Origin of the sequence: Streptomyces sp. 3N207 (genome assembly GCF_052246355.1) — a bacterium.
GTDB lineage: Bacteria > Actinomycetota > Actinomycetes > Streptomycetales > Streptomycetaceae > Streptomyces.
Window position 1 is genome coordinate 112,834 of sequence record NZ_JBQQBV010000001.1, and the last position, 57,428, is coordinate 170,261.

At 69.8% G+C, this 57,428-nt stretch carries 48 protein-coding genes and 1 pseudogene (1 of these 49 running past the window's edge); 19 read left to right on the plus strand and 30 right to left on the minus strand.

The annotated features are described in order from the left end of the window. The 4 genes from ACTWP9_RS00515 to ACTWP9_RS00530 form a co-directional block, all read right to left on the minus strand. Window positions 1-516, minus strand: the 5' end (the start) of a protein-coding gene (locus ACTWP9_RS00515) for an ABC transporter ATP-binding protein (protein ID WP_443243897.1). It extends 555 nt beyond the left edge of the window; the window shows 516 of its 1,071 coding nt (coding positions 1-516); it begins with the start codon at window positions 514-516; its stop codon lies beyond the left edge, outside the window. Window positions 517-527: 11 nt separating this feature from the next. Next, window positions 528-1,505 carry an ABC transporter permease gene (locus ACTWP9_RS00520; RefSeq protein ID WP_443243898.1) on the minus strand — a complete coding sequence of 326 codons (978 nt, stop codon included), beginning with the start codon at window positions 1,503-1,505 and terminating at the stop codon, window positions 528-530. 120 nt (window positions 1,506-1,625) lie between these two features. After that, on the minus strand, window positions 1,626-3,419 hold the full coding sequence (locus tag ACTWP9_RS00525) for an ABC transporter substrate-binding protein (protein ID WP_443243899.1): 1,794 nt from the start codon (window positions 3,417-3,419) through the stop codon (window positions 1,626-1,628). Between the two features lie 95 nt (window positions 3,420-3,514). Further along, entirely contained in the window at window positions 3,515-4,549 is a 1,035-nt protein-coding gene (locus tag ACTWP9_RS00530; protein ID WP_443243900.1) for an ABC transporter permease, read from the minus strand. Between the two features lie 488 nt (window positions 4,550-5,037). Between ACTWP9_RS00530 and ACTWP9_RS00535 the strand changes: the two genes are divergently transcribed. Further along, complete coding sequence (locus ACTWP9_RS00535) at window positions 5,038-6,066, plus strand: hypothetical protein (RefSeq protein ID WP_443243901.1); 1,029 nt, start codon at window positions 5,038-5,040, stop codon at window positions 6,064-6,066. An 18-nt stretch (window positions 6,067-6,084) separates the two neighbouring features. On the opposite strand, the gene ACTWP9_RS00540 is transcribed toward ACTWP9_RS00535, so the two are convergent. The 7 genes from ACTWP9_RS00540 to ACTWP9_RS00570 all read right to left on the minus strand — a co-directional run bounded on the left by ACTWP9_RS00540 (window position 6,085) and on the right by ACTWP9_RS00570 (window position 16,536). Further along, a complete protein-coding gene (locus tag ACTWP9_RS00540; RefSeq protein WP_443243902.1) occupies window positions 6,085-7,224 on the minus strand; it encodes an ABC transporter ATP-binding protein in 1,140 nt (379 codons plus the stop codon). Next, window positions 7,214-8,194, minus strand: coding sequence for an ABC transporter ATP-binding protein (locus ACTWP9_RS00545; RefSeq protein WP_443243903.1), 981 nt, complete (start codon window positions 8,192-8,194; stop codon window positions 7,214-7,216). Before ACTWP9_RS00545 ends, ACTWP9_RS00540 begins: the two co-directional genes overlap by 11 nt. Window positions 8,195-8,199: 5 nt before the next feature. After that, the gene (locus ACTWP9_RS00550; RefSeq protein WP_443243904.1) at window positions 8,200-9,159 is read right to left on the minus strand and encodes an ABC transporter permease; all 960 of its coding nucleotides are present in this window, start codon (window positions 9,157-9,159) and stop codon (window positions 8,200-8,202) included. Between the two features lie 153 nt (window positions 9,160-9,312). Next, on the minus strand, window positions 9,313-10,236 hold the full coding sequence (locus ACTWP9_RS00555; protein ID WP_443243905.1) for an ABC transporter permease: 924 nt from the start codon (window positions 10,234-10,236) through the stop codon (window positions 9,313-9,315). 6 nt (window positions 10,237-10,242) lie between these two features. Next, on the minus strand, window positions 10,243-11,892 hold the full coding sequence (locus ACTWP9_RS00560; protein WP_443243906.1) for a peptide ABC transporter substrate-binding protein: 1,650 nt from the start codon (window positions 11,890-11,892) through the stop codon (window positions 10,243-10,245). A 225-nt stretch (window positions 11,893-12,117) separates the two neighbouring features. Further along, the gene (typA, locus tag ACTWP9_RS00565; RefSeq protein ID WP_443243907.1) at window positions 12,118-13,989 is read right to left on the minus strand and encodes a translational GTPase TypA; all 1,872 of its coding nucleotides are present in this window, start codon (window positions 13,987-13,989) and stop codon (window positions 12,118-12,120) included. Between the two features lie 183 nt (window positions 13,990-14,172). Continuing rightward, window positions 14,173-16,536 carry an ABC transporter family substrate-binding protein gene (locus ACTWP9_RS00570; protein ID WP_443243908.1) on the minus strand — a complete coding sequence of 788 codons (2,364 nt, stop codon included), beginning with the start codon at window positions 16,534-16,536 and terminating at the stop codon, window positions 14,173-14,175. Between the two features lie 319 nt (window positions 16,537-16,855). Between ACTWP9_RS00570 and ACTWP9_RS00575 the strand changes: the two genes are divergently transcribed. From ACTWP9_RS00575 to ACTWP9_RS00605, 7 genes are all read left to right on the plus strand, one after another. Continuing rightward, a complete protein-coding gene (locus tag ACTWP9_RS00575; protein WP_443243909.1) occupies window positions 16,856-17,476 on the plus strand; it encodes a Uma2 family endonuclease in 621 nt (206 codons plus the stop codon). Window positions 17,477-17,602: 126 nt separating this feature from the next. Beyond that, window positions 17,603-17,890, plus strand: coding sequence for a hypothetical protein (locus ACTWP9_RS00580; RefSeq protein WP_443243910.1), 288 nt, complete (start codon window positions 17,603-17,605; stop codon window positions 17,888-17,890). 82 nt (window positions 17,891-17,972) lie between these two features. Then, window positions 17,973-18,824 (plus strand): hypothetical protein, encoded by an 852-nt coding sequence (locus tag ACTWP9_RS00585; RefSeq protein ID WP_443243911.1) that lies wholly within the window; start codon window positions 17,973-17,975, stop codon window positions 18,822-18,824. Between the two features lie 16 nt (window positions 18,825-18,840). Further along, window positions 18,841-20,844: a fumarate reductase/succinate dehydrogenase flavoprotein subunit gene (locus tag ACTWP9_RS00590; protein ID WP_443243912.1), complete on the plus strand. Its 2,004-nt coding sequence runs from the start codon at window positions 18,841-18,843 to the stop codon at window positions 20,842-20,844. A 53-nt stretch (window positions 20,845-20,897) separates the two neighbouring features. Next, window positions 20,898-21,701 (plus strand): succinate dehydrogenase/fumarate reductase iron-sulfur subunit, encoded by an 804-nt coding sequence (locus ACTWP9_RS00595; RefSeq protein ID WP_443244366.1) that lies wholly within the window; start codon window positions 20,898-20,900, stop codon window positions 21,699-21,701. A 145-nt stretch (window positions 21,702-21,846) separates the two neighbouring features. Beyond that, window positions 21,847-23,286, plus strand: a complete 1,440-nt coding sequence (locus ACTWP9_RS00600; RefSeq protein WP_443243913.1) for a sensor histidine kinase — start codon at window positions 21,847-21,849, stop codon at window positions 23,284-23,286. A gap of 13 nt (window positions 23,287-23,299) precedes the next feature. Continuing rightward, window positions 23,300-23,986, plus strand: coding sequence for a response regulator (locus tag ACTWP9_RS00605; RefSeq protein ID WP_443243914.1), 687 nt, complete (start codon window positions 23,300-23,302; stop codon window positions 23,984-23,986). Window positions 23,987-24,080: 94 nt separating this feature from the next. Here ACTWP9_RS00605 and ACTWP9_RS00610 read toward each other — a convergent pair whose 3' ends face one another. The 9 genes and pseudogenes from ACTWP9_RS00610 to ACTWP9_RS00650 form a co-directional block, all read right to left on the minus strand. Continuing rightward, the gene (locus ACTWP9_RS00610) at window positions 24,081-24,812 is read right to left on the minus strand and encodes a phosphatase PAP2 family protein (protein WP_443243915.1); all 732 of its coding nucleotides are present in this window, start codon (window positions 24,810-24,812) and stop codon (window positions 24,081-24,083) included. Window positions 24,813-24,910: 98 nt separating this feature from the next. Next, window positions 24,911-25,798 (minus strand): ABC transporter permease, encoded by an 888-nt coding sequence (locus tag ACTWP9_RS00615; RefSeq protein ID WP_443243916.1) that lies wholly within the window; start codon window positions 25,796-25,798, stop codon window positions 24,911-24,913. Beyond that, a complete protein-coding gene (locus ACTWP9_RS00620) occupies window positions 25,795-26,772 on the minus strand; it encodes an ATP-binding cassette domain-containing protein (protein ID WP_443243917.1) in 978 nt (325 codons plus the stop codon). Before ACTWP9_RS00620 ends, ACTWP9_RS00615 begins: the two co-directional genes overlap by 4 nt. Next, on the minus strand, window positions 26,759-27,229 hold the full coding sequence (locus ACTWP9_RS00625) for a lasso peptide biosynthesis B2 protein (RefSeq protein WP_443243918.1): 471 nt from the start codon (window positions 27,227-27,229) through the stop codon (window positions 26,759-26,761). Before ACTWP9_RS00625 ends, ACTWP9_RS00620 begins: the two co-directional genes overlap by 14 nt. Beyond that, window positions 27,226-27,486, minus strand: a complete 261-nt coding sequence (locus ACTWP9_RS00630; RefSeq protein WP_443243919.1) for a lasso peptide biosynthesis PqqD family chaperone — start codon at window positions 27,484-27,486, stop codon at window positions 27,226-27,228. Before ACTWP9_RS00630 ends, ACTWP9_RS00625 begins: the two co-directional genes overlap by 4 nt. Continuing rightward, window positions 27,483-29,423: an asparagine synthase-related protein gene (locus ACTWP9_RS00635; protein ID WP_443243920.1), complete on the minus strand. Its 1,941-nt coding sequence runs from the start codon at window positions 29,421-29,423 to the stop codon at window positions 27,483-27,485. The genes ACTWP9_RS00630 and ACTWP9_RS00635 overlap by 4 nt, the downstream gene beginning before the upstream one ends. 388 nt (window positions 29,424-29,811) lie before the next feature. Beyond that, entirely contained in the window at window positions 29,812-29,937 is a 126-nt protein-coding gene (locus tag ACTWP9_RS00640; RefSeq protein WP_209238150.1) for a lasso RiPP family leader peptide-containing protein, read from the minus strand. A gap of 200 nt (window positions 29,938-30,137) precedes the next feature. After that, complete coding sequence (locus ACTWP9_RS00645; protein ID WP_443243921.1) at window positions 30,138-31,034, minus strand: ABC transporter permease; 897 nt, start codon at window positions 31,032-31,034, stop codon at window positions 30,138-30,140. After that, window positions 31,021-31,920, minus strand: a pseudogene (locus ACTWP9_RS00650) (ATP-binding cassette domain-containing protein); the annotation flags it as partial. The gene ACTWP9_RS00645 and the pseudogene ACTWP9_RS00650, both read right to left, overlap by 14 nt. A gap of 212 nt (window positions 31,921-32,132) precedes the next feature. Between ACTWP9_RS00650 and ACTWP9_RS00655 the strand changes: the two are divergent. Together ACTWP9_RS00655 and ACTWP9_RS00660 are read left to right on the plus strand one after the other, a co-directional pair. Next, a complete protein-coding gene (locus ACTWP9_RS00655; protein WP_443243922.1) occupies window positions 32,133-33,494 on the plus strand; it encodes a sensor histidine kinase in 1,362 nt (453 codons plus the stop codon). Then, the gene (locus ACTWP9_RS00660) at window positions 33,491-34,177 is read left to right on the plus strand and encodes a response regulator (RefSeq protein ID WP_443243923.1); all 687 of its coding nucleotides are present in this window, start codon (window positions 33,491-33,493) and stop codon (window positions 34,175-34,177) included. The genes ACTWP9_RS00655 and ACTWP9_RS00660 overlap by 4 nt, the downstream gene beginning before the upstream one ends. Window positions 34,178-34,346: 169 nt before the next feature. On the opposite strand, the gene ACTWP9_RS00665 is transcribed toward ACTWP9_RS00660, so the two are convergent. The 5 genes from ACTWP9_RS00665 to ACTWP9_RS00685 form a co-directional block, all read right to left on the minus strand. Then, window positions 34,347-35,027, minus strand: a complete 681-nt coding sequence (locus tag ACTWP9_RS00665) for a response regulator transcription factor (protein ID WP_443243924.1) — start codon at window positions 35,025-35,027, stop codon at window positions 34,347-34,349. 204 nt (window positions 35,028-35,231) lie between these two features. After that, complete coding sequence (locus ACTWP9_RS00670) at window positions 35,232-37,298, minus strand: ATP-binding SpoIIE family protein phosphatase (RefSeq protein ID WP_443243925.1); 2,067 nt, start codon at window positions 37,296-37,298, stop codon at window positions 35,232-35,234. 304 nt (window positions 37,299-37,602) lie between these two features. Then, complete coding sequence (locus ACTWP9_RS00675; protein ID WP_443243926.1) at window positions 37,603-40,188, minus strand: SpoIIE family protein phosphatase; 2,586 nt, start codon at window positions 40,186-40,188, stop codon at window positions 37,603-37,605. A gap of 244 nt (window positions 40,189-40,432) precedes the next feature. Next, a complete protein-coding gene (locus tag ACTWP9_RS00680; protein ID WP_443243927.1) occupies window positions 40,433-40,648 on the minus strand; it encodes an SPOR domain-containing protein in 216 nt (71 codons plus the stop codon). A gap of 206 nt (window positions 40,649-40,854) precedes the next feature. Beyond that, the gene (locus tag ACTWP9_RS00685; protein WP_443243928.1) at window positions 40,855-41,607 is read right to left on the minus strand and encodes a GntR family transcriptional regulator; all 753 of its coding nucleotides are present in this window, start codon (window positions 41,605-41,607) and stop codon (window positions 40,855-40,857) included. A 356-nt stretch (window positions 41,608-41,963) separates the two neighbouring features. On the opposite strand from ACTWP9_RS00685, the gene ACTWP9_RS00690 reads away from it, so the two are divergent. Further along, window positions 41,964-42,557, plus strand: coding sequence for a hypothetical protein (locus ACTWP9_RS00690; RefSeq protein WP_443243929.1), 594 nt, complete (start codon window positions 41,964-41,966; stop codon window positions 42,555-42,557). Between the two features lie 61 nt (window positions 42,558-42,618). On the opposite strand, the gene ACTWP9_RS00695 is transcribed toward ACTWP9_RS00690, so the two are convergent. From ACTWP9_RS00695 to ACTWP9_RS00705, 3 genes are all read right to left on the minus strand, one after another. Then, window positions 42,619-43,263: a dihydrofolate reductase family protein gene (locus tag ACTWP9_RS00695; protein ID WP_443243930.1), complete on the minus strand. Its 645-nt coding sequence runs from the start codon at window positions 43,261-43,263 to the stop codon at window positions 42,619-42,621. A gap of 215 nt (window positions 43,264-43,478) precedes the next feature. Beyond that, entirely contained in the window at window positions 43,479-44,150 is a 672-nt protein-coding gene (locus ACTWP9_RS00700; protein ID WP_443243931.1) for a helix-turn-helix domain-containing protein, read from the minus strand. A gap of 14 nt (window positions 44,151-44,164) precedes the next feature. Further along, complete coding sequence (locus ACTWP9_RS00705; RefSeq protein WP_443243932.1) at window positions 44,165-45,538, minus strand: MFS transporter; 1,374 nt, start codon at window positions 45,536-45,538, stop codon at window positions 44,165-44,167. Between the two features lie 156 nt (window positions 45,539-45,694). On the opposite strand from ACTWP9_RS00705, the gene ACTWP9_RS00710 reads away from it, so the two are divergent. The 3 genes from ACTWP9_RS00710 (at window position 45,695) to ACTWP9_RS00720 (ending at window position 47,509) form a co-directional block, all read left to right on the plus strand. Continuing rightward, window positions 45,695-46,150: a VOC family protein gene (locus ACTWP9_RS00710; RefSeq protein ID WP_443243933.1), complete on the plus strand. Its 456-nt coding sequence runs from the start codon at window positions 45,695-45,697 to the stop codon at window positions 46,148-46,150. 83 nt (window positions 46,151-46,233) lie between these two features. Further along, a complete protein-coding gene (locus tag ACTWP9_RS00715; RefSeq protein ID WP_443243934.1) occupies window positions 46,234-46,773 on the plus strand; it encodes a hypothetical protein in 540 nt (179 codons plus the stop codon). 280 nt (window positions 46,774-47,053) lie between these two features. Continuing rightward, window positions 47,054-47,509, plus strand: coding sequence for a hypothetical protein (locus ACTWP9_RS00720; RefSeq protein ID WP_443243935.1), 456 nt, complete (start codon window positions 47,054-47,056; stop codon window positions 47,507-47,509). A 225-nt stretch (window positions 47,510-47,734) separates the two neighbouring features. Here the strand turns inward: ACTWP9_RS00720 and ACTWP9_RS00725 are convergent, their stop codons facing one another. After that, a complete protein-coding gene (locus ACTWP9_RS00725; protein ID WP_443243936.1) occupies window positions 47,735-48,553 on the minus strand; it encodes a pectate lyase in 819 nt (272 codons plus the stop codon). A gap of 73 nt (window positions 48,554-48,626) precedes the next feature. Further along, entirely contained in the window at window positions 48,627-49,352 is a 726-nt protein-coding gene (locus ACTWP9_RS00730) for a GH12 family glycosyl hydrolase domain-containing protein (protein ID WP_443243937.1), read from the minus strand. 528 nt (window positions 49,353-49,880) lie between these two features. Between ACTWP9_RS00730 and ACTWP9_RS00735 the strand changes: the two genes are divergently transcribed. From ACTWP9_RS00735 to ACTWP9_RS00755, 5 genes are all read left to right on the plus strand, one after another. Next, on the plus strand, window positions 49,881-50,573 hold the full coding sequence (locus ACTWP9_RS00735; protein ID WP_443243938.1) for an ester cyclase: 693 nt from the start codon (window positions 49,881-49,883) through the stop codon (window positions 50,571-50,573). Between the two features lie 174 nt (window positions 50,574-50,747). Further along, complete coding sequence (locus ACTWP9_RS00740; protein WP_443243939.1) at window positions 50,748-51,299, plus strand: DUF4232 domain-containing protein; 552 nt, start codon at window positions 50,748-50,750, stop codon at window positions 51,297-51,299. A gap of 105 nt (window positions 51,300-51,404) precedes the next feature. Then, window positions 51,405-52,658 (plus strand): glycosyltransferase family 4 protein, encoded by a 1,254-nt coding sequence (locus ACTWP9_RS00745; protein WP_443243940.1) that lies wholly within the window; start codon window positions 51,405-51,407, stop codon window positions 52,656-52,658. Window positions 52,659-52,856: 198 nt separating this feature from the next. Continuing rightward, on the plus strand, window positions 52,857-53,711 hold the full coding sequence (locus tag ACTWP9_RS00750) for a DUF4132 domain-containing protein (protein ID WP_443243941.1): 855 nt from the start codon (window positions 52,857-52,859) through the stop codon (window positions 53,709-53,711). Further along, the gene (locus tag ACTWP9_RS00755) at window positions 53,701-57,393 is read left to right on the plus strand and encodes a hypothetical protein (protein WP_443243942.1); all 3,693 of its coding nucleotides are present in this window, start codon (window positions 53,701-53,703) and stop codon (window positions 57,391-57,393) included. Before ACTWP9_RS00750 ends, ACTWP9_RS00755 begins: the two co-directional genes overlap by 11 nt. The last annotated feature ends 35 nt before the right edge of the window (window positions 57,394-57,428 follow it).

The following is a 57,428-nucleotide window of genomic DNA, read 5'->3' on the forward strand; positions in this document are numbered from 1 at the left end:
CTGGTGCGGGTAGTCGTTGACCCGCGTCTTCGGGTTCGGGATGCCGACCTTGTCCAGCATCTCGATCGCCCGCAGGTGCGCCTCCCGCTTGGAGACGCCCATGTGCTTGCGGTACGGCTCGGCGATCTGCCGTCCGATCGTGTAGTACGGCGAGAGCGCGGTGAGCGCGTCCTGGAAGATCATCGCCATCTTGTTGCCGCGCAGCGACTCCAGCGTCTTCTCCCGCGCGCCTGTCAACTCCTGGCCGTCCAGCAGGATCTCGCCGGAGACCGCGGTGGTCCGCGGGTTGTGCAGGCCCAGGATGGACAGGTTGGTGACCGACTTGCCGGAGCCGGACTCGCCGACGATACCGAGGGTGCGGCCGCGCTCCACGTCGAAGGAGAGCCCGTCCACGGCCTTGACGGTGCCGTCCTCGGTGTCGAAGTGCACGTACAGGTCGCGCACCGAGAGGAAGGCGTCCCCGTCCCCCTCGCCACGCGGAGCCGGTACGTCCGCTTCCTTGGTCAGGGTGGTCATGTGCCGGTCTCCTAGGACAGTCGCACGCGCGGGTCGATGAACGCGTAGGCGGCGTCCACGATGATGTTGAACAGGATGATGAAGGTGGCCGCGAAGAGCATCACGCCCATCACCATGGGGATGTCGGTGTTCTGCACGGAGTTGACCGCGAGGGTGCCGAGCCCGGGCAGGGAGAACGTCCACTCGGTGATCATCGCCCCGCCGAAGAGCGAGCCGAGGTCGACGCCGAAGATGGTGACGATGGGGATGAGCGAACCCCGCCAGGCGTAGCGGAAGAAGACGTACTTCCCCGACATGCCCTTGGCCCGCGCCGTTCTGACGTGGTCCTCCTGAAGCTGTTCGATCATCGAGGACCGGGACAGACGGGTGTAGTTCGCCGTGAAGATGATCTGTACGACCAGCCAGGGAATCAGCAGCCCCAGGAACCAGCCGGCCGGGTCCTCCGTCAGCGGAACGTACTTGGGCTGGTCCAGCAGATTGAGGTTGTAGACCACCAGCGCGAGCACGAGCGGGCCGATGAAGTAGATCTGCATCGAGGAGAGCACCAGCGACATCGAGCTGAAGACCTTGTCGACGATCGTGCCCTTCTTCCAGGCAGCGATCATGCCCGCGCCCAGACCGATGGTCAGGAAGACCACGGCACCGCCGGCGGTCAGCGAGACGGTGGTCGGGAAGCGGTCCAGGATGGTCTCCCAGACGGGGTCCTGGTTGGCGAAGGAGTAGCCGAAACACGGTGCCGGGCAGTCACCGGCGGCGAACTGCCGCCCGGCGACGATGCCGACCATGAAGTGGAAGTACTGCACCGGGACCGGCTCGTCGATGCCCATGTTCTTGCGGATGACCGCGAGCGCCTCCGGCGTGCAGTTCTTGCCGCAGGCCAGCGTCGCCGGGTCCCGTGGGACGGCGTAGAAGAGGAAGAAGGTGATGGCGCTGATGATCAGCAGGATCACCAGGGCGCCGAGCGACCGGCGGATGAGGAATCGCAGCATGACGGGAACGCAGCTCTCGTGCGACAGCGGGATCGAGACGTGCGGGACAGAGAGGTGGAGCGGCCTTGGGCTCCGCCGCCCGGCCCACGGGGACCGGGCGGCGGAGTCGGCGCCGGAGCGTTACTTCTTCACGTACAGCGACGACGGGTTGATGTCGTGCAGCTGCTCGTCGAAGTAGGAGCCACCGACCTTCGATCCGGAGAGCTGGATCGTCTTGTAGTAGTGCATCGGCACCGCGGGGACGTCCTCGGTGAGGATCTTGTCCGCGAGCTTCTGCCACTCCTTGGCGGCCTCGTTCGGGTTGGACATGGCCCGGATCCGGTCCATCTCCTTCTCGAACTTCGGGTTCTTGTGGTGCGAGTAGTTCGCGGCACCGTCCTGGACCTGCCGCCCGTCGAACAGGTTCGGCACCACGGTCGAGGCGCTGGGCCAGTCGGCACCCCACGAGTTGTGGTAGATGTCGTAGTTGTTCTTGACCTTGCCGATCTGGTCGTAGTACGTGTCCGCGATGACGTCCTTCTTCTGGACGTCGAACCCGGCCTTCTCCAGGTTCTGGGTCGCGGCCACGGAGAACTGCTGCCACTCGGGGGCGTTCTGGTAGGCGAAGGTGAGCTTCATACCCTTCTTGCCGGACTCCTTCAGGAGCTTGGCCGCCTTCTTCACGTCACCCTGCGGCTTCTTGATCTTGCCGAACGGGTCGGTCGGCTTCTGGCCCACCAGCGTCGGGCTGACGTAGTTGCCGGCGAGCTCGCCGCCGCCGGCACCGCCGAACGCGGAGACGATGGACTGGTTGGGCATCGCGTAGGCGATGGCCTGGCGGACCTTCTTGTTCTTGATCCGGTCCACGTTGATGTTCATGTAGCTGACGTACGACTGGTAGCCGGACACCGAGCGCTTCTTGACGCTCTGGTCGCTGCGCACCTTCTGCATGCTGGAGGCGTCGACGCTGTTGGTGAAGCTGGTGGCGGTCTGGTTCTCACCCGCGTCGGACATCAGCCGCTTGGTGGAATCCTCGAAGGAGACCCCGAACTGGATGTCGAAGGCATCCGGGAACTGGTGCCGGCCCGGGTCCGTCTTGGGGTCCCACTCGGGGTTGCGGACGAGCTTCATGCTCTTGCCGGACTTGAAGGACTGGATCTTGTACGGGCCGCTGGCCAGCGGCTTCTTGTCGTACTTCTCCTTGGTGTCCTTCTTCTCGGAGACGACCGCGTACCCGGCCATCGCCAGCGCGTAGGGCAGCTCGGCCTGCGGCTTCTTGAAGTGGAAGACGACCGTCTTCTTGTCCGGCGTCTCCAGGACGCTGTCCGGCAGGTGCTTGCCCTTGTAGGGGCCGTCCTTGAGCATCTTGCGGTAGTCGGTGCCACCGGTGTCGGCCAGCCACTGCTGGACGAAGGTCGGGCCCTCGGTGATGAACGGCGCGAACGTGCGCTCGATGGAGTGGCGGATGTCCTTCGAGGTGATGGGCGAGCCGTCCTCGAACTTGATGCCGTCCTTGAGCTTGTACGTCCAGGTCTTGCCGCCGTCCGACTTCTTGCCGCTGTCGGTGGCCAGGTCGCCGACGACCTCGTACTTGTCGGGGCTCGAGCGCTTGTACGTGGTCAGCCCGCGGTGGACCAGCCGGGCCATGGCCTGCTCGTCGCTGACGTAGATCTGGGCCGGGTCCAGGTGCGCGAAGCTGTCGCGCTGCAGCACCTTGATGGTGCCGCCCTTGCGGCTGCCCTTGACGGCGGGGGCCGGTCCCTTGGACGCGGCCTCGTCGGCGAAGGAGTAGGAGACGTCCTGGCCCTGCTTCTTGGCCTTCGTGTCCTCCTCGTCCCCGCCGCCCCCGCCGCTGCTGCAGCCGGTGAGGAACAGCGCGCCGGCGGCGACCGCCGCGAGGGAGGCACGCGCCGTGCGTATGCTCACTCTGCTCATGGTGGTGTCTGCACCTGCCTGTCGGTTGTCCGTCGCTGCCTGACTGATGCCGTACGGGGTGGCAGCACCCCCCACCACTCGGTCGCGTCTGGCCCTCATCGGCCCGACTTCGGGTCGAATGCGTCCCTGACCGAGTCTCCGAGCAGGTTGAAAGCGAGGATGAAGATCACCATCGCGCCGCCCGGGAAGAACATGTAGGTGATGTCGCTCTGGTACACCTCGGCACCCTTGGCGAACATCCGCCCCCAGTCGGGGGTGGGCTCCAGCAGGCCGACGCCGAGGAAGGAGAGTCCCGCGATGGCGGTGACGTTGTTCGGCAGCATGTAGGTGGCCTGCACCAGGATCGGCGTGACCAGGTTCGGCAGCAGTTCCTTGCGGACGATGCGCCCCGGCGGCGTACCGGCGACCTTCGCGGCCTCGATGAACTCCCGCTCCCGCAGTGACAGTGTCTGGCCGCGCAGCAGGCGCGCCAGGGTCATCCAGCCCAGCAGCCACATCACGTAGATGATCACGCAGGCGCGCATCCACGTCGGCATCTCGTCCTCGGTGGGAACCAGCAGGGCCCCGACGACCGGTGTGAACGCCACGAAGAACAGCTGGTTGGGGAAGGACATCATCAGGTCGGTGAACCGGCCGAGGAAGTAGTCGACCTTGCCTCCGAAGTAGCCGCCCGCGACGCCGATGACGATGGCGGTGATCACCGAGAGCAGGGTGACGACCAGGGCGAGCGAGAGCGAGGTGCGGATCCCGTAGATCAGCTGCGTGAACACGTCCCGGCCCAGCCCCGGCTCCAGTCCGAACCAGAACTCACCGTCGATGCCGCCGTTGGGCTTCACCGGATAGGAGTTGTCGTTCAGCAGGGTCGGGTCCAACTCGCCGTAGCGGGTGTAGGGATCCTTGCCGTAGAGCTTGGAGATCACCGGGGCCAGCGCCGCGATCAGGAAGAAGGCGAGCACGATGCACGCCGAGATCACGCCTGTGCGGTCGCGCTTGAAGCGCAGCCACATGAGCTGGCCGGGGGATCGGCCCGCGAGTTCGCTCCCCTTGGCAACTCGCGTAGAACTCAGACCCGCGTCGTCGGGGCCAGGGGTGTCGGCCCCGGCTGTCGCAGCCTGGGAAGGACTTGTCATCGCGTGTGTGCTCCCGCGCTCAAATCTCGCCGGAACCCGAATCGTTGGGCGTGATGCGGGTGGGTTGAGCCGGACTTTCGCAAGTCAATTACGTACCAGTCAAGAGGGGTTGGCCCGGCTGAACGCCGTCCACCGCTTTCTTGAGCGAACGTTGCGCAGATCGAGGTCGCAACGTGCTTGACATCACAAGCGCCGAGCAGACATAACGCCATAAGTACCAAGGAAACGCCTTAACAAACCCGCAACGTAGCCGTCGTCTCACCGATATCCGAAGCAGCTGCCCTGAAGTCCGTACGGCTCCCAACTCCCTCGTCCGGCGGGTTTCGTGGCGTTCTCATGCGCGAGCGATGCGCATCGTGCGAACATTGGCGCGCGGTCGCAATGGCGTACGTCGTGGCACAGGGGAAGCTTGTAGCCGGACGGCGATCACAGGTAGACACGGGTAGATCCGGGTACGTCGCGACACCGCACAAACGGGGGGCCGAGCCATGGGCCAGGACAGAACACTGGCGCGCGGGGCGCGTGCCTTCGGATCACTGCTGACGGCCGCGCTCGCGCTGGTCAGTCTCGCGTGGATCATCCGGGACTTCACCAAGGCCCATGAGGTCATCGACGTCTGGTGGAACTGGGCCGGGCTGCCGGCCCGCGCCGCGGACGGTGTGTGGGTCACCTCGTTCCTCGAACCGATGCTCGTGCTGCTGTACTCGGTCGCCGCCGTGACGGCGTACCGCTCCTCCTCGTCCGCGGCGATACTGACGTGCACGGGGCTGCTGACGGTGGCGGTACGTACCCCCGGACTGTGGAACCTCAACGCCGACTGGATGCAGGGCGTCCCGGACGGGCTGCTGAGCAAGGTGCTGTTCAGCAGCATCGCGGCGGTCGTCGTCGGGGTCGTACTGATCATCACGGCCGTCGCGGGCCGCCGCCCCAACCTGCCCGCCGGGTACGGCTCCTCGTCCCCCTCTGACGACTCCGGCCTCGCGGCCACCTCCGACCCGGCCGACGAGGCCCCTGCCGGTCCCACCCGGGGCGGGGCCGTGGCCGCCTTCCTGCTGCTGGGTTCCGGTGGCGTGGTGCTCGCCGCGTGGGAGATCCGCGCGTGGCAGCAGAACGGCTGGGACCGCTACGAGCAGATGCTGACCGGCGAGCGGTACATCGTGCGGCTGCTGGACGCCCCCTCCAGCTGGGTGCTGTGGGCGGTGGTCCTCCTCTGTCTGGCAGCCGCGGTCGCGGCGCTGGCGGGTGCGCCTTTCTCCCGCCCGCTCGGCCTGATCGTCGCCGCCCCGCTGCTCGCCCTCGGCGTCTTCGCCGTGGCGTATGCCATCAAGATGGAGCTGTTCGAGCACTTCGGCGACCTCGGCTTCGAGGGACAGCTGCGTTTGCTCACCAGCCTGTTCGAGATCGCAGTCGGCTCCGCCGTACTGCTGGCGCTCGCTCGCGGCGAGCAGCGCGAGAGCCGTACCGTCTCGCCGTATCAGGGTGGCAGCGCCTCCTACGGACGCGCGCCGCAGACCTGACGACCGGCGGTCCTGGTCTCAGCCGACCGCCGGGGGGACCACCGCGGTGCGCTCGGCGGCGAAATGGCAGGCCGAAGGGTGGTGCACAGGCTGGTCCGGGAGGGTGTCGGCGAAGTTCTCCGGCACGGCCAGGGCCGGCTCCTCCTCGGCGCAGCGCTGCTGGGCCTTCCAGCAGCGGGTGCGGAAGCGACAGCCCGAGGGCGGGTTCGCCGGCGAGGGCACATCGCCTTCGAGCACGATGCGCTCCCGCCCCACCTCCGTCTGCGGGTCGGGTACAGGAACGGCCGACAGCAGCGCCTGGGTGTAGGGATGCGTCGGGTGCTCGTAGATCTCGGTCTCGGTGCCGATCTCCACGATCTTGCCGAGATACATCACGGCGACACGGTCGGAGATGTGCCGGACGATGGACAGGTCGTGGGCGATGAACATGTAGGACAGCCCGAACTCGTCCTGCAGCCGGTCCATCAGATTGACCACCTGGGCCTGCACCGACACATCCAGCGCGGAGACCGGCTCATCGGCCACGATGATCTCCGGACGCAGCGTCAGCCCCCGCGCGATCCCGATCCGCTGCCGCTGACCGCCGCTGAACTGATGCGGATACCGGTTGATGTACTCGGGATTGAGCCCGACCACATCCAGCAGTTCCTGCACCTTCCGCCGCCGGTCCCCCTTCGGCGCCACCTCCGGATGGATGTCGAACGGCTCCCCCACGATGTCGCCCACCGTCATTCGCGGATTCAACGACGTGTACGGGTCCTGGAAGACCATCTGAATGTTCCGCCGCACCGCCTTCATTCCCCGCCCGGACAGCTTGGTGATGTCGTCGCCCTTGTAGCGGATGGTGCCCGCGGTGGGCTGTTCGAGATGGGTGACCAGCTTGGCGACGGTCGACTTGCCGCAGCCGGACTCGCCCACGATGCCCAGCGTCTCCCCCTTGTGCAGGTCGAAGGAGATCCCGTCGACGGCCCTGACGGCACCGATCTGCCGCTTGAAGAGGACGCCCTGCGTCAGCGGGAAGTGCTTGACCAGGTCACGTACCTCCAGGAGGGTCTCCCGCCCCGCGCGCGCCTTCTCCGCCCGGGAGCTGGTCAGCAGCATTCGCGCCTCCCAGCCTTCCTCCCGTACCAGGCTGCGCCCCGAGCGGTCAGCGTGCATCGAACATCTCCTCCCAGAAGTGGCAGGCGCTGCGCCGCTGTCCGGAGACCTCGTACAACGGCGGCTCGTCCATACGGCACACGGCGCGTGCCATGGGGCAGCGCGGGTTGTAGGCGCAGGCGGGCGGGATCTCCAGCAGGCTGGGCGGCATCCCCCGGATGACGTCGAGCTGCTGCCCTTTCTGGTCCAGGCGCGGGATCGAGTCGAGCAGGCCCTTGGTGTACGGATGCGCGGGTGACCGGTAGATCTCCTCGACCGGGGCCGTCTCGACGATACGGCCCGCGTACATCACCGCGATCTTGTCGGCCACGTCCGCGACCACACCCAGGTCATGGGTGATGAGGATGAGCCCCATGGTGAATTCCCGCTGCAGCTCGGCCAGCAGCTCCATCACCTGCGCCTGCACGGTCACATCCAGCGCCGTCGTCGGCTCGTCCGCGATGATCAGGTCCGGCTCCAGCGCCAGTGCCATCGCGATCATGATCCGCTGCCGCATGCCCCCGCTGAACTGGTGCGGAAAGTCCCCCACCCGCTGCCGTGCCGCAGGGATACGTACCCGCTCCATCAGCTCCACGGCGCGGGCCTTGGCCTCCTTGCGGCTCAGGCCCTGGTGGACGCGGAACATCTCACCCAGCTGATAGCCCACCGTCAGCACCGGATTGAGCGCCGAGAGCGCGTCCTGGAAGATCATCGCCATCTTCGAGCCGCGAATCTTCCGCCGCTGCTCCTCGGGGAGCCCCAGCAGATCCCGCCCCTGGAAGATGATCTCCCCGCCCGTGATACGTCCCGGTGGCATGTCGAGGATGCCCATGATCGTCTGCGCTGTCACCGACTTGCCCGATCCCGACTCGCCCAGCACCGCCAGCGTCTCCCCCGCCTCGACGCTGTAGCTCACGCCGTTGACGGCCTGGGCCACACCGTCCCGGGTACGGAACTCGACATGCAGGTCACGGACTTCCAGCAGGCTCACCGCGCTCACCTCAGCTTCGGGTCGAGGGCGTCACGCACCGCGTCGCCGAGCATGATGAACGCCAGCACGGTGAGGCTGAGCGCGGCGGCCGGATAGAGCAGGATGTGCGGCGCGTTGCGGAACTGCATGCCCTGGGAGGCCGCCGAGATGTCCGCACCCCAGGAGACGGTGGGCGGCTGGAGCCCGACGCCGAGATAACTGAGCGTGGCCTCCAGCGCGATGTAGGTGCCCAGCGCGATGGTCGCGGTCACGATCACCGGTGCGATGGCGTTCGGCAGGATGTGCCGCACCATCATCCGCGCATTCCCGGCACCCAGGGCCCGTGCCGCCTGTACGTAGTCGTTCTGCTTGACGGTGATGACGGACCCACGCGCGATACGGGCCACCTGCGGCCAGCCCAGCAGCACGATGAAGGTGACCACCGTCCACACGGAACGGCTGCCGGTCATGGAGAGGAACACCAGACCACCCAGCACGATCGGGATGCCGAAGAAGATATCGGTAGCGCGGGAGAGCAACGCGTCCCACACCCCGCCGAAGAACCCGGCGAGCCCGCCCAGCAGGCTGCCCAGCACCGCGACCCCCGCCGTGGCGCAGACGCCGACCGTCACCGACGTACGGGCCCCGTAGACGACCCGCGTATAGACGTCGCAGCCCTGCGTGTCATAACCGAACCAGTGCCCCGCGGAGGACGGGTCGAGGGAGCGGCCGAGCCGGCAGGAGAGCGGGTCCCGCGAGGCGATGAGGCCCGGCCAGATCGAGATGAGCACCAGAAATGTGATGAGGAGCCCCGCAATCACGAACACCGGGTTGCGGCGCAGGTCGTACCACGCGTCGGACCACAGACTCCGTGCGCGGCCAGGCCCCGGTGCGGGGGGCGGCGGCGCCCCCTCGGTCCGTTCCCCCTCCTTCTCGGCGACCTCCGTAGCCTCACCGGGCCCTTCGATAGCAGGCGTCCCCGTCACACGGACCCCCTCCCTGCCGCGGAACTCTTCTCCGCGGCGGGCTTCTTCTCCGCGGCAACGGCGAGCGGCCGACGAGCAGCGCGAGGGCGAACAGCGCCGTCGGCGGCGTACGGGTTGGGGGCACCTCCCGGTCGGAGGCTGGGGGAGGGTGGGTTACGCATAGCGGATCCTCGGGTCAAGCACCGCGTACAACAGATCGACAAGCAGGTTCGCGAGGAGAAAGACGATGACGAGGATGGTCACGAACCCGACAACCGTTGGCGAGTTCTGCCGGACGATGCCCTGCCACAGCTGAAAGCCCACGCCCTGGATGTTGAAGATCCGCTCGGTCACCAGCGCCCCGGCCATCAAGTTGCCGACGTCCGTACCCAGAAAGGTGACGACAGGGATCAACGAATTGCGCAGCAGATGCCGCACCGTCACCCGCCGCCGCGACAGCCCTTTTGCGATGGCGGTCCGCACATAGTCGGCACGGGCGTTCTCCGCGATCGACGTCCGGGTAAGCCGGGTGACGTAGGCGAGCGAGACCAGCGCGAGGACGAGGCCGGGCAGCAGCAACTCACCCACCGGCGCCGCGGGCGAGACCGCGGGGGAGATCAAGCCCCATTTCACACCGAGCAGATACTGCGCGAGGCTGCCGGTCACGAACGTCGGTACGGAGATGACGACGAGGGTCAGCATCAGTACCCCGGAGTCCACCGGCCGCCCGCGCCGCAGCCCGGTGACCACGCCCAGCACGATGCCGAAGATGATCTCGAAGACGACGGCCACGACGGCGAGCCGGATCGTGATGGGAAAGGCCGTGCGCATCAGCTCCGTCACCGGCTGCCCGGTGAATGCGTTCCCGAAGTCACCGGTGAAGATCTTGCCCATGTAGAGCCCGTACTGCTGCCAGATGGGCTTGTCGAGATTGAATTCCTTGCGCAATTGCTGAGCGGTGGCCGGGTCGGGAGCCCGCTCCCCGAACATCGCGTTGACCGGGTCCCCGACGGCGTACACCATCACGAAGATGAGGAAGGTGGTCCCGGCGAAGACCGGGATCATCTGGAGCAGTCGTCTGGTGACGTAGCGCCCCACTGCGGCTCACTTGACCTTGATGTCGGTGAAGACCGGTACGGAGAAGGGGTTGAGTCTGACGTTGCTGACGCGGCTGGAGTATCCCGCGTTCCCGTTCTGGTACCACAGCGGAATCGAGGGGAAGGCGTCCATGATGCGCTTCTCCGCCTGCTGGAAGAGGCCGACGGCGGACTTCTCGGCGGTGGCCTCGTTCGCCTTGTCGATGAGCTGGTCGACCTTGGGCTCGGAGAAGCCCGAGTCGTTGGAGGAGGCGTCCGTGTAGTAGATGGGCTGGATGAAGTTCTGGATGAGTGGATAGTCCATCTGCCAGCCGGTCCGGAACATCCCCTTCATCTTCTTGTCGGAGATGTCGGAGCGGAATTCACTGAACGTCGGCACCGGGTTGACGGTGCAGGCGTTGTTCTTGCCGAGCGTGCTGTTGATGCTGTTGCAGACGGCCTCCATCCACTGCCGGTGTGAGCCGGTGTCGACGTTGGAGGTCAGGGTGATCTTTCCGCCGGGCAGCCCGCCGCCCTGTTTGATGAGCTTCTTCGCGCCCTTGGGGTCGTATTCGCACGCATCGCCGCAGAGTCCGGGCTTGTAGCCGCCGGTGGTCTTCAGCACGGGGGAGGTCAGGTCGGTCGCCGGTTCACGGGTGCCGTGGTAGATCTTGTCGGTCACCTCTCTCCGGTCGATCGCCTTGGAGAGTCCGCGGCGCACCATCGCGGCCTTCTTGCCCTGCCACTTCTTGTCGTACATGGGGAAGGAGATGGTCTGGGTGATGCCCGCGGGCTGGTTGATGTAGCGGCCGTTCAGGTCCCGCTTGGCGTTCTTGAGCTGCGCGGCGGGGAGTTCGTCGACGACGTCCAGATTTCCGGCCTGCAGATCCGTGTAGCCGGTGTTCTGGTCGGTGTAGACCTTCAGCTCGACGCCCTTGTTCCGGGGCTTGTCCTTCCCCGCGTAGTACTTGTTCCGGGAAAGCTGCATCGACTGGCCCTTGGTGTAGGAGTCCACCTTGTACGGGCCGTTTCCGACGGGCTTCTTCAGCCAGCTGCCGTGGTCGGTGAAGAACGACTTCGGCAGTGGTGCGTAGGCGCTGTATCCGAGGGTCTGCGGCCAGAGGGAGAACTTCTGGTTGAGCTTCGCCGTGAAGGTGCGGTCGTCCTGCACCTTCAGCCCGGAGAGCTTCTTCGCCTTGGGCTTCCCCTTCTCGGGGTGAACGTCCTCGTAGCCCTCGATGAACTGGAAGAAGTACGAGTTGATCTGCTTGTTGGTGACCAGTGCCCCGTAGTTCCAGGCGTCCACGAAGGACTTGGCCGTCACGGGTGTGCCGTCGGAGAACTTCCAGCCCTTCTTCAGCTTGATGGTGAAGTTCTGCTGGTCGTCGGACTCGATGGATTCGGCGACGGCGTTCTCGGCCTCGCCCGTGGTCGGGTTGTACTTCTTCAGCCCCCGGGAAATCATGTCGAGGACCTTGCCGCCCTGCACCTCGTTGGTGTTGGCGGGCTCGACCGGATGCTGCGGATCGGTCCAGAACGCCCGTACGACCCCGCTCTGCGCGCCGCCCGCGGCACTCCCGGCGCTGGAGCCGCCGCCACACGCCGTTGCCGTCAGAGCGACCGCCCCGGCGGCGGCGAGCGCCCGCCTGGTCATGGTGGTGCGGGTGGCTCCACACATGGGTGCCTCCTGGGTGCGCTGTGGGTCCGGGTACGCCTCCCACCCACATAACACCTTTTGACACCATATGCCTGGCTGCCTTGCCCGCCATCCCACCCCCCGGCACCCGTTCGGGGGCTGCCGCGCAGGGCGCCCCTCGGAATGCGCGAAGGGGACCCACCCGCAGGGTGGGTCCCCTTCACATCAGTCCGGCCGCATCACAGCATTCCGCAGCCCGAAAGTTCGCTACCGCTTCGCGCGCGCGGCGGCGCGGGCCCGCTCCTTCATGTCCAGGTTGACCTTCCGGATGCGCACCGTCTCCGGCGTCACCTCGATGCACTCGTCCTCACGGCAGAACTCCAGCGCCTGCTCCAGGGAGAGCTTCCGCGGCGGTACCAGGTTCTCCGTCGTATCGGCGGAGGCGGCCCGCATGTTGGTGAGCTTCTTCTCCTTGGTGATGTTGACGTCCATGTCGTCGGAGCGGGAGTTCTCTCCGACGATCATGCCCTCGTACACCTCGGTGCCCGGTTCGATGAAGATGGTGCCGCGCTCCTGGAGGTTCATCATCGCGAACGGCGTCGCGGTCCCGGAGCGGTCCGCCACCAGCGACCCGCTGCGCCGCGTCCGCAGCTCGCCGAACCACGGCTCGTGCCCCTCGAAGATCGAGTGGGCGATGCCGGTGCCGCGGGTCTCGGTCAGGAACTCCGTACGGAAGCCGATCAGCCCGCGGGAGGGGACGAGCCACTCCATGCGCACCCAGCCGGAGCCGTGGTTGGTCATGGTCTCCATGCGGCCCTTGCGGGTCGCCATGAGCTGGGTGATGGCGCCCAGGTGCTCCTCGGGGGCGTCGATGGTCATCCGCTCGACCGGCTCGTGCAGCTTGCCGTCTATCTCGCGGGTGACGACCTCCGGCTTGCCGACGGTCAGCTCGAAGCCCTCCCGGCGCATCGTCTCCACCAGGATGGCCAGCGCCAGCTCACCGCGGCCCTGCACCTCCCAGGCGTCGGGACGCTCGGTGGGCAGCACCCGCAGCGAGACGTTGCCGATCAGCTCGCGCTCCAGCCGGTCCTTGACCAGCCGCGCGGTGACCTTGTGGCCCTTGCCGCCCTTGCCCACCAGCGGCGAGGTGTTGGTGCCGATGGTCATGGAGATGGCCGGCTCGTCGACGGTGATCAGCGGCAGCGCGACCGGGTTCTCGGCGTCCGCGAGCGTCTCGCCGATCATGATGTCCGGAATGCCGGCGACCGCGCAGATGTCGCCGGGACCGGCCTCGGCAGCGGGCTTGCGGGTCAGCGCCTCGGTCATCAGCAGCTCGGTGATCCGCACGTTGTGCACGGAGCCGTCCCGCTTCATCCAGGCCACGGTCTGGCCCTTCTTCAGCGAGCCCTCCTTGACGCGCAGCAGCGCGATCCGGCCCAGGAAGTTGTCGGCGTCCAGGTTGGTGACGTGCGCCTGGAGCGGCGCGTTCTCCTCGTACGTGGGCGCGGGCACCGTCTCCAGCAGCGTGCTGAAGAACGGCTCCAGGCTGTCGCTGTCCGCGGGCACCGCGCCGTCGGCGGGCTGGGTCAGCGAGGCGATGCCGTCGCGGGCGCAGGCGTAGACGATGGGGAACTCGATCTGCTCCTCGTCCGCGTCCAGGTCGAGGAAGAGGTCGTAGGTCTCGTCCACCACCTCGGAGATCCGGGCGTCGGGTCGGTCCGTCTTGTTGACGCAGAGGATGACCGGGAGCCGCGCCTGGAGCGCCTTGCGGAGCACGAAGCGGGTCTGCGGCAGAGGGCCCTCGGAGGCGTCCACCAGCAGCACGACCGCGTCCACCATCGACAGCCCGCGCTCGACCTCGCCGCCGAAGTCGGCGTGGCCGGGGGTGTCGATGATGTTGATGGTGACCGGCTCGCCGCCGTCCTTGGGGTGGTACTTGACCGCGGTGTTCTTGGCGAGAATGGTGATGCCCTTCTCGCGCTCCAGGTCGTTGGAGTCCATCACCCGGTCGTCGACGGATTCGAGCTGGTGGGCCGCGAAGGCGCCGGCCTGCTTGAGCATGGCGTCGACCAGGGTCGTCTTGCCGTGGTCGACGTGGGCGACGATAGCGACGTTACGGATGTCGTGGCGCGTGGGCACTGGGGGGTGTCTCCCGGGTTGACGGATCGGGCCGCGTGACCGCCTGTGCGGCCGGTTCGCGCTCCCTGACGCCGGGCAGGACTCGCCGCGGCCTCGTCAACCATGGTACGGGCCGTCGCGCGAAGCGCCGGACGGGGCCGCTGTGCGGTCCGTCCGGCGCTCGGTGAGGCGGGGCAGGGTGGCTCAGCTCCTGCGGTAGCCCATGTCCTCGTAGACGGGGGTGGAGAAGCCGAAGGCACCCACGTTGACCAGGTTCCGCTTGGCCGCCACCAGCTGGGGCCGCTGGTAGAGCGGCAGTGAACCGGACACCGCCCAGATCCGCTGGTCGGCCTTCTGCATCAGCTCCCGGCGCCGTCCGTCGTCCAGCTCGCCCGCCGCCTGCTCGAAGAGCTGGTCGATCCGGTCGGTACCGACCCGGGCGTAGTTCTGCTCGACCACCAGCGAGCCGTCCGACGCGGGCCGCGGCTTGGCGAAGATCGGCCGCGCCTCGGTGGCGGGGAACGCCGTCGCGGGCCATGAGTACAGCGCCAGGTCGTAGTCACCCGCCGCGATGTGGTCCTTGAAGTAGCTGTCGCCGGACACTTCCTTGATCTGCGTACGGATGCCGACCTCGTTCAGCATCCGTGCGATGCGCTTGCCGGTGTCCCTCAGCTGTGCGGAGCCCTTGCCGCCCGGCAGGACGAACCGCAGTGCGAGGGGCTTGCCGTCCTTGCTGCGCACCCCGCTGGCCGGGTCGCCCGCCAGCAGCCGTAGTTCCCGGGCCGTCGCCTGCACCGTTTCGGCCGTCTCCAGCGCCGCCCTGGCACGGCTCAGCTTGCGCTCGGAGCCGGCTTGTCTGGCAGAGGCGAGGCTGGAGTGCGCGGCCTGGGCGAGGATGGCGCCCCGCTGGGCCGTGGCCGAGACGGAGAGGCCCAGCGGTTTGTCGACGACCCGGGCGATCTGCGCGGCGGTCAGCCGGACGACCGACGACTCGGCCTCCCCGCGGTGGGGCGCGCCGCCCCCCGCGTCGGGGGAGCCGGCCGCGGCGGACGGCTCGGCGGGCCCGCCGTCGGCCCGCTTCTCCTTCTTCTCCCCCTTGTCCTGTGCCTTCTCCCCCTTGTGCGCTGCGTGGGCGTTCTCGGCGGACTTCTCGGCGCCCGCCCCGCCGAGGCCGCCGGTCTTCCAGCCCGCGTCGGCCAGCAGGGACTGTGCGGAGTCGGCGTCCGCGCTGCCGAAGTCGCCGCTGTTGTCCTGGTAGCCGTCCTGGTTGGTCATCCGCAGATGGCTGCCGAGCGGCTTGTCCGGCAGCCCCGTTCCGTCGAACGCCTTCTCGGCCAGCTCGTCCCGGTCGATGGCGCGAGCCACCGCGCGGCGTACCCGCTCGTCGGCGAGGGGGCCGCCGGCGCCGTTGAGGGTGAGCTGGGTGTAGGCGGGGTCCAGCGCCCGGCGTACCTCGTATCTGCCCAGGTGCCGCGCCGCCGAGGCGCCGAACCGCTTACGGGCCTCCCGCTTGCGCGCCTCGCGCCGCTCGGCCTCGCGCTTCTTGGCGTCCTGCGCGTTCTTGGCACCCGCGGCGCTGTCCGGGCTCACCGGGCCGCCGAGCCCGTTCGCGGCGCCGACCCGCTTGGCCGCTGCGGCGCTGACATCGGCGACGTCCACCTCCCCCTTCGCCAGCGCCTTGGCCGCCTTGGCGCGGGGTACGGCGGTCAGCACGATGCGGTCCAGCTTGGCGCGCTCGCCCCACCACCGCGGGTTGCGTTCGAGGACCGTACGGTCACGGTTCTTGCCCGCCTTGACGACGCGGAACGGGCCGGCCGCCGCGGGCAGCGCGGTGCGGATGCCGTCGTTGAAGACCTTGGGCTTGCTCATGGCCTGCTTGGGGTAGAGCGGCGTGAACAGCGAGCGCCAGTCCGCGTAGGGCTTGCCGAAGACGACCTTGACCTCGTCGGCACCCTCACCCTTGGTGACCTTCCGGATACGGTCGTATCCGGCGTTCCGCGCCGTCCAGTAGGCGTTGTTCTTGCCGCGCAGCGCCTTCCACTGGGCACGGAAGTCCGCCGCGCCCAGCCGGCGGCCGTCGCTCCAGCGGGCCTTCGGGTTGAGCTTGTAGACGACGGTCTGCCGCGGCTCGGTCTCCGTGACCTCGGCATCGCGCAGAAAGTTCTCGTCGGTCTGCGCCCGGCCGCGCTCGTCGAGGGTGAACAGCGTGGGCAGGGTGGCGGCGGCGACCCGCTTGGTGGCCTCGGCCGAGTCAGGCTGGAAGACGTTGAAAGTGGTGGGCGCCGCGTCCACCGCCCAGCGCACGGTGCCGCCGGAGGCGACCTGCTGCCGCTCGGTTGCGCGTACGTCGCCGCCGCTGTCTGCCGAGCCGCTGCCGGTGTTGACCTCGGCGTCCTGCGAGTCCGAGCCGCCACAGGCCGCCAGCGGCAGTGGCAGCAGCAGACCGGCGACGAGCGCCGCCGCCCAGCGCCGGCTCCGGCAGGGCCGGACGGTCGCGGCACGGCTGAGGGGCTCCCCTGGCTGTGGCGGCCTCGGGGGCCTTCGTGATTCGGCTGGGACGGCTCGCATGCTCAAACCTCCGGGGCTGGCCGCGCGTCCGCGTACATCCACTTTCGGCGGTTTTGGCGGCTCATCACATCTTTTCGCCCCACTGAAAGCGAGCCCACGCCCGAGACCGGGAAGACACGTCGTACGGAGCACACTTGCCACTCGTGCGGAGCAGCCCCCATGCGCTTCAGAGGCGCACACCCTCGCCCTCGCACCCCCGCGCCACCCGTACGGACCAACCAGCGCCCAAACCCCGCACATGGCTTCGCGCCGGGCCGCAGGATGCTCCCGGGGTGTCCGGCCCCGGCGTAATCTGGGAGAGCCACGAGGAGGACCTGCGATGACCGCCGAACCTGTGATGGAGCCGGTGAAGAAGGCCATGGACCCCGTCGACCTGCTGATCGCATTCGAAGAGGCATCCGATGAGCCGATTCGGCCGCAGTACATCGAGGGGATGGTCATCGTGCCGCCGCAGCCTGATGACGAGCACAACGATCTCGGGGGGGAGCTGTACTTCCAGCTCCGCACGGCTGGCTTCCGCCTGGCGGGCTTCGGCAACGGCTATCGGTCGGGTGTGAAGGGAGGAGAGACCCGAGCACTGCTGATCCCCGACTTCTACGTCCGGTGTCGCAGACCCTCCGAAGTCGATGAGGCATACCGCAAGGCTCACAAGGGCTGGTACCCGATCGAAATGCTGGCTCTCGCCGGCGAGGTCACCTCCAGCAATCACGAGACGGACTCAGGACCGAAGTACCGGGCCTATGCCGCAGCCGGAGTCCCCGTCTACGTGCTGATCCACCGCAAAGAAGGCAAGGCGTACGCGTTCTCCGACCCGGTTTCACACGAAGGTGACGACGGCGAGGCGCGGTACAAGACAACGTCCGAGGTCAAGCTCGGGGACCCGCTGCCTCTCCCCGCTCCCTTCCCCGCCCTCGACACCTCCGCGCTGATCCGGGACTGAGCCGCCCGCGGGGTCACGTACGGGCGGAAAGGCGTGTCGCACCCTTCACAAGCGGGAGTGTGACGCGCAACACTCGCCACGCGCATCGACCACGCAAGCCGCCACCACCGCGGAGGTGGGCAAGCCATGTCTCTGCACGATGAACTGACAGCCGCTCAGCGCTGTCTGGACGATCTCGCACGCTGCGTCAGCCGACTCGAGGGTCACATCGGCACCGGCCTGGAGATCCGCCGGGTACGCAGCGACGCCGAGCATCTGAAGGAGTCGCTCTCCCTGCTGAGAGCAACCGCCCCGCGGCCGATGTCCGAGCCGCACGCCGAGATGGTGACCATCCCCGACCAGCCCTACGACCCGGGCTTGTGGACGGATGTCGACGACGAGGGGCTCGGAGCGCGCGACCGGCACGCACCGTGACTCGTTGGACAACGAGTCGTTGAAGGCAGGCCCTGGCTGCCCGGGCCTGCCCTGACCCCAGCCGTCTCATCCGGAGAAACCGTTGGCCACTGGCACCGAACCCCAACAGAGCACGGGGCCCCGACCTCCCGCGGGCCCCCAGCCCACCGGCGTGCACACCAGCACGCGCGCCGCCATCGCCGAACCGCACCTGCGCAAGGACCGCTGGTGGCTCGCGCCCGCCGCGACAGCGCTCGGGCTGCTGGCATTCGTCGTCTACTCGACCTGGCGTGCGTTCGCGAACACGGACTACTACCACGCGCCGTACGTCTCGCCGTTCTACTCGCCCTGTCTGGCGGACAACTGCGCGACGATGAAGGACGGGCCCAACTGGAGCCTGTTCGGCGAGTGGTGGGGGCTGTCGCCCGCGCTGCTCATCCTGATCTTCCCGCTGGGCTTCCGGCTCACCTGCTACTACTACCGCAAGGCGTACTACCGCGGTTTCTGGGCCTCTCCGCCGGCCTGCGCGGTGGCCGAGCCGCACAAGAAGTACACCGGCGAGACCCGCTTCCCGCTGATCCTGCAGAACATCCACCGCTACTTCTTCTACGCGGCGATGCTGGTCGCGGTGATCCTCACCTGGGACACCGTGCTCGGCTTCCGGGACGAGAAGTACGAGTGGGGCCATATGGGCCTGGGCACGCTGGTGTTCCTCGCCAACATCGTGCTGATCTGGGCGTACACCCTCTCCTGCCACTCCTGTCGGCACATCGTCGGCGGCAGACTGCGGCACTTCTCCAAGCACCCGGTGCGGTACCGGCTGTGGGGCTGGGTCGGAAAGCTCAACGAGCGGCACATGCTGCTCGCCTGGGCCTCGTTGCTCAGCGTGGCGCTGGCGGACTTCTACGTCTACCTGCTCGCCACCGGCACCATCACCGACCCGCGGCTCTTCTGAGAGGGACAACAGCGACATGGCACACGTCGAACGTCAGCAGTGGGACGTCGTCATCGTCGGCGCGGGCGGCGCCGGACTGCGGGCCGCGATCGAGGCACGGGAGCAGGGCCTGCGTACCGCGGTGATCTGCAAGTCCCTCTTCGGCAAGGCCCACACGGTGATGGCCGAGGGCGGTATCGCCGCCAGCATGGGCAACGTCAACGAGGGCGACAACTGGCAGGTGCACTTCCGCGACACCATGCGCGGCGGCAAGTTCCTCAACCAGTGGCGGATGGCCGAGCTCCACGCCCGCGAAGCACCCGACCGGGTATGGGAGCTGGAGACCTGGGGCGCCCTGTTCGACCGGACACCGGACGGGCGGATCTCGCAGCGCAACTTCGGGGGCCACGAGTATCCGCGGCTCGCGCACGTCGGCGACCGGACCGGCCTGGAGCTGATCCGTACGCTCCAGCAGAAGGTCGTCTCGCTCCAGCAGGAGGACTACCAGGAGAGCGGTGACTACGAGGCCCGTATCAAGGTCTTCCAGGAGTGCACCGTCACCCAGGTCTTGAAAGAACCCAGCAGCCTGAAGGAGCCCGGTCCGAACGCCGGGGAGCCGGACCGGGTTTCCGGTGTCTTCTGCTACGAGCGGGAGAGCGGCCGGTTCTTCGTCATCGAGGCACCGGCGGTGGTATTGGCGACCGGTGGCATCGGCAAGTCGTTCAAGGTGACCTCCAACTCCTGGGAGTACACCGGGGACGGGCACGCGCTGGCGCTGCTGGCCGGGGCGTCGCTGATCAACATGGAGTTCGTGCAGTTCCACCCCACGGGGATGGTCTGGCCGCCGTCGGTGAAGGGCATCCTGGTCACCGAGTCGGTACGGGGTGACGGCGGGGTGCTGCGCAACTCCGAGGGCAAGCGGTTCATGTTCGATTACGTCCCGGACGTCTTCAAGGACAAGTACGCCGAGTCCGAGCAGGAAGCCGACGGCTGGTACGAGGACCCCGACAAGCATCGCCGCCCGCCCGAGCTGCTGCCCCGCGACGAGGTGGCGCGCGCCATCAACGCCGAGGTCAAGGCGGGGCGCGGCTCTCCGCACGGCGGCGTCTTCCTGGACGTCTCCACCCGGATGCCCGCCGAGACGATCAAACGGCGGCTGCCGTCCATGCACCACCAGTTCCGCGAGCTGGCCGACGTCGACATCACGGCGGAGCCCATGGAGGTCGGACCGACCTGCCACTACGTGATGGGCGGCGTGGACGTCGAATCGGAGACCGCAGCGGCCCAGGGCGTGCCGGGGCTGTTCGCTGCGGGTGAGGTCGCCGGCGGTATGCACGGCTCCAACCGGCTGGGCGGCAACTCCCTCTCCGACCTGCTGGTCTTCGGACGGCGGGCAGGGCTGTACGCCGCGGAGTACGCACGCGGCTGTGCCCAGGCGCGCCCGCGGGTGGAGGACGAGCAGATCGACGCGGCGGCGGCCGAGGCGCTGCGGCCCTTCGGCGTCGGTGCGGCACCCGCGGGCGAGGAGACGGCCGAGGGGCCGGAGGAGCTGGTCGAGAACCCGTACGCGGTGCACCAGGACCTCCAGCGGGCCATGAACGACCTGGTGGGCATCATCCGCCGCGAGGAGGAGATGTCCGAGGCGCTGGAGCGCCTCGCCGAGCTGCGTGAACGCGCCCGCCGCGCGAAGGTGGAGGGGCACCGGCAGTTCAACCCCGGCTGGCACCTCGCCATCGACCTGCGCAACATGCTGCTGGTCAGCGAGTGTGTGGCCCGGGCCGCGCTGAACCGTACGGAGTCGCGCGGCGGGCACACCCGCGACGACTACCCCGAGATGGACCGCGAGTGGCGCCGCGCCAACCTCGTCTGCACGCTCGCGGCAGCCGAAGGCGCGGCAGCCGCCGAGGCCGAGGCGGGCCGCGCCGGGCGGATCGCGCTGCGGCGCCGCGAGATGCCGCCGATCCGCAAGGACCTCCTTGAGCTGTTCGAGAAGGAGGAGTTGATCAAGTACCTGACCGACGAGGAGCTGACGAGCGAGTGACTACGGAAGCGCATCACGGTGCGGGGCCGGGAACCGAGGACATCGACGGCGCGGTGAGCGGCGGCGCCCCGGACACGACGCGGCCGGAGACGAGCTACGACGCGCACTTCAAGGTCTGGCGCGGCGATGTGGACGGCGGCGGCCTGGAGGACTTCACGGTCGAGGTGAACGAGGGCGAGGTCGTCCTCGACATCATCCACCGCCTCCAGGCGACCCAGGCCCCCGACCTCGCGGTCCGCTGGAACTGCAAGGCCGGCAAGTGCGGTTCGTGCAGCGCGGAGATCAACGGGCGGCCCCGGCTGCTGTGTATGACACGTATGTCGGTCTTCGACCGCGCCGAGACCCTCACGGTCACCCCGCTGCGAGCCTTCCCGGTGGTCCGGGATCTGGTGACCGACGTCGGCTTCAACTACGACAAGGCACGCCAGGTTCCCTCTTTCGTACCGCCGCAGGATCTCGGGCCCGGCGAGTACCGGATGCAGCAGGAGGACGTCGGGCGCTCGCAGGAGTTCCGCAAGTGCATCGAGTGCTTCCTGTGTCAGGACACCTGCCATGTGGTGCGGGACCACGAGGAGAACAAGACGGCCTTCGCCGGGCCACGGTTCCTGATGCGGATCGCCGAGCTGGACATGCACCCGCTGGACGCCGCCGAGGACACCGGTCTGGACCGTAAGACCACGGCGCAGGACGACCACGGGCTCGGCTACTGCAACATCACCAAGTGCTGTACGGAGGTCTGCCCGGAGCACATCAAGATCACGGACAACGCCCTGATCCCGCTCAAGGAACGGGCCGCTGACCGGAAGTACGACCCGCTCGTCTGGCTGGGTAACAAGATCCGCCGTCGGACCACGTGAAACGGCGTAGGGCGTCGTGAAAACGGCGCAGGGCGATGTGAAAACGGCGTAGGACTCGAAAGCGGCGCAAAGCGGTCTCGCGGCCGGTGACTCTTCGACTTTCGGCAGTGTCACCGGCCGCCCCGTGCGCTCTACCGTCGCCCCTGTGACCGTTGTACGCAGTCAGCTCACCACCCACGCCCTCACCGCGGCAGCCGGGCTTGCGGCGCTCCTCGGGGTGCTCGCCGGACCGTGGTGGCTCGCGCCGGCCGCCGGCTGTGCCTTTCTCGCCGGTCGGCGTCCGGGCAGCGCCCGCGTACCGGGGCTGTTCCTCGCCGGGGCCCTCGCCGCGAGCATGACGGCGGCCCTCGCGCACCCGGCCTGGCTGACGGCGGGTACGCGGTTCGTGGCGGTGGCGCTCACCGCCGGGATGCTCTCGTGGTGCGCGGGGCGCTTCTGGTGGCAGTACCAGGAGCTGGCCCGCGCAGGCTGGGAGCGGGCCGAACAGCTGGCGCGGGAACGCGAGCTGGTCGCCGACCAGGCGCGACTGCGCGAACGGTCCCGTATCGCACAGGACATGCACGATGCGCTCGGCCATGAGCTGAGCCTGCTCGCCCTCTCCGCCGGCGCCCTCAAGCTTGCCGACGGCCTGGACACTCAGCACCGCAAGGCCGCCGAGGACATCAGAAGCCGCGCCGAGACGGCGGTGGACCGGCTCGGCGAAGTCATCGGCGTGCTGCGGGAGACGGCTGAGGGCGCACCCACCCGCCCGCAGGACACCAGCATCCAGCGCCTGGTCGAGGAGGCGTCGGCCGCCGGGCTGTCCGTCACGGCACGGATCGAGAGCGAGCCGGACGACGACACGCACGGGCCGCCGCTGCATTCGCTGCGGGCCGCGCACCGCGTCGTCCAGGAGGCACTGACGAACGCCGCCAAACACGCACCGGGTGCCGGCGTCACGGTCGATGTGGCCTATGAGACGGACGGGATACGGGTGGCGGTGCAGAACGGTCCCGCCGCCGTACTGCGCAACGCGGAGGAGGCCCGGCCGCGGGTCGGCGGACGTGGGCTGATCGGCCTCGACGAGCGGGTCCGGCTGGCAGGCGGCACGTTCGGCTGCGGACCGACGCCGGACGGCGGCTTCGCCGTACGGGCCATGCTCCCGCGCACCGGGACACCCCAGCCGCCGGCCGCCTCGGCCGCCTCGGCCGCGCCGTATGCCGGACCGGTGCTGGAGCGGCAGCACGCCCGCCGCAGGCTGGGCCGTACGGCGCTCACCGCCGTCACTGCCTGCCTGTCCCTGGGGGCCCTGTTGGGCGGGGCGCTGACCTGGTGGGACATGCTGGTCACCGAGCGGGCGGTGCTGTCGGCCGAGGACTTCGGCCGGCTGCGGGCCGGGCAGCAGCGGGCGCGGATCGCCCCGTACTTGCCCGACGAGCAGACCCGGCACCGGCCCGCCGCCGCCCCGCCCCCGCCGCAGAGAGCCGGAACCACGTGCGAGTACTACGCGATGACCGCCAACCCCTTCGACGACCGCTCCGGCGATGCGTACCGGCTCTGCTTCCGCGCGGGCACGCTGGTCTCCGCCGAGGCGCTGCGCGCATGAGGGGCTTCGAGCGATGACCGTACCGACGATCCGCGTACTGATCGCCGACGACGAGCCCATGGTGCGTACGGGCGTACGGGCGATCCTGAGCACCGATCCCGCCATCGAGGTCGTCGCCGAGGCGGGGGACGGACACGAGGCCGTCGAACTGGCGCGCCGGCACCGGCCCGATGTGGCCGTGCTCGACATCCGGATGCCCAAGGCCGACGGCATCGAGACGCTGGCCGTGCTGGGCCGGACCGTACCGGGCACCCGCGCGGTGATCCTGACGACGTTCGGCGAGGACGACTACATCCTCCAGGCGCTGAGCGGCGGCGCCGCCGGTTTCCTGGTCAAGGCCGGAGAGCCGGAGGAACTGCTCGCGGGCGTACGGGCGGTGGCCGACGGAGCCGCCTATCTCTCCCCGAAGGTGGCGGCCCGCGTCATTGCCCATCTCGCGGCGACCGACGCCGGTTCGACGGCCGGCCGCCGCGCCTCCGCCCGCTCCCGGGTGGACGCGCTGACGGTCCGCGAGCGGGAGGTCCTCTCCCATCTGGGCGCCGGACTGTCCAACGCGCAGATCGCGCGGCGCCTGCGGGTGGTGGAGGGCACGGTGAAGGCCCATGTCAGCGCCGTCCTGGCAGGCTTGGGCGTGGACAACCGCGCGGCGGCGGCCGTGGTGGCCCACGAAGCGGGATTGGTGCCGCCGCCCATGGCTTAGTGCTTGCCGGCATGAGGGCTGCGCTTGCCCACCCTGCGCCCTGGGGGCACCCCCTGCTCGAAGAGCTTGGGGGAGCACCCGCAGCCTGCGGACGTCAGGAAGGGGCACCCTCTTTCCAGGACAGGGGCTGGGCGGGCGGCGCCGCAACGCGCCGCCGGGGCCACACCAGCACCGCCGCGGCGGCGCATGCCGCACCCAGCAGGGCGCCCGCCAGCACATCGTGCGGATAGTGCACTCCCACCAGCACGCGCAGCAGCGCCGCGGCGCCGGCCAGTGGCAGCGTCACCGCCGCGAGGCGGGGCAGCGTCAGGGCGAGCCCCACGGCCAGCGCGGCGGCCAGCGTGGCGTGGTTGCTCGGGAACGACCAGTCGCCAGGCGGCGGACACTCCGCCACGGGGTCGATCCCGGCCAGCGCCCGGCACGGCCGCTCCTCGTCCACCACCAGCTTCAGCGCCTCGCTCGCCGCGTACGCCATGACGGTGCCGACGCCCGTCAGCACCACGCCCACCAGCCGCGGGTCCTTCGCACGTCCGCCGCGCCAGCCACGCCATCCCACCCAGAGCAGCAGCAGGCCGAGGGCGACCAGGGTGCCCTCCGTGGCCAGTTCGAAGAGCCCGCCCAGCCAGTCGGGGCCGCCCTCGGCGACCTCGCTCAGCTCCCGGTAGAGGGACGCTGAGGTCCCGTCCGTGATGCGTACCGGTGCTTCTCTGCCGAGCCCGCCCGGCCAGACCGCCAGGACTCCCGCGCCGCCGGCCAACAGCACCGCCACCGCACCGAGCGGCCCGCGTGCAGCCGGCCTTCGTCGTATTCCTCGTTCCGTGGACATGGCACGGAAGCTACGGTCGGCGCCCGGCCACCGGCCCGGCCCGAAAGTCGGCCCGGGGGTTGGTCGTTCGTCAGGGTTGACGTACTGCCGCCCGTGGTTCACCCGCGGCGGGCGAAGCGCCGGGCAGCCGCGTAGAGCGTCAGGGCGGCGAGCGCGGTGATGAAGCAGACCTCCAGGGCGACCGGCGGGCTCCAGCCCGCTATCTGCGGCGGGCCCGCGTAGCCGCCCATGTCGAGTTCGCCGGGGAGGGTGCGGCGTACCGCATCGACGGCGTAGGTCAGCGGGTTGAGGTGGACGACGATGCCCAGCCAGCGGGGCAGCCCGCTGGGCGAGAACATCGCGCCGGACAGGAACATCAGCGGCATCAGGGCCAGCCCCATCAGGACCTGGAAGGTCTGGATGCGCTGGATCGTGACGGCCGCCAGCATGCCGCCCGCGGTGAACAGCAGGGCGATGACGGCAACTTCGAGCAGGGCGACCAGCAGCAGCGGATGGTAGGCGATGCCGACGGTGCCGGAGATGGCGAGCACCAGCCCGCCGTAGACGGCCCCGCAGGTGGCACCGCCCAGCGACAGGCCCAGCAGCAGGCTGACCCGGTGCACCGGCGCGACCATCGCCTGACGCAGCATTCCGCTCTGCCGGTCCATCACCACGGACAGGCCGACGGCCAGCGCGGGCGCCTGTGTCGCCATCACCAGGACGCCGGGGAAGAGGAAGCTGCGGAACTGTGCGAAGGCATCCCCTGCCGTGGTGCTCATCGACTCCAGCCCGGTGCCCATGACCAGCAGAAACATCACGGGCGTCAGCAACCCCATGACGATCTGCACCTTGGTGCGCAACAGCCGCACCATCTCGCGGTGCCACAGCACCCGGACCGCCCGCAGCTCGCGGGCGAGACGCGCGCGCCCGGCCCCTGCCTCCCCTGCCGTCGGAAGCCCCGGCGGTACGGCCCCGGTCCCCTGCGGTACGGCCTGTACGGCGCTCATCGCCGCCTCCCCACGTCGTCGACGGTCGGCGGACCGCTGCGTTCGGTACGGATGGTGCGCCCGGTGTGGTGCAGGAACACATCGTCGAGCGAGGGCGGGGTCACGGTCGCCGACAGCACCGGAATGCCCGCCTCGGCACAGAACTTCGGTACGAACGCCGCACCGTCCGCGACGCTCAGCCGCACCCCGTCAGGACCGGACGACGCCTCGATACCGAAGCGCTCCCGTACGACGCGTACCGCGTCCGCGTCGTCACGGGTGCGTAGCAGTACCGTGTCGCTGGCCACCTCCGACTTCAGCTCGGCGGGGCTGCCCTCCACCTCGACCTGGCCGTTGTCCATGATGGCGAGCCGGTCGCAGTGCTCGGCCTCCTCCAGGTGGTGCGTGGTCAGGAAGAGGGTGATGCCGCGCTCCTCCCGCAGCCGGTGCAGGTGCTCCCAGATGACAGAGCGGGTCTGCGGGTCCAGGCCGGTGGTCGGCTCGTCCAGGAAGAGCACCTGCGGGGCCGTCAGCAGCCCCCGCGCGATCTCCAGCCGGCGCCGCATGCCGCCGGAGAACTCCCGCACCGGGCGGCCTCGGCACTCGGTCAGACCCACCAGGTCGAGCATCGCCGCCACCGTACGGCGGCCCTCCCGCCAGGGGATACCGAACAGCTCAGCATGGAAGCGCAGCGCCTCCTGCGCCGTCAGGTCCAGATCGAGCGTCGTCTCCTGGAAGACAAGCCCGAGGCGTTCGCGTACCGCGTGCGGCTCGGCCACCACATCGTGCCCGGCGACGAAGGCCCGCCCGGCTGTGGGGCGCAGCAGGGTGCACAGCATGCTGATGGTCGTCGTCTTGCCCGCACCGTTCGGCCCGAGGAAGCCGAACGTCACCCCGCGGGGCACGGCCAGATCGAGCCCGACGACCGCGGTGACGTCGCCATAGGTCTTGCCCAGATCCTCGGTACGGACCGCCAACTCGTCAGCCGTGGCCATGGCGTGCCCCCTCCTCCGCGCGGAGCGGCCTTCCCGCGCGGGCCGGCTGGGCGCGTACGGCGATCACCGTGCGGAAGGCGTCGAGCGCCTGGCCTTCCCCGACCGGTTCGCCGTCCGCCTCGATCCAGGCGTGCGCCCCGAACGGCCTGGTACGGAACCCCGAGCACCAGTCCGGCCACTCGCCGTGCAGGCGGCACAGCAGCACCGCGGCAACGGTCCGTTGCAGGCAGCCGAGCCCGGCGCAGCGCACGCTCACGGAGATGGCGGCCTGCCGTGCGTACAGTGCACGCTCCCGTCCGGCCGGCCGGGCACCGCGGCTGAGCACCGTCAGTACCCGGCGCAGCCGACCGGGCTTCAGCTTCACCAGCAGCCGGGCCGCCCCGACCGCCATTCGCGCCTCCAACTGCCGGTGCGGTGCCAGCCGTACCGTGCGCTCCCCCACTCCTGGCAGACTCATCGCGTCACCAGCAGTCCGGCGGTCTTGAGCGCGTCGACCAGTCCGCGCACATCCGCGGTGGCCCGCTCCAGGAACTCGGGGCCGGCGGCGCTCAGCTGCTCGGCCGCCTGCTGTGGTGTGCTGCCCTCCAGGAGCATCCGCAGCGCGGTGGCGCCCGAACCGTTCAGCCGCCAGAAGCGGCCGTCCTTCTCGTTGAGCAGCACCACTCCGGATTCGGTCTCGGTCAGGATGACCTCGCGGGGCAGGGCGAGCGTCATGATGCCTCCTTCAGCGGAGTCGTCGGCAGTGGTGAGGTGTGCGGCAACTCGGTTTGGTTGTCCGGCGACTTGGTCCAGGTGTGCGGCAGCTCGGGGTGGGTGTGCGGGGAGCGCAGCCATGCCTCGACGGCGACGGTGTTCTCCAAGTGCGCTGCGTAGCGGCCCTCGTCGGACGGGCTGAGCAGCGCCGTACGCAGTACGTCAGCGTCCGCGAGGCCCCGCGAGGCCAGCCGCAGCCCGGCGCACATCGCGACTGCCGCCTCTTTCCCGCGCGCCAGGCCCTCGTACAGCTCGGCGCTGAACTCGCCCTTGTCGGTGCGGTCGAGGATGTCCTGCGGAACGATGCCGCGCATGGCCGCCGTCAGCATCGGCTTGAAGCGGCCGGATGGCATCCGCTCGGACAGCCGTACGGACAACGCCGCCTCGATCACCTGGTCGTCGAGGAACGGCGCTTCCCAGCCGATGCCGTATCGCGCCATGGCCCGCGCGGTCTGCCGGATGGTGGTGCCCTCGAAGGCCAGGTACTCCAGCACCTGGTGCCCGAACCGGTCGCCGTCCAGCGGCGGCGTGCCCGCACGGGCTTCGGCCAGCAGCGCCCCGCGCACCAGATCGACCGCCTCGGGCGTACTCCATGCGGGCATCCGCAGCTCCCCCGTCCAGCCGAAGCCGACCTGCCAGCGCTGCGGCGGCGGACCGGTCAGCTTCCCTGCGAGTTCGCGGAGAGCTTCGGGAAAGCCCGAGCGGTCGGCCAGCCCGCGCACGGTGGCCGACAGCGGCCAGCGGTTGAGCAGCTGTCGGCGGCGGATCTGCGGGAGTGCGACGCGGGGCTCGGTACGGAGCATGGCCCACAGGCCGTTGGGCAGCGGGCCGAACAGTTCATCGCCGCCGAGCCCCATCAGATGCAGCCGGGAGCCCGCCTCGGCCGCCGTGCGGGACAGCGCCCGCAGATGGGGGCCGCCCCAGCGCCAGTTGAGCGGGCCCTCACCGCCGTCGGGCTCGTCCGTGCCACCGTCCACCTCGTCGGCAACGAGGCCGAAGTGCCGCGCTGAGTGGTCATGCGCCAGATCGGTGTGCTGCACGGTGGAGCCGAAGTGCGCTGCGGCCAGCCGGGCCCAGCGGTGGTCGGGGTTACGCGGGTCCAGCGGAACCGCGTGGTAGGTGCGGGTGGGCGCTGCCACATCATCCGCGACGAAGCACAGCGAGGTGGAGTCCAGCCCACCCGACAGATCCGCGCTGAGCGTGCCCGCCGACTCCGCCCGCACCCGCACGCTCTCACGGAGAGCCTCCCGCAGCGCCGCCGCGGCCTGCGGCAGCGGGGTCTCCGGCGCGGGCCGCTGCCACCAGCGCCGCTCACGCGCGGTGCCGTCGGGCGCAAGCTCCAGCCAGTGCCCCGGAGTGACCGCCTCGACTCCGCGCCACACCGACCGGCGGGACAGCGGCCAGGGCATATACGGCGTCAGCAGCCGGGCTGCCAGTACTGCCTCGTCACATGGCGCCTCGGCGAGCGCGGCGAGCGGCGCGGGACCGCTCGCCGCAACCGTCACGCCCGCGACCCGGACGGTGAAGATCTGCCGCGCGGTCGAAAGCGCCCCCTGCGCCCGCACCCGCCCCTCGAAGCTGGCCACCAGATGGCAGCAGCCCGCCGTCGAGCGGGCCGCGCCGTCGAGTCCGGACAGCGATCCTGCCCGGTCCAGCACGCGCCGCAGCCGGTCGCCCGCGGGCCGGGTGTGGCCGAACACCGCCAGCCGCCGCGCCCCGCAGGCCACAGCCTGGACCGCATCCCCGGCGCCGCTGTCCCTGTCCCCAGCCCCGTCCCACCAGCCGAGCAGCCAGGGCCGACCGGAGCCGTGCGGGATCACCGTGGCCGCGCCGAGCGCCGGAGTACGGGCAACGAGATCCTCGGCGGCGGGATGGTCGGGAAGAATGAGAAAGTCCATGTCCAGCGCATCTCCTGATTGCGTGGCGACAGGCGGGCGGCATCTGTGTGCGCCCTCGTCCCGCCTCGATGCCTACGAGACGGCTTGGCCTGGTGGCCGGAAAGGGCAGGGCCGGGGCAAGGGCAGGGCAACGGCAAGGGAGGGCCAGGCCAGGAAAGGCAGAGCCACGGCCAGGAGGCCATTGCGACGGACAGGAAGGTCAGTGGCCGGGAGGTCAATGGCCGGGAGGTCAATGGCCGGGAGGTCAATGGCCGGGAGGTCAATGGCCGGGAGGTCAATGGCCGGGAGGTCAATGGCCGGGAGGTCAATGGCAAGGAACGGCAGTGGCCGGGAAGGTCGCTTCCCGGCCACTCACTTACGCCGGCTCAGCCGTGCGACTGTGCGAGCCTCAGATGCACCACAGCGCGCGGCCGCAGCCGAGGAAGTCCGGGCAGTCGCCCGACGGCAGGCACTGCGTCAGTTCCTCGAAGTCGCCGAGCTCGGTCAGCGCCGGGGGCTCGTAGGTGTGCTCCATGGGATCCTCCGTGAGAGTCATCGGTCGGTTGGGCGATGTCGGCCGATGCACCGCCGTAACCCGTGAACACCACTGACGGTAAATCCCCTTGTGTCCCTGCGACTTGGGACAGTGGTCCCTACTATGTCCCGTTGTTCCGGCTTCCCCCTGGCTTCCCCCTACAACCCGTTGGTCCGGCCCCCTCCACCCTGCGGCAGCCTTCACACCTCCCTGCGCCGGAAGGCGAGCCAGCCGATGAGCAGGGCCAGCGCCGTCCAGCCGACGACGACGAGTATGCCTCCCCAGGGGCCGAGGGACGGGTCCGCGTCGGCGCCCACCTTCAGCGCCTGGATGCCCGCTTTGTCGGGCAGATAGCGCGCCGCGTCCTTCAGCCCGGGAACGGCCTGGCTGAGCGGCGAGACGGCGAACAGGAACACATACATCGCCCCCAGCGCGAAGGCCGTGGAGCGCACCGCTGTCGCCACTCCGAAGGCCAGCAGCGCGATCAGCGTCAGATACACCGTGCCCAGCACCATGCCCCGCACCACGCCGGGCTCGGCCATCGAGACGCCGTGCTCACCGAGCCCCACCTGGTCGAGGAGCCAGGACAGCACCACGGTGACCGCCGCCAGGGGCAGCGTCACGGCGGTGCACACGGCGGCCTTCGCCAGATACAGCCGCCCGCGCCGGGGCACCGCCGCGAGGGAGACCCGGATCATGCCGCTGCCGAACTCGCCGGTGATCAGCAGCACTCCGAAGGCGACCAGCCCCAGCTGCGTGTACCAGACCATGTTGAAGCCGGAATCCAACGCGTTGAAGTCCGGCCGCACCCTGCCGTTGTCGGCCTCCAGCGCCTTGCTGACCGAGATTCCGGAGATCAGCGCGAGGCCGATGCTGACCGCGAAGGTGGCCACCAGCACGGCGAGGGTGGAGCGCAGCGTACGGGCCTTCGTCCACTCGGCGCGGATCGCCCCCCACAACGCCCTCCCTCGCACGGCCGGGAGGGCAGAGACCCCGGAGGAGGAGCGCGAGGCATCACCCGAACCGGCGGAGCTCGAGGAGCCCGAGGAGCCCGAGGAGCCCGAGGATGCGGCGGCGGTGGCCTCAGAGGACGCCATGACCGGCACCTCCCCGCAGGCCGGCGCCGCTGCCGGCCGTGAACTGCGTTTCGCGTGCGGTCATCTCCAAGAACGCCTCCTCCAGCGAGGTCGACTCCCCCGCCAGCTCGTCGAATCCGATGTCATGGGCGCGGGCCAGCTTCGCCACGTCGCGGCTCTCCAGCCCCGTCACTCGCAAGGTGCCGTCCGGCTCGGGCTCCGCCTCGGCACCCGCTTCCCGCAGCAGCCCGCACAGCCGCTCGGGCTCATGGCTGCGGATACGGACCACGCTGCGGCAGTGCTCGGCGGTGAAGTCGGCCAGGCTGGTGTCGGCCAGCAGCCGGCCGCGCCCGATGATGACCAGATGGTCGGCGGTGACGGCCATCTCGTTCATCAGATGGCTGGAAAGCAACACCGTGTACCCGGCGGCGGCCCGCTCCTTGAGCAGGTTGCGGAGCCAGTGCACGCCCTCCGGGTCGAGCCCGTTGACCGGCTCGTCCAGCAGTAGCACGTCCGGGTCGCCCAGCAGCGCGGCGGCGATGCCCAGCCGTTGGGACATACCGAGCGAGAAGCCGCCCGAGCTGCGTCCCGCCACGTCGGAGAGGCCGACCATGCCGAGCACCTCACGCACGCGGGACTGCGGGATGCGGTGGGTACGGGCCAGCCATAGCAGATGGTGGTAGGCGCTTCGGGTGCGCTGGGTCGACTTGGCCTCCAGCAGGCCCCCGACGCGCAGCAGCGGGTCGGTCAGTTCCCGGTAGGGCTTGCCGAACAGCAGGGCCTGGCCCGCGTCCGGCTCGCCCAGGCCGAGCAGCAGCCGCAGCGTGGTCGACTTGCCCGCGCCGTTGGGACCGAGGAAGCCGGTGACTCTTCCCGGCCGCACCACGAAGCTCAGGTCGTCGACGGCCCGCGTGGGGCCGTAGGACTTGGTCAGATGCTGGACTTCAATCACGCATCGAGCATGGCTCCGGGCCCGGCCCCCACACATCGGACCGGGCTCCGAAGTTTCCGCCGGGACCAGGGGTGGACGGGACCTGGTTCGCACAGCTCGATTCCTACCGTGGTCTGACCGACCGTGGTCGGACGTGCGGAAGGCAGGTTGCGGGCTACGGTGTGCGAGTGGCCGGTGACTCCGGGGAGAGCAAGGAAGTACAGCGTCGTAGCTGGGTGCAGGTCAGCCTGACCCGGCGACAACTCATGGCATGGGACGGTGCCGCGGCGCTGGCCTTCGCCCTGCTCTACGCCGTGCTGTCCCCCGTGCAGCACGGAGCCCCGGCCCCCGCAGCGCTCCAGTGGCCGCTGCTCCTCGCGATGAGCCTGCCGCTGGCCGTGCGCCGCGTGTGGCCGCGCACCGTACTGCTGGTCGTCGTCGCGGCATCGGCGGCAGCCGCGGTGCTTGACGTGCTTCTGGAGCCGTTCCTGGCGGTGGCGTATGCGCTGTACGCGGTTGCCGTGACCACCACCAGGGCGGGCCGTGCGGTGCGGTGGGTCGTCGTCTGCGGCAGCGCGCTGATCCTGCTTCTGCTTGTCGCCGGTGGCACTCCGTCGGCCACCTTCGGCGCGGGGCTGCCGGCCTGGCTCTCCGGCCTTATCGTCTGCGGGCTGACCTGGGCCTCCGGGCAGGCCATCCGGGAGCGGCGTGCCTATGCCGAGCGGGCGGCCCGGCAGTTGGCGCTCAACGCGGTGGCGCAGGAGCGGCTGCGGATCGCACGCGAGTTGCACGATGTGGTCGCGCACCACGTCGGGGTGATCGCCGTGAAGGCGGGCGTCGCGCGTCATGTGGCGGCGGTGGCGCCCGAGGAGGCGACCGAGGCGCTGCGGGTCATCGACCAGGAGAGCCGTACGGCGCTCCAGGAAATGCGGGGCATCCTGGGCCTGTTGCGCAATGAACCCGACGGGGAGGAAGAGCCGCGCCACCCGGACCGCAGCCTGACCCACGAGGCGGACATCCACGCACTGGTGCGCCGGGCGGGCGAGGCCGGCGTGGAGGTGGAGCTGAGCGCCGAGGGACTCGGCAGACTGCCGGACGGGGTGGCGCGGGCCGGGCACCGGGTGGTGCAGGAGGCATTGACGAACGTCATCAAGCACGCTGCTCCGTGCTACTGCCGACTCGTCCTGGCCACCGGGCTCGACGAGCTGCGGCTGGAGATCATCGACGACGGCGGTCACTGGCAGAGCCACGGCAGAAAGGGCGCGGCTCACTGGATGGCGCCCGGAGCTGCTCGTGGCACACGCCCGGGGACGGACGAGGCGGCCCCGCCCGGGGCCGGATCCGGGGCGGGGCAGGAGGCAGGGCACGGGTTGATCGGAATGCGGGAGCGAGTGGCGCTGTACGGCGGCGAGCTGACGGCGGCTCCGCTGCCGGGAGGGGGTTTCGCGGTGCGTGCCCGGATACCGCTGCGTGCGCGGCAGCTCTCGCCGGAGGACGCCGCACGAGAGGCGGCGCAGGACACGACTCAGGAGGCGTCACAGTCGAGATGAGCAATCTCCCCGATCCGGTCAGGGTGCTGATCGCCGACGACCAGGAGCTGCTGCGCGAGAGCTTCCGCGTGCTGGTGAATGCCGAACCGGGTCTTGAGGTCGTAGGGCTGGCCGAGGACGGTGACGCGGCGGTCCGGATGGCGGTGAGCGAGCACCCGGACGTGGTCCTGATGGACGTACGGATGCCCGGTCTCGACGGGATCGAGGCGACGCGACTGATCCGTACGCACCCGGACGCCGAGGGGGTGCGGGTGCTGGTGCTGACCATGTTCGACATGGACTCGTATGTGTTCGCCGCGCTGCGGTCCGGGGCCAGCGGCTTCCTCCTCAAGGACGTCGCCCCGGCCGATCTGGTGCGCGCCATCCGTACGGTGGCCGCGGGGCAGGGACTGCTGGCTCCGAGCGTGACGTCCCGGCTGATCGAGGAGTTCTGCCGCCAGCCGCAGAGCGTGCCGGCCGTCTCCGACAGCCTTGCTCCGCTGACGGGCCGGGAGCGTGAGGTGCTGCTGCTGGTGACCAGAGGGTTGTCGAACACGGAGATCGCCGCCGAGCTGCATGTGTCCATGGCCACGGTGAAGACCTACATCGGACGGCTGCTCGACAAGCTCGGTGCCCGGGACCGGGTCCAGCTGGTGATCACCGGGTACGAGCACGGCCTCGTCACGCCGTCCAAGGGGAAATGAACCCGACGTACGGACACAGAAGTGCAAGTAATTCCGGGGCCCCGGCCCCACGGACAGTCTCTCGAATACATTCTCACTATCCGTGAATTCCTGGGGAAAGATTTCCCACCGGAGCCCACCTCCACGCCGGATTCCGCGTCGGATTCACCGCCGGATTCCGCGCCGGAATTCAGACCTCCGCCGCTTTCTGCTCCACCCCTATCCCCGCGGCCCGCGCCCGCATCATGGCGGCGTTCCGGTCGGGGACTTCCAGCTTTCTGAAGAGGCCCGTGATGTGGTTGCGTACCGTCTTCTCCGCGAGCACGAGGCGACGGGCGATGCGCTTGTTCTCCCAGCCGAGCGCCAGCAGCTCCAGGATGTCCCGCTCCCGTTCGGTCAGCGTCGGGAAGGCCAGCCGACTGGGCAACTGGGGCAGCAGCCCCAGCCCGCCGCGCAGCCCCTCGGCCACCCCGGCCCCGAAGGCGGCGCCGCCCTCGGCGAGCAGATGTACCGATCTGAGCAGCGTACGAGCGCTTACGCTCTTCATCACATACCCCATCGCGCCGGAGCGGATCACCGAGACGACGGCCGCCGTACTGCCGTCGCCGGAGGCCACCAGCACCCGCGCCGGGCCCGCGCGCTGCCGCACCGGCTGGGCTTCGAGTGTCGGCAATCGCTGCGCCTCGGAGGTCAGCAGCCGCACCGTACGGGCCAGTCGGGCCGGGCTCGGGCCGCCGACGAGCACCACGTCCGCCTGCCCCACGAGTTCCCCGAGCGGGGGTGGTGTCCATCCGGCGCGCCGCTCCGGAATTCCCTGTTCCGCCACGACGGCGATCGTGCCGTCGGATTCCGCCGCCGCTCTGACGCCCATGCGATACAGCGGGTCGTCGTCAAGGATTATGAGCCGCACACCCATGCAGCACCCCCCGTTTCAAGAATCACTGATCCCCGAGCGGAAAGCTTATCGGGGCAGGGACCCAGAAAAAAGGGGCATCCAGACGTATGTGAGGATTCCATGCAACGCCCCGGAAAAGGGCGCTGCATTTCGGCCACTTTCTCGAACCAAGTGCGTCACTCAGAACAATTTCAGCAACGCCTCGGTCGGATCCGGAGCCGACCTGCCCTCTTCAGGGCGGGGCAACTGGAACCAGACGGCCTTCCCCGAGGGCACCCGGCGGCTCCCCCACCCCGTGCTGAGCAGATCCACCAGTTGCAGACCACGGCCGCCCTCGTCGGTGTCCCGGGCCCGGCGCCTGCGCGGCTGGACCTGGCCCGCGTCCCACACCTCGCACACCAGCGTGCGCTCCAGCAGCAGCCGCAGCCGGATGTTGCCCTCGCCGTACCGCAGCGCGTTGGTGACCAGCTCGCTCACCAGCAGCTCCGTGGTGTCGCTCAGCGCGTCCAGGCCCCAGGCGGCGAGCTGCTCACACGTCAGTTCGCGGGCCCGCGCCACCGAACGCGGCTCGGGGGGCAGCGTCCAGTCGCCGACGTGTTCGGGGTCGAGGCCCTGCACGCGGGCGACGAGCAGCGCGATGTCGTCCTCGCCGTGATGGACGTTGAGGGTGCGCAGCACCCGGTCCGCGGTGTCCTCCAGCGGCTCTGTGGCGTCGGTGAGCGCCGAGCGGAACCGGTCGAGCCCCTCGTCGAGCGGATGGTCGCGGGACTCGACCAGGCCGTCGGTGTAGAGGGAGAGCATCGCGCCCTCCGGCAGCTCGATCTCGATCTCCTCGAACGGCTCGCCGCCCACACCCAGGGGCACGCCCTTGGGGACTTCGAGAAGCAGCGCGGGCTCACCCGGCTCGACCATTATGGGCGGCAGATGCCCGGCGTTGGCGAATGTGCAGCGCCGCGATACCGGGTCGTAGACGGCGTAGATGCAGGTGGCCAGATACACCTCGGACAGATCGGTGTCGCTGCCCCGGTGTCCACGCTGCGGCTGCTGTCTGCGGGGGTCGCCGAGGCCGCGCGCGATCTCGTCCAGCGCGCCCAGCACTTCGGCCGGCTCCATGTCGGTGAGGGCCAGCGTGCGTACGGCGGTGCGCAGTTCGCCCATGGCGACGGCCGCGCGCAGCCCGCGCCCCATCACGTCCCCGACGACGATGGCGGTGCGGTGGCCCGGCAGTTCGATGACGTCGAACCAGTCGCCGCCCACCTCGGTTGCCGGGTTGCCCGGCAGATAGCGGCAGGCGATCTCCAGCCCGGCCGCCTCCGGGTCGCCCGGCGGCAGCAGGCTGCGCTGGAGGATGAGGGCGCGCTCGTGCTCCCTGCGGTAGAGCCGGGCGTTGTCGATACAGACCGCGGCACGGGCCGCCAGCTCCGCGGCGAGCGCCCCGTCCCGTTCGCCGAACGGCTCGCTGCCCTTGGCCCGCGAGAACTGCGCGAGCCCCAGCACCCGGTCCCGGGCGACCATGGGCACGGCGAGCGTCGACTGCACGACTGCTCCGAACTGCGCCGGGACGGTGCCGTCCTGGCTCGTGATGTTCTGCACCCGGCCGGTGCGCAGCGCTATCGCGAACGGGGAGTGCTCGGCGTAGCAGTGTGTGGAGCCGACCTCCGCGGGCTGGCCCGGCTGCGCAGCGGCGGCGACCGGAACGCCGTTGGCGCGGACGCGACCGGCGCCGCCCTGCCCAAGGGGGGCTCCCTGCCCAAGGGCACCTCCCTGCGCACCGGCACCGTCCTGCGTTGCGTCACGCGGGCCGACCACCGTCTCGCCGGTGCGGGCCTCCTCGTCCGGAAGTCCGTAGCCGTAGGGGGTGTTCGAGACGGCGCTGGCGAAGGCCACCCGGCGCAGCTCGCCGCGCGGCGAACCGATCGGCCCCCGGCGGCGCCGGGGCAGCTCGCTGGCCAGCCGCACCTCCGGCCCCTCACGCCGTACGGTGTCCGCCTGGTGGAAACCGGCATCCTCGGTGTCCTCGGGGACCGACGGCCCGACAGGGCGGGGCTCGTCCCCGGCCAGCACACTTTCGTAAAGGTCGACGGAGGCCAGGTCGCAGAACTGGGGCACCGCCACGTCCAGCAGTTCGCGGGCCGTGGTCTCCAGATCCAGTGAGTTGCCGATCCGCGCGCCCGCGGCGTTCAGCAGGGCCAGGGCACGACGTACGTCGTCCTGCTTACCGGCCGCCTCCACTGGGATATCGCTCAACGCCGCCCCTTCCACTGCCGGTGCTCGCCTCCGGTCCGAGCAGTGTGGCAGCCCGGAGAGCCATCCGGAGCCCGCTCTTCCCGATCGCCACAAGTCTTCCTCGTCACGACGAGGCAACATGCGCATGCCCCTGTTGTTCACGGGGGTCACCCCCTGACTCCTAACCAGGGAATGCCACGTCGAACCCCACGAGCGTGCACCGGCCCCGGACCGGTCCACTTGCTCATATCACGCCACCCCACGCCACCGAAGCCCCTCGGTCGACATCCGCTTCAGATGTACTTGAGGCTTGCTTCATATCCGCTCAGGGCAGAGGCAGTTCGAACCAGACCGTCTTGCCCTCCGGACCGTGCCGGGTACCCCAGCGGCGGGCCTCGCTCGCCACCATCTGAATTCCCCGGCCGCCTTCCTGCTCCTCGGTGACGACGCGTTCGCGCGGCGGATCCGTCAGCGGGTCCGACACCTCCACGATCAGCACCCCGCCGGGCCCCGCGGGGTCCCGGCCGGTGTCGCGTACCATCCGCACCCCGATGGGACCGTGCGCGTACCGCAGTGCGTTGGTGACCAGTTCGCTCACCAGCAGCACACCGGTGTCCTCCAGTTCCCTGAGCCCCCACTCGCGCAGCGTCTTGCGAACGGCCTCCCGAGCCCGGCGCACGGCATAGCTCCCGGTGGTGAACGACCAGGAGGCGGCGGTGTGCCCCGGCAGCCCGCCGAGCCGGGCCATCAGCAGCGCCACGTCGTCGCCGGTGCTGAGGTGGCCGTTGACGCTGCTGCCGTGCCGGCGCAGCGAGTCGATGAGAACGTCGCAGGCGTCCTCGATGCCCCCGCACCCGGTCTCCTCGACGGGGCCGGACGAGACGTACCCTCCCGCGCCGTTCCAGGTGAACCCCTCTTCCGGCGCCGCCCGGTGGCGGTCCGGACCTGCGAGCAGCGCGCAGACCCGGTCGATGCCCTCGGTGATGTCCTCCCCCCTGCTCTCCACGAGCCCGTCGGTGTAGAGGACGAGTACGCTGCCCTGCTCGATCTCCACCTCGGCCAGCTGGTACGTATCGCCCTGCGCTGCCCCGACGACGCCCAGCGGGGTGCCCGAGGGGATCTCGACGGGCCGGACCCGGCATCCGCCGCCGTCCTCGTGCGTGACGAGCAGCGGTGGCACATGCCCGGCGCTGGCCATGGTGAGCACCCCGCACCGCCTGCCCGCCGAGGTGGGCGCCGGCTCGTAGACGGCGTACAGGCAGGTCGCCATCAGCGGATCGTCGGGCCCATGGGACAAGTCGTCGCCGACGGTGCTGACGCGGGCGAGCAGTTCGTCCGGCGGCAGATCGAGTCCCGCCAGGGTTCGGACCGCGGTACGCAGCCGTCCCATGGTGACCGCCGAGTGCAGCCCGTGGCCCATCACATCGCCGACCACGAAGGCGACCCGGCCGCCCGGCAGCGCGATGACGTCGAACCAGTCGCCGCCGACTTCCGTGCCGCTGCTGCCCGGAACGTAGCGGTAGGCGATGCTGACCCCGGTCGGCTCGGGGATGTGCTGCGGCAGCAGACTGCGCTGGAGCATCAGCGCGCCCTCGCGCTCCCGCGCGTACAGCCTGGCGTTGTCGAGGAAAGTCCCGGCGCGGTCGGCCAGTTCCATGGCGAGCGCCCGGTCCTCGGCCACATACGGCTCGTCCCCGCGTGCCCGGCTCACCAGCAGCAGACCGAGCACGGTGCCGCGTGCCCGCAGCGGCACGGCCATCAACGAGTGCACCCCCAGCTCGAACGTGGCCTCGACCTTGGGATCGCCCGGCCGGGTCGCGCGCAGGATCTCCTCGGGAGTGGTGGCGACTTGGGGTGCCCCGGTGTCCAGCGCCCTGCCGAGCAGCGATTCACGCTCATAGATGATCTCGCCGCCGAGCCGCAGCAGCCGCTCCACCCGCTCACCGGCCTCCCGGGCGGCGAACCCGTACAGATTCAGCGGTGTCCCGACCGGAATGACGGGCTCGGGCAGATGGCCCCCGATGGCGACCTCGCGCCGCAGCATGACCCCCGCGTAGTCGGCGAACCTCGGTACCAGCACATCGGCGAGCGCCTGCGAGATGGCGCGGACATCGAGCAGATCACCCAGTGCCACCCCGACCTGGTCCAGCAGCGCGAGCCGTTGCCGGGCCACCTCCGCCTTGTTGAGCGCCTCCAGCCGCTCGGTGATGTCCATGACGGTGCAGCTGACGCCGAGCACCTTGCCGCTGCGGTCCGTGATCCGGGAGTACGAGACGGAGCGCGCACTCCGGCCGTCCGGTGTGGTGGTCACCAGGTCCACGACGGAGCGACCGGTCTCCAGTACGCGGGACTGGATCTGCATCACCTCCTCGGCCATCTCGGCGGGGAGCAGTTCGGCGACTGTGCGGCCGAGGAGGTCGGTGCGGGTGGCGCCGTTCAGCCGTAGGAGGGCGTCGTTGAAGCGGACGAAGCGCTTCTCGGTGTCGAAGACCGCAATCCCCAGCGGCGAGGAAGCGAACAGCGCGTCCAGCGCCGCCAGATCGTGTTCGACGGCGCGGAGCCGGCTGGTCTCCATGATGTTCGCCAGGACGAACGGACGCTGGTCGGCGTCCCGCAGCAGCGAGCCGCGCCCCTCGACCTCGACGACGTGTCCCGACCGGTGTCGGGTGTGCAGGATGCCGCGCCAGCTCCCGGCACGGCCGAGGCTGCTACGGCGGGCGCGGCGCTCGGCGTGGTCACCCTCCAGGAACTCCTCGATCGGGCGCCCGACGGTTTCTTCGGCGGACCAGCCCAGGATCTCCTCGGTCGTCGGGCTCCACATCAGGATGGTGCCCTGGCCGTCCAGCATGACGATCCCGACGCGGAGGGTGTCCAGGAGCGAGGTCGCCTCGTCGGCGGGTTCGGTGCTCACACGGCCCACGCCCCTGGTCGGGATCTGGATACGTCCAAGATGGACCAATTATCCATATACCCGACACGGAGCGCGATCGCGCGCACGCGGAGCGTCGCCCCTGCTGGGGGCGGGTGACCGGGCAGGCGACCGGAAAACAGAACGCCGCAACAAGAAAGAGGAGACCGGAGGCAGGACGAGACAAGAGGGGCCCGGGACAGGACGACCAGCGGGGAGGGAAGAACCCGGCGGCAGCCGGGTGGTTTCAGGTGCGGCCGTCGTCCACGCGCTCCCCGTGCGCTGCAAGACGGTCGCGGTGCTCCACCATGTAGCCCTCGCCCTGTTCGCTCAGCCGTTCGGCGAGACGCTGCGCCTCGGCCCGGGTGGCATAACTGCCGACGCGGTAGCGGTTGCCGTGGCAGTCCTGGCGGATGAGCTGCCAGGGCAGCACCGCGTCACTGTCGCCGCTCGCACTTCGCATATGCCGGAGCTTACGCCCGGCCTTCACTCACCGCATTCGGCTTTGCACATGGGGCCAATTTTTTCGGCCAGGTGTTCGCCCCTTGCCGACCCGCCAGTCCGGCCCGCCGAGTGAGCCGGCGCTCGCGCGGAGCCGCGGAACCACTCGGGCGCGGACCGGGTCATCGGTTCTCCGCCGGTCGACCACGTCACCGAAAGGCCGGTCGGCTACTTCACCGGAAGGTGGTACGCCAGCTTGAAGCGGTCGGCGGGCACCACCACGTCCGCCGTCTCCACCGGCCGCTTGCCCGCGAAGTACGTACGCGCGATGACCAGCACCGCATGGCCCGGGACGCCGCCCAGCGCCGTCATCTCCTCGGCGCGACCGGGGCGGGAGCCGACCTCCTCGGCGACGTTGTCCACCACCAGGTCGATCGCGGCCATCCGCTCCACCACCCCGCGGCCACCCAGCGGGCCCTCCTCCGGGAGCATCACCGGCGTCCGCCCCGTCACCGCCAGCGGCTCCCAGGAGGTGGAAAGCATCACCGGAGCGCCGTCGACGTGGAAGACGTAGCGGGTCCGCATCACCCGGTCCCCCTGCTCGATGAACAGCCGCTCGGCGATGTCCGCTGAAGCGTCCTGCTGCTCGCTCTGCGACTCCCAGGTGCCCTGCACCCGTTCGTCGGACTGCTCCTGACGGAAAGGGGTGACTTCGCCGAGCGAGCGGTAACCCGTGCGCGAGACCCGGCGGGCGGCCGGCAGCTCGCGTACGTACGTGCCGGAACCGGAGCGCCCCTCGACCAGCCCCTCCGCCATCAGCACCTTGCGCGCCTCCAGGGCGACCGTGTCGGAGACTCCGTACTCCTCGCGGATACGGGCCTGCGAGGGGAGGCGGGCGTGCGGCGGCAGGGAGCCGTCCGCGATCTTCTTGCGGAGGTCCGAGGCCACACGCAGATACGCGGGCTGCTCACCGAATGGCACGTGGGCCCTCCCCGTTTCTGCCAGCTGCTGAGTGAAGCCGACTGGTGCTGAGTGGTGCTGACGGTCAGCAACAGCTTGGCAACAGAGGGTTGTTGACCGCAACGATCGGCCAAAGTTTCACCCGATGTGATGAGCGCCTGCTCAGACCCCACACATCCCGCTTGTCCGCCCGCGCTCGACGGGGCGTTCAGGGTGCGAGGAGCGCGCGGGGCGGGCGGGCGCGGGGCGGAAGGACCGCGATACGGAAGGCGCGGGGCGCAGCGTGGGCCGCCCGCTAGAGTTCCGCGTCACAGGCCACTTGGGCCACATCAACATCACCGATGACACAGCCACCACGGCCCCGGGGAGAGCGCTCGATGACGTTCCGGCAGCACATGAGGCAGATGACGGCGAGCGCCCTGGCGGAGTTCCCCGGCGGACCGGAATCCGGCCTCTACACCGTCACGTTCCGGATCGACAGCGTGGACCAGGACTCTCGGTTCCCCTATCTGGCCCTCGGCTACAACACGGAGGACGAGGTGGCCCGGCTGCTCGCGGAGCCGAGTCCGCCGGAGCCGTGGGAGGCCCGCTGGAACTATGCCTACTTCCCGCCCTCGGGGCTGGAGGGCGTCCGCATCGTCGGACACGACGAGGAACATGACCCACGCGGCGCCGAGTTGCATGGTCAGGAGGCACGCGCGGACGGCCTGTGGTACGAGGACGAGGACCCCGAAGACATCCAGGACGAGCGGGCGGAGCTCCTCGATGCGCGGTTCCACGAGCTCTGCGTCGACCTGGCGCGGCAACTCCATGCCGACGGCGACCTCGTACGCGCCCTGGGACGGCCGGTGCCCGTGGTCCTCTACGACATGTTCGCCCCGGACGAGATGTTCGTCCTCACCCGGGCCGCCAACCCGCCGGAACTGGTGGCCGACTTCCTCAGCGCGGACCCGGGAGAGCCGGGCTCCTGACTTCCGTCAAGCCTTGATGTGTTGATGCGCCCGGGCTTCAAGGGGCGGGTGCCCCGGACCTTCAGGAGCGGGTGAAAGTCAGATGTGTCACCCCCGACGGCGTGCTCACGGATTCGATGGCGAACCGCTCCTCCAGCCCTTCCAGCCCGCCCCACAGCCGGACGCCGCGCCCCAGCAGGACCGGCACGACGGCCACGTGCAGATGGTCGATCAGATCGGCTTCCAGGAAGGCGCGGACCGTGGTCGGCCCGCCGCCGATCCGCACGTCCAGCCCGTCCGCCGCCTCCCGCGCCTGCCGCAACGCCTCCTGCGGCGTGGCGTCGAGGAAGTGGAACGTGGTGCCGCCCGCCATCTCGATCGACGGTCTGGGGTGGTGCGTCAGCACGAAAACCGGCGTATGGAAGGGCGGATTGTCGCCCCACCAGCCCTGCCAGGTGTGGTCCTCCCAGGGGCCGCGCTGCGGGCCGAACTTGTGCCGCCCCATGATCTCGGCGCCGATGCCCACCTCCGTCGTACCGGCGACGGCGTCGTCCACTCCGGTGCTGCCACCGCGCGCGCCCTGCATCTGGCGGAAGGTACGGGTCTGGATGAACCACTCGTGCAGCCGCTCACCCGCGTGCCCGAACGGAGCCTCCGCGCTCTGCCCCTCACCGGTGGCGAATCCGTCGATCGAGACGGCGAAGTTGTGGACGCGTACGCGAGACATCGCTGGCCTCCAGCCGGTAGGTGTTGCCCGTGAACAGTGCGAACCGCCGCCCCCGCGAGCCCCCCGACCGCGCGGGAGCGACAGCGCCGACACGCCTCAGAGTATGGAGCCCACCACTGACAACGGCCGCGCCGCGCGGCACGGGCCGGGCCGGGCCGGGCCGGGCCGGGCCGGGCCGGGCCGGGCCGGGCCGGGCCGGGCCGGGCCGGGCCGCTCTAGCCCTCCCCGGCCCGCATCGCGAACAGCACCATGGTCGCGCTGACCCGCACGGCACCCTCCGTGCCCGGCGGGAGTGCGTGCCGGTGCAGGTCTTCGCCCAACTCCCTGGAGTGCTCGCACACCCGCGTCCACACCTCGGGCTCCAGCCATACCTCGGCATCCGTCATCGCGCCCTGTACCGCGGTGTCCCGCTGCGCCGTACGCCGTCGCAGTTCCTCGCCCAGCGCACCCGCCAGGGCGAGGTACGAGTCGACGCCCTGCGGGACGCCTCGTCCCAGGAGTTCGCCGCTGTCAGGATCGTGCCGGTACCGCTTGGCCGTCCCGCCGCGTACGGCGACCTCGCCGGCGGCTTCGACGAGCCCGGCCGAGTGCAGTCTGCGCAGGTGATAGCTGACGTTGGCCTGGGACTGGCCGAGCACCCGCGCCGCCTCCGCCGCGCTGTACGCCTGCCCGGTCAGCAAGGAGAGCAACTGCAGCCGCAGCGGATGGGCCAGCACCCGCAGATCCGCCATGGAGGCGGCGGAAGCACGGGGGTCCGGGTCGCCGGTGCCGGAAACCCCGGCGCGGGCGGCATCGGGACCTGACCCGGAACCGGAACCGGACCCGGAACCGGAGGCAGCGGAGTCGGGCGAGCGGCCGGACGAGCCGGTGGAGCGGGGTTCGGACACCCGGCCAGTCTGCCTCACACCCCCGCGCCTTCCGCAGCTCCCCGGTCCGGCACCGGCTCGCCCGTAGTCAGCCCTCGCACCTTCCTGCTGCACAGGGAACCCACCGTCACCAGCGCGACGAGCGCGACGCCGCACAGCAGCGTCGTACGCACCCCGAAGCGTTCCGCCAGTGGCCCGGCAGCCATTTCGCCCAGCGGGAGGGCGAGGGTGGAGCCGAGCGCGTCGTAGGAGTAGACGCGGGCCAACTTCTCCTGCGGGACGTTCTCCTGGAGCGAGAGGTCCCAGGCGACGCTGAACTGCTCAAGGGCGATGCCGTTCACAAACATCGCCGCCAGCAGGAGCGCCACATCGGCCGACTGTGCGAGGGCGAGCAGCGGCAGCGCGTCCAGTGCCACGACGGCGACACCGATCCGCAGCGCGTGCCGCGAACGCGACCGTGCCACCAGCAGCCCGCCGACCAGCGCCCCGGCCATCTGCGTACCCAGGACGAAGCCCCAGGCGGTACGGCCGAACGTCGCGTCGGCGACCGTCGGCCCCAGCACCTGAATGCCGCCTGCCGAGACGGCGTTCACCACGAAGAACTGGAGCACCACCACCCACACCCAGGTGCGGGACACGAACTCCGTCCAGCCCTCGCGCAGTTCCCGCCAGGGGCGCACCGGCTCGGCGGGGGCGGCCGTCTGCGCTGCACCGGCGTCGCGGCGTGCGGGCTCGCGGCGTACGAGTTCACGCCCCGCGAGCCGGTAGGCGAACGCGGCGCCCAGGAACGCCACTCCGTTGAGCACCATCCCCCAGCCCGGCCCCGCGACGGCGGCCAGCAGCCCGCCCAGCGAAGTGCCCGCAATCATCCCGGTGTTGATGCCCATCCGGGAGAGCGCGTTGGCGGGGCGCAGCTCGCCGGGCGACACGGTGAGCGGAACCAGCGCTGCGGAGGCCGGTATGGAGACGGCTGCCACGGCGCCCTGCACCACGCTGAGCACCAGCAGCACGCCGACCGGCGCCCGGTCCAGCAGCACCGCGAGCCCGACCCCGCTCTGCACCAGCGCCGCGGAGAGGGCGGCGCCCTGGAGTACGAGTGCCCGCGGCATCCGGTCGGCCAGCAAGCCGCCGAACAGCAGCAGCACCACATTGCTGACCGACCGGGCCCCGACGACGAGCCCCACGTCCACCGCGGAGCCGCCCAGGTCGAGGACGGCGAACGCGAGGACGACCGGCGCCATGGAGTTGCCGAAGAACGTGAGCGCCCGGCCCAGCGCGAGCTCGCGGAAGCCGCGCCGACGCAGGATGCCGCGGAGCGCGGCGCGGCCGGTGCTTCCGGCTCGGTCGGTGCCTTCGGCCCGGTCGGGACTTCCGGCCCGGTCGGGGGGAGGGGAGGCGGGAGAGGTCATGTCGTGAGTGTGCGGCAGACACCCGCCTACCATCAAACACTTCTTTGGAGGTACGCGCCGAGGAAGCCCGGAGAAACCCGTCCTGCCCCTAAAGACGGAGGCCGGCTCAGCCCTGTGCCCGAGGAGAGCGCCTCACGCCCGTGCCACCGTGGCCTCATGAACAGCAGCCCCCTCCCCCACACCTGGCCGGAGCATCTGTCCGTTGGCGCGGTCCGCTTCGCACGGCCGACCGCCCGCTTCGAGGCCGTACGCGCCTTCTACTGCGACGACCTCGGCCTTCCCGTCCTCGCCGAGTGGCGCGACCACGCGGGCTACGACGGGATCGTCCTGGGTCTGCCCGGAACCCCCGTCCACATGGAGCTCACCCAGCACGGCGACCCACCCCGCATCCCGGCCGCGCATCCCGAGAACCAACTGGTCCTCTATCTGACGGACCAGGCCGCCCACGACCGGGCAGTCGCCCATCTCGAATCCCGCGGCCACCGCCCCGTCCCCGCGGCCAACCCCTACTGGCCCGATCACGGAGCCACCCTTTTCCAGGACCCCGACGGCTGGCTGGTCGTCCTGGCGCCCTGGGTCTTCGGCCGCGACCCGGCGCCACAGCAGCCGTAATCGCGCCTGCGCGAAGCAGCAACCCCTCGTCCGGCCACAGGCGGGCCCAGTGGATTGTCGGACCCCCCTGCTACGTTGCGGACATGAGCGCCTCGGACGATCTCCTGCACCGGATCGAGAACGACCCTGCCGTCGCAGAGCTGCTGGTATGGCCCGGCGACTTCGACATCGAACGCCGCGATCCTGTGGAGGAGCTTCGGCTGCCGACCGGTATGCCGCTGTACCCGATAGCCGGGTGCGGCGCGGGCGGCACCTACTTCCTGTGCGGCGAACCGGGAGCCGAGCGGCGACCTGTGCTGTACGCGGACTCCGAGGGGCAGGCCACGCTCATGGCCGAGGATCTCGTGGAGGCCATCAGGCTGATCGCCCACTGCCCGTGCTGGAGGGATCTGGGCGCAGGCTTCCCTGAGCACGAGCTCGCGGAGCAAATGCGCGAGGACCACCCCGACTTCGATGAACACCGGGACCAGCTGCTGAAAGCCCTGGCGCTGGAGCCGCTGTCCACCGAGGAGGCCGTCACCCGACTGCGGGCCACTGCTGCGCGCACGTCCCCGGACTTCGCCCCCATATCGACGGACAACGACCGCATGCCCTACGGGCTGCTCTTCGAGCGCGGCCAGTAGGGCCTTCTCACCTGCGGTGGCCTCGCAGGAACGAGAGTCCGACGGGCGTGAAGCCGTCGTGGACGGCGAGGCCAGAAAGTTGGCGCTGAGTGCGATTGTTGGCGGTCGAGGCCCATGGAACTCTCGGGTCATGCGGAGAGTAACCGGGGCCTTGGCGGGTGTTTTGACGGTGCTTTTGGTGGGGGCTTGCTCGTCGAGCGAGGACAAGAAGCCCGATTCGGAGCCTCCCCCCAGGCCGAAAACAAGCCCACCCACCAGCTCACCGACCGCAGACGAGCCGGTGCGGTACAAGGATGCCTCGCTCACGTTGGGCGGCAGACCGACTGATAAGGCCGACCGCTGCGCCTTCAGCTTCGCCTCACTCGACGGCCGGTCTCCCAAGATCGTCGAGGGCGGTTTCGAGATGAGATACACCAATCCGGACCTGTCAGTTGCTCCGTGCGGGAGCAAGGGCGGAGAAGCGGAGCTGAAGTTCCTCGACCCCCACGACAGTGTGAATATGGCTTACCGGGTCACCGGGCAACAGGACAGGCGCAGCTGCAACGCCGTGGTGAAGAGCGGTAAAAAACCCGAAATCAACGCCGCCGTCCCCTTCTCCGAACTCGAGGTCGGGCAGCAGTTCTGCCTCACCCACCCCTACGGCCAAGGGAAGCCTGCCGAACTGCTGCGCGTACAACGCATCGCGCCGAAGGAGGGCAAAGTGACCTTCGTCGTGACTGCTTGGGGAGAGGATTAGGGCGTCTCCGTTTCCGCTCGGCATGCATGCATGCAAGGAGAGTTGAGGCAGGGGCAGGAGAGAGACAGGTCGATCCGGGCCGGCGGGAAGGCGGCGGCTCCTCGGCCCAAGTGGAGGGGTCGGTAGCGGCAGCGGGCCCCGACCGACGGGGGCGGGGCCCCGCGTTGCGCAAGGCCCCGCCGTCCTGCTGCCCGGTCGTGCCGGGTGCAGGGTGCCGGGTACGGGTCAGTCGTACGAGATGTCCGACTCGGAGTACAGGCAGGTCTTGCCGTCAGGCCCGCTGCCGATCTCGTCCGGCTCGTCGCCGGTGTCGTTGCCCTGGTAGCGGATGCAGGGCTCGATCTTCTTGTCGGAGTCGCCGTGGATGCGGACCTTGCGCAGGGTGGCGGTGTCGCCGTAGTTGGCGTTGACGCCGGCGACGGATTTGCCGGGCGCCGTGATGTCCACATCCTCGACGGTGATGGAACGCTTGTGCTGGGTGCCGCAGTTGCCGCAGGAGCGCACCAGCTTGCCGAAGTCGGAGACCTGGAAGCCGGAAACCTTCAGCGAGCCCGCGCCGTTGAACTGGAAGACCTTGTCGTCGGCCTTGCGCGCGCCGCCGCCGGTCACCGTGTAGGTGGCGGAGGAGGACTCGCCCTTGAAGGAGGCCGCGTCCTCGCCGACGTCCTCCCACCACACGTTCTCCAGGGTGCAGCTGCCCATGCAGTGCACACCGTCCGCGGCGGGCTTGCCCAGCACGACGTTCTTCAGTACCGCGCCGTCCTCGAGCTTGAAGATCGGGTCCTGGCCCTCCTCCTGGTCGCCACCGCCGAGGTCGCCCTCGCCGTAGAAGCGCTGCATCTTGCCGTCGTACTCACCGGAGACCGGGATCGTCTCGGAGACCGGCTTCTCGCCCTGCGGGTCGGGCCACTCCGGGGCGGCGGCGGCCCCGGCCGAGGTGACCGAGGTGCCGAACAGGGCGGCCCCGGTCAGCGCCACTGAGGCGAACGCCCCGGTGAGGGTGGCGCGGCGGCTCAGCCGACGTCGGTGCAGTGCGGTTCTCATCGTCGGATCTCCTTCTGCGGGGGGGTGGTGTGGGGGGTGATGGGGGTGGTGCGGAGGGGTGATACGCGCGGGATCAGCGGCTGGTGACGCCGAACTGGCGGGTGGTGAAGTCGAGGCCGCCGGGCGACGAGGTGATCTCGTATCCGAACTGGACGTCGCCGATGGTCTCGTCGCCCCACCAGCCCTTGGCGTCCTTCAGCCAGCGGAGGATCGGCAGGATGTCGACGGTGCCCTCCGACGAGTCGGAGGTGCGCACGAACGAGAAGACCTGGTTGGAGCCGTTGTCGCCCTTGTAGACCTGCCAGGTGTGCCCGCCAAGGGAGACCGTGTCCTGCGGCGAGCCGATGGGACCGACCGCGCCGTGCTGGTTGACCCACAGCATGACCTCGTAGTCGTGATCGCTGTCCCAGATGTCGTACGAGGTGTTGTAGGCACCGGCCTCCGGGACGTTCACCCGGTAGCTGCTGTCGAGCGAGGAGAGCTCACCGATGCGTTTGCCGACGACCTTCTTGGCGTTCGGGTAGGACTTGATGCCGCCGGTGGCCGGGTGGTCCGCGTGCACCCGCCAGTCCGACGCCGAGTTCGCCTCGATGGTCTGTGAACCGGCGCCCTCTCCCCAGATGTTGTTGTAGAGGGTGTAACCGTCGGACGTCTGCCAGCTGCCCCAGCGGTCCGAGGAGGACCAGGTGGCGGCGTGCGCCGGTGCCGCGGAGAAACCGAGCACCGCGGCGAACGCAGCCGAAGAGGCTAAGAGGAGAATGCCGCGCCTGCGGTATCCGTGCCGTCTCTGCCGTGCCATGTGGGGGTTTCCTTCCTTCTCCGTACGGGCGGTTGCCTTGCCCCGCGGCTCCGCCGTTCCGCGGGTTCGCGGGTTCGCGGGTTCGCGGGTTCGCGGGTTCGCGGGTTCGCGGTGATCTCCATCCACCGGATCACCGGTCGGCACCGAGTGCTGTCTGCTCTGTTGTTGCCGCCGGTCCGCGGAAGGTTGCCGCCCGGGCGTACGAATTTCTCCCGGCGCCGTCGCCGGTCGCAGGGCCGGCCCTGCGGCTCAGTCGCGATCGGGATGCACCGCACGTTCGGAAGCGACGGCACGGCCCACACCGGCAATGTCGTTGCCCTCTACAACGACCCGGTCGGCGACGTTGTCACGCCCCCGCCGACCGCCGCCGTACGGACGTGCTCCGCGGCGTCGCCCACGCCGAACCACGGGAGGACCGGCGCCCGTCGTGGCGGCGACGGGAGTGACCGAAGACTGGGGCGAGAGTTCGGGGTTAGCCTGGAATTGCACGATTGTTCACATGTGTCACTCACAGGACGGGAGGGACTCATGACCTTCGTCCAGTTCATCGACTGCAAGACAAGCAACGTCGACCGGCTCAACCAACTGATGGACAGCTGGGTCGAGGCGACCGAGGGTAAGCGGACCGCCACGCACTCGATCGTCGGGCGGGACCGCTCGGACTCCACCCATCTCGTCGAGATCGTGGAGTTCCCCTCCTACGAGGAGGCGATGAAGAACTCGAACCTCCCCGAGACCGACCGCATCTTCCAGGAACTGATCGCCGCCTGCGACGAGATGCCCACCTTCACGGACCTCGACGTCGTACGGGACGTCCAGCTCAACAAGGACGTCGTCCGCCGCTTCTTCGACGAGGTCATCAACGCCAAGAACCTCGACCTCGCCGACGAACTGTGCACCGACAACTACCGGGAGCACGACGCCGCGCTCTCCTCCTACGACCTGGACCTCGCCCAGGCCATGCGGGAGAGCGGCGAGATCATGGACGCCGTCGACCCCCGGCTCACGCTGGAGAGCGTGATCGCCGAGGGCGACCTGGTGACCTGCCGGATCACCTTCCAGGGCCGGCACACCGGCACCTACCAGGGGCTGGAGCCCACCGGCCGGGAGATCGCCGGAACCGGGCACGCCACGTTCCGCTGCCAGGGCGGCAAGATCGCCGAGAGCTGGTGGAACTGGGACAACCTCGGGCTGCTACGGCAACTGGGCGCCCTGGACTGAGGCGGCGGACCGGGCCGGGCACGGGCAGCGCATGAACCGCCCGCAGCCCGGCTCTGTGGCCGCCCGGGGTAGACGGGCGTCGGAAACTTGCCGTATGTCGTGAACTTTCCACGCGGAGTCGTCATCGAACTTGACGTACAGACCACCGCAACGGCAGTAAATGGGGGGAACCCGATGCGTTCACGTCTTGCCACCCGCTTCGCCGGACTCGTTCTGGCCGCCGCCGCAGCGGCGGCCCTCACCACCGCTGCCGCCGCCACCGCCAGCGCCGATCCCAGCAGCAGCGGGAGCGAGATCGGCGCCGACCAGGAGAACGACGCGGAGCGGGCCTGCGCCACCGGTGACCTGACCTTCTCGGTCAGCGAGGAGACGCAGGCCGGCGGCTATTTCCTCGTCACCACCAAGGCCAAGCCCGGCGTCACCTGCTACCTGGAGGGCACCATCCCCTCCGCTTCGTTCGGATCCGGTACCGGCAAGGCATCTCCCGCCGAACACGGCGTCACCGACCCCGTCAAGCTCTCCGGCTCCACCGCCGCCTACGCCGGTATCAGCCCCAAGAGCACCAACAACGATGACGGCAAGGAGTCCGGCCGGCTCGCGATCGCCGTCGTCGGCGACGAGACCAACCCCGTCACCCTCAAGCTCCCCGAGCCCACCCTGGTCGACGAGCCCCTCACCACCAACTGGCACGCCGACCCCGCAGACGCCGTCCCCTACACCAGCTGACACCCCGCGCCGGGCAGCTCAGCGCTTCAGAGTGCCCTGCCAGGGGGAATCAGCGTGCCGGGATGAAGCCGCCGAACACGGGACCAATCAGGGATTTGAGGAACTATGCACATCTCATTTCTGATCTTCAGCGCGTACGGAATGGGCGGAACGGTCCGCACCACCTTCAATCTGGCGCAGGCGCTCGCCGAGCAGCACGAGGTAGAGGTCGTGTCGGTCTTCCGGTACCGGGACAGGCCGTTCTTCGAGCCGGGCAACGGCGTACGGCTGACGTCGTTGGTCGACATGCGTCGGCACAGTCCGACCTATGACGGCAGTGATCCCGAACACGCCCGCCCCGCACGGGTCTTCCCCGCTGCCGACGGCCAGTTCTCCCGGCACAGCGCGTTGACGGACCGCCGGATCGGTGAGCACCTGAGCAGCACCGAGGCGGACGTCGTCTTAGGCACCCGGCCCGGACTCAACGTGCATGTGGCCCGGCAGACGCGCCATGGCCCTGTGCGGCTGGGGCAGGAGCACCTCACGCTTGCCACGCACTCCACGCGGCTGAAGCTCCTGCTGCGCCGCATCTATCCGCGGCTGGACGCGGTCACCACCGTGACCGAAGCCGACGCCCGCGACTACCGCAGCACCCTGCGGCTGCCCGGCGTACGCGTCGAGGGGCTCCCCAACAGCGTGCCCGAGCCGCAGGTCAGTCCCGCGGACGGCAGCGGCAAGTGGGTCGTCGCCGCAGGCCGGCTCGCCCCCGCCAAACGTTACGACGTGCTGATACGGGCCTTCGGCGAGGTCGTTCGCGAGCGTCCCGACTGGGGCCTGCGCATCTACGGCCACGGCCGCGAGCGCGACAAGCTGAGGAATCTCATCGACGAACTCGGCCTGTACAACCACGTCTTCCTGATGGGCTCGGCACATCCCATCGAGGCCGAATGGGCGAAGGGAGCGATCTGCGCCGTCACGTCGAGCCTCGAATCCTTCGGCATGACCATTGTCGAGGCGATGCGGTGCGGCCTCCCCGTCGTGGCCACCGACTGCCCGCACGGGCCGGGAGAGATCATCCGTGCCGGCAAGGACGGACTCCTGGTTCCGACAGGCGATGTGAGCGCCATTTCGGGTGCGCTGCTCCGCCTCATCAACGACGAGCAACTCCGCGTGCGGATGGGAAAGGCCGCGCTGGCCGCGTCGGCTCGCTTCGACCCCGCGCGCGTGGCCGCCCGTTACGAGGACCTGCTGACCTCACTGGTGAACCGCCGGGCCGGCACGCTGCACCGAGCCCGCGGCACCCTCGTCGGCGGAGCGTACGCAGCGCGGGAGACAGTCCGGCTGGGAGTGGGAAAAGCCCTGGAAGGAGCGCGGAGATGACCTGGAGGCGCATCCCCGCGGCTCGGCGGCGTTGCCCGTACGCGTGCGTGCGGGGGATCTCAAGCGAGCCCGAGGCCCCAGCGTGGCCACCCGGCCGAAACGGAGCTCTCTCCGTGAAGCCTGGCGCGATGCCGCGTGCCCGGGCTGATTGTCACGCCCCCAGGAGGATTGTCACAGGGGACTGACACGATGCGGACCATGTCAACTCCCCCCGTGTGGTTCCCCGCCACCCATGGCCACGAACTGGCTCTGGACGGAACCACTCTCAGATGCCGTAAGTCCAACGGCCACGTGGTGCTGCCGTCAGTCCCCAGAGCCGTGCGCAGCAGCTCGATGGGCGAGAAGCTGTCCGAGTTGCGCGAGCGATTGGTGCGGCATGAGGAGGAATGCCGGTCCACCGTGGAGTCCTGGCTGCTGGCCGGCGTTCCGGTGCCCGCCGCCCTGCTGGCCCGCGTGTGGCCAGACCCGAGCTGGCGGTCCGCCCTGGAGCACCTCGTGGTGGTCGTCGACGGGCGGACGGGCTTGCTGACGGAGGTGACCGAGGAGGGTCGAACTGGCTTGGTGGACCAGGACGGTACTCCGCACACCCCACCAGTGGGCCCCATGTCCCTGCCACATCCGGTCCTGCTGTCCGACGTGGAAAAGTGGCGGGAACTGCTCGACAACCGTGAGGCCGCGCAGGGTATCCCGCAGCTCGCCCGCGAGCTCCACCACCGGCCGGACGACATCGACCCCAAAGCCACCAGCCTCGACGACTACGCCGGGGGCGAGTTCGAGGAGCTGCGTCACGCCACCGCCCGCGCCGCCCGGTACGGCTTCGTCATGCGCGGTGGTTTCGCGATGCTGCGGATCGTCGACGGTGGCGTCGGTTTGCAGGCCCGCTACTGGCTGGGGGCCGACGATCCCGGCCTGCCCATCGAGACCGGACGACTGTTGTGGGTGGACGCATCCGAACGGCCCGTCGCGCTGGGCGAGGTCGGTCCGGTGGCCTGGTCCGAAGGCGTGCGCATGGCAGAACTGATCCATGCAGGAAGGACGACCGATGACCAGTGACCGGATCGCTCTGGACACGGGCCTGGCGCCCGCCGGTACCTCGGACGGCGAGCCGGTCACCGCCCGCAGCTACACCCACCCACTGCTCGGCACCCGCCCCATGGTCCGGCTGGTCGGACAGGCCGCCGCGCCCGGCGAGGACCGGGTGCTGGCCGCCGCCGGATTCTCCGCACCCGATGCCGGCCCACCAGTGGCGGCCGGGTACCGCCACGAGCCCGGCTATCCGGCGTGGGCCGTGCTCCACGACCCCGCCCACGCCGACGCGGCCCTGGCGGCGGCGCCCGAGATGGCGCGCGCCGAGCGGCTGGCCAGGCCCAAGCCGGGACCCGCGCTCGACCTGTACGGACAGATCGCCGCGACGCTGCCGGACTCCCACCTTCCGGCCTACTGGGAACAGGTCGGCCGGGCGTTCATCGCCGCCGACCGCCACCGGCAGGCTGCGATGATGTTCGGCCGGGCACGCAAGGCCGATCAGTACCTGCCGTCCGTCGATCCGGCCAGGCAACGCACGGTGTTCCTGGAGTTCGCCCTCGCCGGGGCACTGTCGGTCAAGGACATCAAGACCTACGTCGCGGACCTCGGGAAGCGCCAGGGCGACCCCGTCGGGGCCTACCAGGAGCTGCGGGAGCTGGCCGTCCGCCGTACGCTCGGCGGCCTGCCGCCCTGGCCCGAGATGCTCAAGCAGCTCACCAAACTGGCGAAGGCCGCCGGCCTCGATGTGGCGGCCGAACACGGGTCCGTGCTGGAAGCCCTCGTGGAAGCGCCCGCGCTCTGGCGGGCCTCGGACGGCTTCTGGACCTCGCAGCGCAAGACCTGGCTGGCCGCCGTCGCCACGTCGGACGCGGTGAAGCAGCGGCTGGTGTGGCAACTGGTCGATCTCCCGTATTCGGACATGGACGCCTGGTGGGTCGCCTTCCTCGACGAAGCGGGCGCCTTCGACCAGCTCGGCGAGGACACCGGCCGGTGGCTGACCACGATGCTCCGCCGCTACCGCGGACCCGGCGAACGACGTCCCCCCAAGGCCCCCAAGGAGCTGCTGGACCTGCTGCCGCGCCTGGCCGTACGGATCAGCCCGGAAGAGGGCCCGCTGCGCCTCGGCAACGGCACCGCGAAGGAGTACCGCATCGACGCGGCGGTCATCGGCGGCTGTCTGGCAGCGGGCATCCCGGTGCCGGACCCGGATCCGAAGCTGCTACTGGGGCACTGGTGGGAGCACGACCGCGTCGATCTCGAGGCGCTGACCGCCGACGACCGATTCGCCGACCCGCTGGTCCGTTCCCTCCTCGAAGACAAGCGGTCCGACGAACGCTGGAAGAGGGAATGGACGATCGAGCCACTGCGGCCCTTCCTGCGCAGGATCATCGACGACCAGTTGAACTGCGCCACTTCCGGCACCCTCCAAAGCGCCCTCGACGCATTCGACTGGCTCTACGCGACGCTGTCCCGGCGGGCGGTGGCGGAACTGCCCGACCTCCTCGACCGGCTCGCCGGCATCGACTTTGTGGCCCCGCTGACCAAGACGCTCCGCGCGGGCATTCTCGACGAACTGGGCTGGGACGCCCTGGACAAGGCCGCCGGCGAGCTGAAGGGCGAGGACAACTGGTGCCGGGCCAGCTGGCCCATCCTGACCGTGCACGACCGCCGCAAGGCCATCGCGATCGGCCCCGGCGGCCGGATCGCGGAGCACCGGCTGGTGGTGCCGAAGGGCGCCAACCAATTCAACTACGACGTCCGGGCGTTCTTCTCCGAAGGAGAGTTCCAGGTCTTCCACGCCGTTAACCAGGACCAGAGCGTGTACTGGTCCGGCGCGCCGGGCGAGATCCACACGGAGCACGAATCCTCGTGGAAGTGGCGGTACGACGAGAAGACGCGCTCCGGCTACACCTTCCTCGGGCCCCGCGCCCGGCGGTTCATGGGCCACCGGCTCCTGACCGTGGGCGATCGCCGGGTCGGCCCCGAGGGCCACATGTTCCACGACGGCCGGACGTACTGGTGGTACACCGGCGTGGAGAAAGAATCCCGGGTGGTGCGCCCCATCGACCTGGCCACCGAGCAGCTCGGCGAGCCCGGCCTGCCCGCGTTCCTCGATCCTTCGCTGCTGGGTGAGGACGAGGGCTGGCTGATCGAGCATTCGTCGCTGGCCCCGGTCACCGCGGGTACCGCCACCTCGCCCCTGGGCACCGACGGCAAACACCTGGGCTTCAGGGTCGCCTACGACCGCGTGACGGGACAGATCCGCTACCACCGCATCGACGGCGCCCACGGCATCGCTCTCCCGACGACCGGTTCCCTGCCGCACGCTCGCTGGTCGTCCAAGCCCCCCATCCCCTGGGGGCTCCTCGACGTTCCCGGCTCGGACCGACGACTGCTGCTGGACGGCGGCTACGACGTCACCGCGCGCGATCCGGAAACCGGTGCGGCGCACTGGCGGGTCTACATGATGGACCAGGACTGGATCGTCAACCACTCGTCCCCGATGGCCGCGGGCACACAGCGCATGCCGCCGAAGGCGTTCTGGCACTTCCTGACCCCCCGTGACCTTCCCGGCTCGCAGGCGCTGCGGGAGATCTCCGAGGACACCGTGCGGGCACTGCTGGCGGCGACGGCCACCTCCACGTCGGCGCTGCGGAATGCCCTGGGTTCCCTGCTGCCCGAGGTCAGCCACCAACTGCTCCTGGACGGGCTCATTGGGTTCTTCCAGGAGACCAACCGCCGGATACAGCATCGGGACCGGCTCCTGAAAGTGCTCGACCAGCAGACTCCACGACTGCTGGAGGTTCCGGAGCCGGACCTGGACGGCGCATTGCACGGGTTGGTCAGCTTCTACACCGAGGGAACCGGCGGGACAGTACGGCAGATCGAGCTGGCCTCGGCGTTCTTCACCGGCTCGATCGACGGAGAGACGGCCATGGCCCACTGGGCGGTCCACGGGAGTCATTACGACTGGACGGAGCTCGCCGGCCGCATCGGCGGCCTCGGCATCCGCGCGGCCAGCGCCGTCACCCCTGCCGAGCACCGCGCGGCAGTGATCGCGCTGCTGCGGTTCTGGGCCTCCTCACCCCTGACCGATCCGGTACTGCACCGCGGCCTGTTGGACCCGGGGGAGGACGCGGACGAGGAACCCCCGGTGGCCCAGTCCACCGCGGAGGGCAAGCTGCTGCCGCTGGACATCGCCATGCACTTCGGCGACTGGGCCCGCTCGCAAGCAGGCAGGAACTACAGAATCAAGGCGTTTCTGCAACGCGGCGACGTGCCCCGGCCAGAGGGTTTCGTAGACATCCGGCCGGTGACCCGAGGCTGGGCCACCGTCAAGCGGCTGCGCTTGCTGGCCGACGAGTTGGAGCGACGCGAACCGGTGCCGTTCGACCCCGACGCAGCAGCCCACCTCGCCAAGGCCGCCGACCTCGACCACGCGGAGGCGGCTTTGTGGCTGACCGGCCTGCCCGGAGTCGACTCCAGCGGTGTCGACACCCACAAACGTCTGTCGTCCGAAACCCGCGCCGCCTTGGGGCTGAAGGTGACTGAGGCGGCCGACGCGTACGAAAGGCTGCGGCGGGTGCCCACCGAAGCCCGCCTGGAGCTGTACGACGCGGCAATGCCCAACGACCCGGGACAGCTGTGGAACCAGCACATGATGACCGAGCGGCTGGCAGAGGCATACCGGCGGCAGCCGTCCAGATGACGGTTCCGGTTCGATCACGGCCGGAGGCGATCAGG

Coding starts and splice junctions, on each gene's coding strand:
- ACTWP9_RS00735 (WP_443243938.1), top strand. CDS start 49,881: ATGACCTTCGTCCAGTTCATCGACTGCAAGACAAGCAACGTCGACCGG.
- ACTWP9_RS00705 (WP_443243932.1), bottom strand. CDS start 45,538: ATGACCTCTCCCGCCTCCCCTCCCCCCGACCGGGCCGGAAGTCCCGAC.
- ACTWP9_RS00715 (WP_443243934.1), top strand. CDS start 46,234: ATGAGCGCCTCGGACGATCTCCTGCACCGGATCGAGAACGACCCTGCC.
- ACTWP9_RS00730 (WP_443243937.1), bottom strand. CDS start 49,352: ATGGCACGGCAGAGACGGCACGGATACCGCAGGCGCGGCATTCTCCTC.
- ACTWP9_RS00535 (WP_443243901.1), top strand. CDS start 5,038: ATGGGCCAGGACAGAACACTGGCGCGCGGGGCGCGTGCCTTCGGATCA.
- ACTWP9_RS00560 (WP_443243906.1), bottom strand. CDS start 11,892: ATGTGTGGAGCCACCCGCACCACCATGACCAGGCGGGCGCTCGCCGCC.
- ACTWP9_RS00690 (WP_443243929.1), top strand. CDS start 41,964: ATGACGTTCCGGCAGCACATGAGGCAGATGACGGCGAGCGCCCTGGCG.
- ACTWP9_RS00570 (WP_443243908.1), bottom strand. CDS start 16,536: ATGCGAGCCGTCCCAGCCGAATCACGAAGGCCCCCGAGGCCGCCACAG.
- ACTWP9_RS00660 (WP_443243923.1), top strand. CDS start 33,491: ATGAGCAATCTCCCCGATCCGGTCAGGGTGCTGATCGCCGACGACCAG.
- ACTWP9_RS00695 (WP_443243930.1), bottom strand. CDS start 43,263: ATGTCTCGCGTACGCGTCCACAACTTCGCCGTCTCGATCGACGGATTC.
- ACTWP9_RS00755 (WP_443243942.1), top strand. CDS start 53,701: ATGACCAGTGACCGGATCGCTCTGGACACGGGCCTGGCGCCCGCCGGT.
- ACTWP9_RS00640 (WP_209238150.1), bottom strand. CDS start 29,937: ATGGAGCACACCTACGAGCCCCCGGCGCTGACCGAGCTCGGCGACTTC.
- ACTWP9_RS00580 (WP_443243910.1), top strand. CDS start 17,603: ATGTCTCTGCACGATGAACTGACAGCCGCTCAGCGCTGTCTGGACGAT.
- ACTWP9_RS00750 (WP_443243941.1), top strand. CDS start 52,857: ATGTCAACTCCCCCCGTGTGGTTCCCCGCCACCCATGGCCACGAACTG.
- ACTWP9_RS00630 (WP_443243919.1), bottom strand. CDS start 27,486: ATGACGCTCGCCCTGCCCCGCGAGGTCATCCTGACCGAGACCGAATCC.
- ACTWP9_RS00615 (WP_443243916.1), bottom strand. CDS start 25,798: ATGAGCGCCGTACAGGCCGTACCGCAGGGGACCGGGGCCGTACCGCCG.
- ACTWP9_RS00745 (WP_443243940.1), top strand. CDS start 51,405: ATGCACATCTCATTTCTGATCTTCAGCGCGTACGGAATGGGCGGAACG.
- ACTWP9_RS00530 (WP_443243900.1), bottom strand. CDS start 4,549: ATGACAAGTCCTTCCCAGGCTGCGACAGCCGGGGCCGACACCCCTGGC.
- ACTWP9_RS00520 (WP_443243898.1), bottom strand. CDS start 1,505: ATGCTGCGATTCCTCATCCGCCGGTCGCTCGGCGCCCTGGTGATCCTG.
- ACTWP9_RS00625 (WP_443243918.1), bottom strand. CDS start 27,229: ATGAGTCTGCCAGGAGTGGGGGAGCGCACGGTACGGCTGGCACCGCAC.
- ACTWP9_RS00710 (WP_443243933.1), top strand. CDS start 45,695: ATGAACAGCAGCCCCCTCCCCCACACCTGGCCGGAGCATCTGTCCGTT.
- ACTWP9_RS00605 (WP_443243914.1), top strand. CDS start 23,300: ATGACCGTACCGACGATCCGCGTACTGATCGCCGACGACGAGCCCATG.
- ACTWP9_RS00575 (WP_443243909.1), top strand. CDS start 16,856: ATGACCGCCGAACCTGTGATGGAGCCGGTGAAGAAGGCCATGGACCCC.
- ACTWP9_RS00740 (WP_443243939.1), top strand. CDS start 50,748: ATGCGTTCACGTCTTGCCACCCGCTTCGCCGGACTCGTTCTGGCCGCC.
- ACTWP9_RS00680 (WP_443243927.1), bottom strand. CDS start 40,648: ATGCGAAGTGCGAGCGGCGACAGTGACGCGGTGCTGCCCTGGCAGCTC.
- ACTWP9_RS00665 (WP_443243924.1), bottom strand. CDS start 35,027: ATGGGCGTCAGAGCGGCGGCGGAATCCGACGGCACGATCGCCGTCGTG.
- ACTWP9_RS00540 (WP_443243902.1), bottom strand. CDS start 7,224: ATGCACGCTGACCGCTCGGGGCGCAGCCTGGTACGGGAGGAAGGCTGG.
- ACTWP9_RS00620 (WP_443243917.1), bottom strand. CDS start 26,772: ATGGCCACGGCTGACGAGTTGGCGGTCCGTACCGAGGATCTGGGCAAG.
- ACTWP9_RS00635 (WP_443243920.1), bottom strand. CDS start 29,423: ATGGACTTTCTCATTCTTCCCGACCATCCCGCCGCCGAGGATCTCGTT.
- ACTWP9_RS00590 (WP_443243912.1), top strand. CDS start 18,841: ATGGCACACGTCGAACGTCAGCAGTGGGACGTCGTCATCGTCGGCGCG.
- ACTWP9_RS00610 (WP_443243915.1), bottom strand. CDS start 24,812: ATGTCCACGGAACGAGGAATACGACGAAGGCCGGCTGCACGCGGGCCG.
- ACTWP9_RS00725 (WP_443243936.1), bottom strand. CDS start 48,553: ATGAGAACCGCACTGCACCGACGTCGGCTGAGCCGCCGCGCCACCCTC.
- ACTWP9_RS00525 (WP_443243899.1), bottom strand. CDS start 3,419: ATGAGCAGAGTGAGCATACGCACGGCGCGTGCCTCCCTCGCGGCGGTC.
- ACTWP9_RS00645 (WP_443243921.1), bottom strand. CDS start 31,034: ATGGCGTCCTCTGAGGCCACCGCCGCCGCATCCTCGGGCTCCTCGGGC.